Annotated in this window: 33 protein-coding genes, 2 tRNA genes and 2 pseudogenes; 17 read left to right on the forward strand and 20 right to left on the reverse strand. The window is 68.9% G+C overall.

The window, feature by feature from the left end; all coding sequences use genetic code 11:
* Positions 1–232: pseudogene (locus RJ05_RS18860) on the reverse strand (DUF6319 family protein); the annotation flags it as partial.
* A 288-nt stretch (positions 233–520) separates the two neighbouring features.
* Between RJ05_RS18860 and casG the strand changes: the two are divergent.
* Entirely contained in the window at positions 521–2,167 is a 1,647-nt protein-coding gene (casG, locus tag RJ05_RS18865; RefSeq protein ID WP_036539015.1) for a steroid-24-oyl-CoA synthetase, read from the forward strand.
* Between the two features lie 300 nt (positions 2,168–2,467).
* A complete protein-coding gene (locus RJ05_RS18870) occupies positions 2,468–3,289 on the forward strand; it encodes a nuclear transport factor 2 family protein (RefSeq protein ID WP_036539039.1) in 822 nt (273 codons plus the stop codon).
* Positions 3,290–3,365: 76 nt separating this feature from the next.
* On the opposite strand, the gene RJ05_RS18875 is transcribed toward RJ05_RS18870, so the two are convergent.
* The 4 genes from RJ05_RS18875 to aztB form a co-directional block, all read right to left on the reverse strand.
* Positions 3,366–4,178, reverse strand: coding sequence for a class I SAM-dependent methyltransferase (locus tag RJ05_RS18875; protein WP_036539040.1), 813 nt, complete (start codon positions 4,176–4,178; stop codon positions 3,366–3,368).
* 159 nt (positions 4,179–4,337) lie between these two features.
* Positions 4,338–5,492, reverse strand: coding sequence for a zinc metallochaperone AztD (gene aztD, locus RJ05_RS18880; RefSeq protein WP_036539016.1), 1,155 nt, complete (start codon positions 5,490–5,492; stop codon positions 4,338–4,340).
* 56 nt (positions 5,493–5,548) lie between these two features.
* On the reverse strand, positions 5,549–6,463 hold the full coding sequence (gene aztC, locus RJ05_RS18885; protein WP_036539017.1) for a zinc ABC transporter substrate-binding protein AztC: 915 nt from the start codon (positions 6,461–6,463) through the stop codon (positions 5,549–5,551).
* On the reverse strand, positions 6,460–8,454 hold the full coding sequence (aztB, locus tag RJ05_RS18890) for a zinc ABC transporter permease AztB (protein ID WP_036539018.1): 1,995 nt from the start codon (positions 8,452–8,454) through the stop codon (positions 6,460–6,462). Before aztB ends, aztC begins: the two co-directional genes overlap by 4 nt.
* 60 nt (positions 8,455–8,514) lie before the next feature.
* Between aztB and aztA the strand changes: the two genes are divergently transcribed.
* The gene (gene aztA / locus RJ05_RS18895) at positions 8,515–9,189 is read left to right on the forward strand and encodes a zinc ABC transporter ATP-binding protein AztA (RefSeq protein ID WP_036539019.1); all 675 of its coding nucleotides are present in this window, start codon (positions 8,515–8,517) and stop codon (positions 9,187–9,189) included.
* Between the two features lie 129 nt (positions 9,190–9,318).
* Positions 9,319–10,317: an AurF N-oxygenase family protein gene (locus RJ05_RS18900; RefSeq protein ID WP_036539020.1), complete on the forward strand. Its 999-nt coding sequence runs from the start codon at positions 9,319–9,321 to the stop codon at positions 10,315–10,317.
* Between the two features lie 48 nt (positions 10,318–10,365).
* On the opposite strand, the gene RJ05_RS18905 is transcribed toward RJ05_RS18900, so the two are convergent.
* The 4 genes from RJ05_RS18905 to RJ05_RS18920 all read right to left on the reverse strand — a co-directional run bounded on the left by RJ05_RS18905 (position 10,366) and on the right by RJ05_RS18920 (position 13,351).
* On the reverse strand, positions 10,366–11,106 hold the full coding sequence (locus RJ05_RS18905; RefSeq protein ID WP_228788608.1) for a TetR/AcrR family transcriptional regulator: 741 nt from the start codon (positions 11,104–11,106) through the stop codon (positions 10,366–10,368).
* Between the two features lie 95 nt (positions 11,107–11,201).
* On the reverse strand, positions 11,202–11,873 hold the full coding sequence (locus RJ05_RS18910) for a hypothetical protein (protein WP_234012087.1): 672 nt from the start codon (positions 11,871–11,873) through the stop codon (positions 11,202–11,204).
* A 747-nt stretch (positions 11,874–12,620) separates the two neighbouring features.
* Positions 12,621–12,694: transfer RNA gene (locus tag RJ05_RS18915), tRNA-Met, on the reverse strand.
* 583 nt (positions 12,695–13,277) lie between these two features.
* A tRNA-Met gene (locus tag RJ05_RS18920) sits at positions 13,278–13,351 on the reverse strand.
* A 603-nt stretch (positions 13,352–13,954) separates the two neighbouring features.
* Here RJ05_RS18920 and RJ05_RS18925 point away from each other — a divergent pair.
* Positions 13,955–14,287, forward strand: a pseudogene (locus tag RJ05_RS18925) (transglycosylase family protein); the annotation flags it as partial.
* Positions 14,288–14,391: 104 nt separating this feature from the next.
* Here RJ05_RS18925 and RJ05_RS18930 read toward each other — a convergent pair.
* Positions 14,392–17,394, reverse strand: a complete 3,003-nt coding sequence (locus RJ05_RS18930; protein WP_036539022.1) for a UPF0182 family protein — start codon at positions 17,392–17,394, stop codon at positions 14,392–14,394.
* 368 nt (positions 17,395–17,762) lie between these two features.
* Between RJ05_RS18930 and RJ05_RS18935 the strand changes: the two genes are divergently transcribed.
* Entirely contained in the window at positions 17,763–18,320 is a 558-nt protein-coding gene (locus RJ05_RS18935) for a PPA1309 family protein (protein WP_036539023.1), read from the forward strand.
* A gap of 37 nt (positions 18,321–18,357) precedes the next feature.
* Here RJ05_RS18935 and RJ05_RS18940 read toward each other — a convergent pair whose 3' ends face one another.
* Complete coding sequence (locus tag RJ05_RS18940) at positions 18,358–19,383, reverse strand: YlbL family protein (protein WP_174343950.1); 1,026 nt, start codon at positions 19,381–19,383, stop codon at positions 18,358–18,360.
* A 161-nt stretch (positions 19,384–19,544) separates the two neighbouring features.
* On the opposite strand from RJ05_RS18940, the gene RJ05_RS18945 reads away from it, so the two are divergent.
* The 3 genes from RJ05_RS18945 to RJ05_RS18955 all read left to right on the forward strand — a co-directional run bounded on the left by RJ05_RS18945 (position 19,545) and on the right by RJ05_RS18955 (position 23,378).
* Positions 19,545–20,966, forward strand: coding sequence for a zinc-dependent metalloprotease (locus RJ05_RS18945; protein ID WP_036539024.1), 1,422 nt, complete (start codon positions 19,545–19,547; stop codon positions 20,964–20,966).
* Positions 20,967–21,097: 131 nt separating this feature from the next.
* On the forward strand, positions 21,098–21,958 hold the full coding sequence (locus RJ05_RS18950) for a hypothetical protein (protein WP_036539025.1): 861 nt from the start codon (positions 21,098–21,100) through the stop codon (positions 21,956–21,958).
* Between the two features lie 76 nt (positions 21,959–22,034).
* Entirely contained in the window at positions 22,035–23,378 is a 1,344-nt protein-coding gene (locus tag RJ05_RS18955) for an ABC1 kinase family protein (protein WP_036539026.1), read from the forward strand.
* Positions 23,379–23,420: 42 nt separating this feature from the next.
* Here the strand turns inward: RJ05_RS18955 and RJ05_RS18960 are convergent, their stop codons facing one another.
* The 4 genes from RJ05_RS18960 to RJ05_RS18975 all read right to left on the reverse strand — a co-directional run bounded on the left by RJ05_RS18960 (position 23,421) and on the right by RJ05_RS18975 (position 27,231).
* Positions 23,421–23,978: a hypothetical protein gene (locus tag RJ05_RS18960; protein ID WP_036539027.1), complete on the reverse strand. Its 558-nt coding sequence runs from the start codon at positions 23,976–23,978 to the stop codon at positions 23,421–23,423.
* A 208-nt stretch (positions 23,979–24,186) separates the two neighbouring features.
* Entirely contained in the window at positions 24,187–24,510 is a 324-nt protein-coding gene (locus tag RJ05_RS18965) for a WhiB family transcriptional regulator (protein WP_014352469.1), read from the reverse strand.
* 137 nt (positions 24,511–24,647) lie between these two features.
* Positions 24,648–24,968: a hypothetical protein gene (locus RJ05_RS18970; RefSeq protein ID WP_138445661.1), complete on the reverse strand. Its 321-nt coding sequence runs from the start codon at positions 24,966–24,968 to the stop codon at positions 24,648–24,650.
* A gap of 106 nt (positions 24,969–25,074) precedes the next feature.
* Positions 25,075–27,231, reverse strand: coding sequence for an ATP-dependent DNA helicase UvrD2 (locus RJ05_RS18975; RefSeq protein WP_036539029.1), 2,157 nt, complete (start codon positions 27,229–27,231; stop codon positions 25,075–25,077).
* 154 nt (positions 27,232–27,385) lie between these two features.
* Between RJ05_RS18975 and RJ05_RS18980 the strand changes: the two genes are divergently transcribed.
* Positions 27,386–27,616: a mycoredoxin gene (locus RJ05_RS18980; protein WP_174343951.1), complete on the forward strand. Its 231-nt coding sequence runs from the start codon at positions 27,386–27,388 to the stop codon at positions 27,614–27,616.
* 29 nt (positions 27,617–27,645) lie between these two features.
* Here RJ05_RS18980 and nudC read toward each other — a convergent pair whose 3' ends face one another.
* Both nudC and RJ05_RS18990 read right to left on the reverse strand, forming a co-directional pair.
* Positions 27,646–28,545, reverse strand: coding sequence for an NAD(+) diphosphatase (gene nudC, locus RJ05_RS18985; protein WP_036539030.1), 900 nt, complete (start codon positions 28,543–28,545; stop codon positions 27,646–27,648).
* A 34-nt stretch (positions 28,546–28,579) separates the two neighbouring features.
* Positions 28,580–29,650, reverse strand: coding sequence for a potassium channel family protein (locus RJ05_RS18990; protein WP_174343952.1), 1,071 nt, complete (start codon positions 29,648–29,650; stop codon positions 28,580–28,582).
* 175 nt (positions 29,651–29,825) lie between these two features.
* On the opposite strand from RJ05_RS18990, the gene RJ05_RS18995 reads away from it, so the two are divergent.
* Entirely contained in the window at positions 29,826–30,236 is a 411-nt protein-coding gene (locus RJ05_RS18995) for a DoxX family protein (RefSeq protein ID WP_036539031.1), read from the forward strand.
* Here the strand turns inward: RJ05_RS18995 and RJ05_RS19000 are convergent.
* Both RJ05_RS19000 and RJ05_RS19005 read right to left on the reverse strand, forming a co-directional pair.
* Positions 30,211–33,570: an ATP-dependent helicase gene (locus RJ05_RS19000; protein ID WP_036539032.1), complete on the reverse strand. Its 3,360-nt coding sequence runs from the start codon at positions 33,568–33,570 to the stop codon at positions 30,211–30,213. The two genes, RJ05_RS18995 and RJ05_RS19000, sit on opposite strands and share 26 nt — an antisense overlap.
* Positions 33,567–38,012: a PD-(D/E)XK nuclease family protein gene (locus RJ05_RS19005; protein ID WP_234012086.1), complete on the reverse strand. Its 4,446-nt coding sequence runs from the start codon at positions 38,010–38,012 to the stop codon at positions 33,567–33,569. Before RJ05_RS19005 ends, RJ05_RS19000 begins: the two co-directional genes overlap by 4 nt.
* Positions 38,013–38,106: 94 nt before the next feature.
* Between RJ05_RS19005 and RJ05_RS19010 the strand changes: the two genes are divergently transcribed.
* The 4 genes from RJ05_RS19010 (at position 38,107) to RJ05_RS19025 (ending at position 41,881) form a co-directional block, all read left to right on the forward strand.
* Positions 38,107–38,883, forward strand: coding sequence for an alpha/beta fold hydrolase (locus RJ05_RS19010; protein ID WP_036539045.1), 777 nt, complete (start codon positions 38,107–38,109; stop codon positions 38,881–38,883).
* Positions 38,883–39,191, forward strand: a complete 309-nt coding sequence (locus RJ05_RS19015; RefSeq protein WP_036539034.1) for an MGMT family protein — start codon at positions 38,883–38,885, stop codon at positions 39,189–39,191. The genes RJ05_RS19010 and RJ05_RS19015 overlap by 1 nt, the downstream gene beginning before the upstream one ends.
* A gap of 80 nt (positions 39,192–39,271) precedes the next feature.
* Positions 39,272–40,015 carry a VOC family protein gene (locus RJ05_RS19020; protein ID WP_036539035.1) on the forward strand — a complete coding sequence of 248 codons (744 nt, stop codon included), beginning with the start codon at positions 39,272–39,274 and terminating at the stop codon, positions 40,013–40,015.
* Positions 40,016–40,120: 105 nt separating this feature from the next.
* Positions 40,121–41,881: an NTP transferase domain-containing protein gene (locus tag RJ05_RS19025; RefSeq protein ID WP_036539036.1), complete on the forward strand. Its 1,761-nt coding sequence runs from the start codon at positions 40,121–40,123 to the stop codon at positions 41,879–41,881.
* Between the two features lie 56 nt (positions 41,882–41,937).
* Here the strand turns inward: RJ05_RS19025 and RJ05_RS19030 are convergent, their stop codons facing one another.
* Positions 41,938–42,372: a YdeI/OmpD-associated family protein gene (locus tag RJ05_RS19030; protein WP_036539037.1), complete on the reverse strand. Its 435-nt coding sequence runs from the start codon at positions 42,370–42,372 to the stop codon at positions 41,938–41,940.
* A 361-nt stretch (positions 42,373–42,733) separates the two neighbouring features.
* On the opposite strand from RJ05_RS19030, the gene RJ05_RS19035 reads away from it, so the two are divergent.
* Both RJ05_RS19035 and RJ05_RS19040 read left to right on the forward strand, forming a co-directional pair.
* Positions 42,734–46,468, forward strand: coding sequence for a nitrate reductase subunit alpha (locus RJ05_RS19035; protein WP_036539038.1), 3,735 nt, complete (start codon positions 42,734–42,736; stop codon positions 46,466–46,468).
* Between the two features lie 11 nt (positions 46,469–46,479).
* The coding region (locus tag RJ05_RS19040) for a 4Fe-4S dicluster domain-containing protein (protein WP_036539046.1) at positions 46,480–47,206 on the forward strand (727 nt) is incomplete at its 3' end.

The raw sequence follows: 47,206 nt of genomic DNA on the forward strand, positions 1-47,206 counted from the left end.
AAAAGGACAGCACATCTTTGGAACCGGTGGGCCGGATCTGCAGGAAGTCGCCGTCGGACGGCTCACCGAGGGCGATGACCTTGCCCGAGCGCCCTTCCGGTATTCCCACAGCCGCGGCGGTGAACCACACCATGGGCGGGCGACCGGCAGCGATCTCGGTGGCGATCTGCGCAATCTCGGTGTCCGACAAGGGTTGCGGTGTGTTCTTGGACTTTGTTCGCGGCGACGACATGGGGCTCTCCGGGCAATTCTCGCGTTTCGTGAAGGGGCCTGCGTGCACAGATGATGCCGCACCCCACCGACAGGTTCTCCCCGAACCCGGCGAATCCACCCGCCGCGGGCACGCGAGGACAGGCTCGGCCGATCCGTATCGATCGCGCCGATCCCGCTTCCACGGCACGCCGGTTGCGATAAGAATAGAACACGTTCTAGGAATGGGTGCGCCGGTGTGCGGACTCGGAACAGGCAAGCCCGGACGCGTCGGCGAGGCGTCCGGGAGAAACGAACGGCAGGAACCGCGATGACCGAAACCGTCGATCAGCAGGCGCTCACCATGGCCGCCATCGGCAAGCTCACCGGCCCCGGTGGGCCGTTCGAGATGACGGTGCAGCAGGTGCTCGGCGCGCCGACACCGTTGCTCGTGCACCGCGAACGCAGCCTGGCCGACGTGCTCGCGGCGTCGACCCGCTGGGGCGATCGCGATTACCTGGTCACCGAGCAGACCCGACTGTCGTTCACCGAGCACGCGGCCGCCGCGGGCGCGCTGGCTCGAGCGCTGCGCGATCGCTACGGCGTCGGCAAGGGAGATCGGGTCGGCATCCTGGCCGCGAACACCCCGGAATGGGTGGTGGCGTTCTGGGCCGCGCAGTGCCTGGGCGCGATCGCGGTCGGGTACAACGCGTGGTGGGCGCCACCGGAGATCTCCTACGGTCTCGGCCACACCACGCCGTCGGTGCTGATCGCCGATGCCAAGCGCGCCGCCCGGGTCGCCGAACTGGGCATCGACGTCCCCGTCCTCACCATGGAAGACGACGTCGCGGCGTTGATCGCGGAGTTCGCCGGCGGCGAGCTGCCGAGAACAGCGGTGGCCGAGGACGATCCCGCCGTCATCCTGTACACCAGCGGCACCAGCGGCCGCCCCAAGGGGGTGACGCATTCGCACCGCAACCTCATCGCCGTCATCGGCTATCACCGGTTCAACGACGCGCTCGCGGCGGAACTGACCGGGACCCCCGACAACGGCGGCAGGCGGTTCCTGCTCACCTCACCGCTGTTCCATATCGCCAGCCTGCACAATCTGGTCGTCCCGCGCCTGGTCAGCGGGGATACGGCGGTCATCCATCAGGGCTCGTTCGACGCCGACCGGGTGCTGCGGCTGATCGAGCGCGAGCGGGTCAGCAATTGGGGCGCGATGCCGACCATGGCGACGCGGATGCTGGAATGCGATCTCGGTGCCTACGACCTGTCGTCGCTGCGCGCGTTCTCGCTGAACTCGGCGCCGTCATCGGCGGCATTGCAGCAGCGGCTGCGCGCGCAGCTGCCCGTGGCCCGCACCGCGCTGGTCACCAGTTATGGCCTCACCGAATGCAGTACGGCGGCAACCTTGGCCGCACCGGCCGAGCTCGCCGCGTTCCCGGACACCGTCGGGCGCCCGGTGCTCGGGGTCTCGGTGGAGATCCACGACGAGACCGGCGCTCAGCTGCCCGACGGCGAGGAGGGCGAGATCTGGGTGCACGGACCGTACGTGATGCTCGGGTACTGGAACGACCTCGCCGCGACGGCGGCCGCGATCACCCCCGATCGCAAGCTGCGCACCGGCGATATCGGCGTGCTAGAGGACGGCCGGTTGCGCCTGTCCGGTCGACGCTCGGATCTGATCCTGCGCGGCGGCGAGAACGTCTACCCCACCGAGATCGAGCAGTGCCTCGACGAGCATCCGGCGGTGGTGGAGAGCGCGGTACTCGGCGTGCCGGATCCGGATCTGGGGCAGGCGGTGGCCGCGGTGGTGGTCGTCGAGAACCTCACCGCCACCGATGAAGACGAGTTGCGCGCGTTCGCCGCCGAGCGTCTGGCCTATTACAAGGTCCCGGCCCGGTGGCGGCTCACCACCACCGCGCTCCCGCGCAATGCCACCGGGAAGGTCATCCGCGCGGGCCTCGAGCCGTAACCGCCCGGCTACAGCGAGACGATCAGCAGGAAGAGCGCTGCCTGGATGGTCTGGAAAAGACGGTTCAGGTTCTGCTGGATTTCGGCGCTGCCCATGCCCGGCCTCCATTCGTCCGGCCGACGCACTCCCGAACGGGAGCGGTTCGGTACTACTCCAGTGTGACAGAGCATGGCGGCGCGGAAAGCCCCTGTTCACCTGGGCACCGGCGCGGTGGAACGGGTCATCGACGCCATGAAATTAGAACTCGTTCTACCATGGGATGGGCCGCGTATCCGCGGCTCGTTCGACGAAGGAGTTGCCGTGCCCTTGGACGCATCCGGTGCGAGCCTGCTCGCCGCAGTACAGGCCTCCCCTCGCGCGGTCGCCGCCCATGACCGGCAGGCGTGGGTCGGCCTGTTCACCGCCGATGCGACAGTGCGCGACCCGGTCGGTGCCCGCCCGCATACCGGTCGTGCGGCCATCGAACGCTTCTACGACACCTTCATCGCACCCAATGCCATCGAGTTCCGGGTCGACCACGACTTCACCGGACCGGCCGTCGTGGTCCGCGATCTGAGCATCCTGACCACCATGTCCACCGGCGCGCAGGTGCTGGTGCCGATGCATCTGCGCTACGACCTGACCGAGATCGACGGCGAACTGCGGATCACCCACCTCGCCGCGCACTGGGAGCTGGCGGCGATGGTGGCGCAGCTACTACGCACCGGCGCACGGGGTTTCGGCGCCGGGATGAAGCTCGGCGCGGCGCTGGTACGCAATCAAGGCCTGGCCGGTGCGGCGGGGATGGCGCGCGGATTCACCGGCGTCGGCCGGGCGGGCAAGCGCGTGGCGACGGAGCTGTTCGACGCGGCGAACACAGGCGACACCGCGCACGTACGCAGACTGCTCGGCGCCGGCACGGTCATCGAATGTCCCGCGGGCACGGTCGTTTCCGCCGACGAGTTCACCGCATGGGCGGGTGCGGGCCTGCGGGCCGGCAAGATGATCGCGGCAGGGCGGTCGGTCACGACGAGCGTGGAGCTCGGCAGCGCGCGGGCTGTGGTCGCGCTGGAATTCGACTCGGACGCACCCCGGATCCATCAGGTCGTCGTGTTCAGCGAACGGGTTCCGCAACGGTCCTGAGAACCGCTTCGCGCGCACGCTCGCCCGGATATCGGCACGCGCTCCCTACCGGAATCCGCGCGCCGGCCGGCGCCGTCTACCCCTGCGCCCGCGCCCAGACGATGCTCGGCGGAATATCGCGCAGTACCGGCAGCCGGTCGAAGATCGGCGCGAGCACGGCGAGCACACCGTGGGACGGGCCGTAGGACGACACCCGGATGTCGGCGAACTTCGGACTCCACTGCCGCAGCAGACCTTCGATGCGGCTGCGCTCGACGCCCCAGGGCATGGGCGGGGCCGTATAGGCGGGTGTCCTGCGGTAGCCCTTCATGGTCTTGTCGGAGAACCAGGGCGGAATCGTGTCGAACATCAGCTCGACGCCGGGGAACCGATCGACGATCGCGACACAGAGCCGGCGCACGTCGTCGGGCTCGAAGTACATGAAAAGGCCCTGCGCCGAGACGAACACACCACGCCGCGGATCCTCGACGTGGTCGAGCCAGGACAGGTCCAGCGCGCTGACCGGCAGATGACGGCAGCGGTCGGTCGCGGGCAGGTAGCGCTCGCGGATCTCGATCGCCTCGGGCACGTCGACACACAGCCACCGCACCTTGCCGTCGTCGCAGCGCTGAAACTGGGTTTCCAGCCCGGCCGCCAGTTCCACCACGGAACCACCCGGATGGGCGGCGAGCCAGGGACGCAGTGCCTCGTCGAAGCGCAACGAGCGGACGGCGTGGGTGCCGTCGGGTGTGCCGAAGGCCGCCTCGTAGTCGAAGTCGATCGATTCGTAGATGCGCACGCACTCCGGGTCGCGCAGCACCGCGTCGGCGCGCAACGACTCACCGGCCCGGTTGTGCAGCGTCCACAGCATCGTCAGCGGGATACCGCTGAGCTCGACGTCACCGCTCATCAGATCCACCTCTTCCTGCCGCCGCGACGGCCGTAACCAGGAGGGATAGCTCGGTATGGGTAGCCTAACCACGAAACGGTCGCGGTGGGGTTCCTCGATATGCGGCCGGGCCGTCGGCGGTCGAAACCACCGACGGCCCGCGACCACGATGCGCGGGTGTCAGGAACGCACGCCGCTGAGCTCGTTCGGGGTCTCCGGCAGGCTTGCCGAGGCCGTCACCGTGCCGGTGGCCAGATCGACCCGGTGCACCGACTTCGTCGCCGTATCGGTGACGTAGGCGATGCCGTCGCGCACGAAGATCGCCGGCCGCGGCTGCTGCCATTCCAGCGGCTCCTGCCACGGGTCGAGCACCGGGATCGTCGTGGTGACCGTGCCCGCGACCGGGTCGATGACGTGGATCTTCCCGTCGGTGCCGAGCACGAGCGCTTCACCCCGCGGACCACGCGCCAGCGACCGGAAGGTGTAGCTGGTGCCGAGATCGACCAGCCGCAATGTGCCGGTGGCCGTGTCGATCAGGGAAATCTGCTGCGGGCGTACGAGTTCGGCGTCCTTGTCCTGCTTGTAGTCGCCGAGCACGATGGGCGAGACGTCACTGCCCGCCTGGTTACCGATGCGCCCGTACGGCGTCGGGCTGGTGACCTTGGTGATGGTGCCGCCGCGGTAGATCAGCGCGCCGGTCTGGCAGCCGACGACCACGGCCTCACCCTGTGCGGTCGCCTCACCGTGTACGCCGGGGCAGTCCTCGTTGCGGGCGATCTCCTTGCGGTCGGCGTCGAGCACCACGATTCCGGTGCGCGATTCCTCGGTACCGACCGTCAGCACCAGGTCACCGTTGGCCATTTCGACAGCGACACCGTGATGCGGTGCGGGCGCCTGAAACACCTCGGTCTCGGGCTTGTCCTCGCCGAGCTGATCGGGATCGAAGGAGGTCACCTCACCGCTACCGTCCGCGAACAGCACGGTCCGCCCGGCATGACCGACGACGTGTCCCGGCTTCGCGGCGGGGAAATCGACCCCGGTGAACCGGCCGTCGACGGCGTCGAGCACCCGGAAGGCGTCCGCGGTGGAGACCAGCATGTGCCGGTCGTCGCCGGCCGGGTTGAGCCGGTTGAAGCCCGCTAGCGCGATCTCACCGGTGGTCGCGAGGGTGTCCGGGTCGAGCAGGTAGATGCCGCCGTCGTAGGTGGCCGCGAGCGGGGCGGTGACGGGCGCTGCCGCCTGCTCTGCCTCGTCGCTGCCGCAGCCGCTGAGCGCGACCGTCGCGGTGAGCAGGGCCGAGAGCGCCACCGTTGTGGTGCGGGTCCGAGTACGCATGTTGCTCCGTTTCCGTTGTACTGCTGAAGTTCTCGGCGCGAGCGCACCGGCGGGGTTCACGGGGCCAGCCCGGCGACGATGGCGTCGGTATTGGCGCGCATCATCTCCAGGTAGCTGCCCGCGCCCTCGCCCGGCGGAGTCAGCGATTCCGAATGCAGCCCGACCACCCGGACCTGCACGCCGGCCTGCTCGGCGAGCACCCGCGCGAGCCGGTCCGGTTGCGCGGAGTCCGCGAAGACCGTCGGCACACCCGCCGCGCGGATGGTGGCGGCCAACTCCGCCAGATCCGAGGGGCTCGGGGAGGCGAGGGTGGTGCCACTCGGGATCACCGCACCCACCACCTGGAACCCGAAACGCTGTGCCAGATAGCCGAAGACGTGATGATTGGTGACGAGCTTGCGGCGCTCGGCCGGCACGCTCGCGAAGCGCTGGGTCATCCAGGCCGCGAGCCCGTCCAGCTCGGCCAGATAGCGGTCGGCGTTCGCGCGGACGACGTCGGCGTCGACTCCCGGCACCTGCTCGATGACCCGATCCCGGATGACCTCGACCGCACGCCGCACCCGCTGCGGATCGGTCCAGAAATGTGGATCGGGCTGCCCGGCCGTGGCTCCGGAATCGAAGGCGATCGGGTCGATCTCGGCCCCGACGTACACCGTGGCCACCCCGGCGTCAGCGGCCGCCTCGACATTGCGGAGCACGCCCTCTTCCAGTCCGAGGCCGTTGGCCACGATCAGCCCGGCCCGCTCCAGCCCGGCAGCCTGCTGCGCCGAAACGGCGAACGAATGCGGGTCGCCCGCACGCGGCATGAGCACCGACACCGGCGCGGCGTCACCGACGATCGCCTGGGTGATATCGCCGAGGATGTCGGTGGTCACCACGACGGCGCCGCGGTCCGGTTCGGAATCGGCACATCCGGTGAGAGCCATCATCGCGGCGAGCAACGCGACGATCATTCGGGCGAGCACGCTCATCGGCCGGTCTCCACCATCAGCTCCGGTGCGATATCGAGGGTGAAAGTCCGTGCGATCCGCAGGTTGTCGTTGTAATCGATCTCGTGCACGACCCGCGCCGCCGGATCGTTGACGTAGGCGCGGTTGGCATCGACCACGATCACCGGCGCCGCGGCACCGGGCGCGAGCGGCGCGGCGAGCACCTTCGTCTGCGCGGTCTCGGCGCCGCTGACCGGGTCGTATCCGCGCAGGATGCCGTCGGCGGTGAGCGCGATGATCGGCGTACCCGCGCCTGCGGTGTTGGTGGCGACCACCGGCCCTGTGGGAATGTGCGTCCATCGCCGGGCACTCACATCTAGTACTCCGACGCCGTCGGAGCCCGAGCGCGTCACCAGGGTGGTGCTCGAGGGGCGATGGAAGAAGGTATCCGCGGGCACGCTCATGCCGTCGGCGAACGGGATCCTGGTGGCGACGAAGCGCGCATCCTGCTCGGCCACCAAGACCGCCCCGTCGGCACATCCGATCACCACGCCGCGGCGGGTGACGGCCTGTCCATGTGGATCGGGGCACGTGGCGTCCACCGCGGTCACCTCGGCGCCGTCGCGGGAGCGCACCTCGACGCGGCCGGAACGCGACGCGACCACCAGCCTCCCCGCATACGGCACAACGGACGCGTTCGGGATGGCGCCCTGTTCCCGCACCGCTCCCTGGTCCAGGGCAGTGCGATCCAGCACGGTGGTCCCGGCTGCGTGGTTGACGGTCGCGACCGTCTTGTCGCTGTGGGCGGCCGTGACCGGAACGGCGTCGAATCGGCCGACCTCCCGCGCGGAAGCGCGGTAATAGTGCACGTGATCGCCGTGATCGACCATCCAGCTGCCGCTGTCGACCACATGTGTCGATGCCGGGGTCGACAGGTACCCGTAGCGACCGTCGCCCGCGATCGCGGTGACGCCGGGGACGGAACCGAGTTCGATCACCTCCTCGGTGATCAGATCGAGCACGCGCACCGCTCCGGTAGCACGTTCGGCGACAACGAGTCTCGGCTGCGCCTCGGCGGTCTCCTCCGCACCGGCGACATAACCGTGCGGCGTCGGCTCAGCAGCGGCGGGTTCGGTGTCGGCACCACACCCGATGAGAGGGAAGGCCAGCGTCAGCGCCGCGGCCACCGTCACCGGCGCGGTGGCCGCACGCAGGTTCAGACGTTCCCGCAGCCGGGAGACCAGCGCGGACAGGAAGAACAGCGTGACCGCGGTCCCGGCGATGGTCGCACCCGCGGCAGTCCCGGCATGCCAGGAGATGAGCAGCCCGACCACTGTCGCGACCGAACCGAACGCCGCCGCCAGCGCCATCACCATCGGGATCCGGTGGGCGAACAGCATCGCCGCGGCCGGCGGCGCGATGAGCAAGCCGAACACCAGCAGTGTCCCGACGATATGGAACGACGCCACGATGGCAAGGGTGAGCAACCCGACGAGCACGAACTGAGCGCGCCGCGGCGCCAAGCCGAGGGTCTGCGCGGTGCGCGGGTCGAAGGTGAGCGCGAGGAAGGCGCGATGCCCGAGCACGGCCACCACCAGTGCGATCAGCAAGGCGGCCAGCAGGAACAGCAGGTCGCGCTGCCGCGTCGCCAAGACGTCACCGAACAGGAATCCGGTGAGGTCCACCGCGAAAGACTGCGACCGCGACACGATGATCACGCCGATGGCCAGCATGCCGACGAACAGTAGACCGATGCCGGTGTCGGCCGATCTGCGCCGATCGCGGCTCAGCACAGTCACTCCCGCTGCCATCGCGGTCGCGCTGACCGCCGCACCCAGTAGCAGGTTCCCGCCGAGCAGCGAGGCGATCGCGATACCCGGCAGCATGCCGTGGGCCATCGCATCGCTGAGAAAGGCCATGCCGCGCACCACAACCCACGTGCCCGCGATCGCGCACAGGCAGGAGACCAGCAATCCGCCCCACACCGCCCGTTGCACGAAAGACACCTCGAACGGGGCGAATAGCCAATCCATGATGCGACACCCTAGAATGGAAACGATTTTCATTATAAGTTAAGTGACGGGAGTCGCATCGTGCAACCACCGGACATCCGGCTGGCAGGACTCAGCGCGGGCTACCAGGGCAACCGGGTACTGCACGAGGTCACCGCGACGCTCCCGAACGGCAAGGTCACCGCACTACTCGGCCCCAACGGGTCCGGCAAATCGACACTGCTGGCCGCACTCGCCGGCGTGGTGCCCCTGCTGGCCGGAACCATCACCGGACGCGACGGTCTGCGGCCCGCACTGGTCGTGCAGCAGAGCGCGGTGCCCGCGACCCTGCCGATCACCGTCCGGGAAACGGTGGCCATGGGACGATGGGCCCATCGCGGGCCATGGCGGCGGCTCACCGGCGCCGACCACGCGATCATCGACGAGTGCCTCGATCGCCTCGCCATCGCCGGCTTGGCCGACCGGCGCCTCGACACCCTCTCCGGCGGGCAACGCCAACGCGCACTGCTGGCCCAGGCCTTGGCCCAGCAATCTCGGCTGCTTCTGCTCGACGAGCCGACCACCGGACTCGACCTCGAGGCCCGCGAACAGATCACCCGCGCGATCGCCGAGGTCAGCGCAGCGGGCGTGACCGTGGTGCACGCGACCCATGACCTGGACGATGCCTTGCGCGCCGACCACTGCGTACACCTGCGCGGCGGCCGTGTCGTGAGCGAAGGCGAACCACGGACCGCACTGCTGGCACGTTCCTCCTGATCAGACGGCTTCCCATCACTGACCGCGGCATCAATTTCATACCGGCCTGTATGTGGGGTTTACTGGGACGCCAAGTCTCAGTAAATTGGTCTATAGCGAGACCCACACCACACGCACGAGGAGACTCCGATGACGTCGTCGACTGTGCCGCTCACCCAGGAAGTCGGTAAGGACTACCGGGATGCCCTGCAAACGCTGTCGGAGGGGTCGGTCAACCGGCGCTTCGACCCGTATCTGGACATCGACTGGGATTCGCCGGAACTGGCCCTGGACCCGAAAGACCCGCGCTGGGTTCTCTCGCCCGAGATCGATCCGCTCGGCGCCACCGCGTGGTATCGGAGCCAGCCGCTCGAACGGCAGATCGAGATCGGTCGCTGGCGCATCGCCAACTCCATCAAGGTCGGCGCCGCGTTCGAGACGATCCTGATTCGCGGAATGATGCAGTACATCATGAAGCTGCCCAACGGGTCGCCGGAGTTCCGCTACTGCCTGCACGAGATGACCGAAGAGTGCAACCACATCCAGATGTTCCAGGAGCTGGTCAACCGGATCGGCGTGGATGTGCCGGGCATGCGGCCGATCTTCCGGGCGCTGTCGCCGTTCATCGGCGTGGCCGGCGGGTACGCGCACGTCATCTTGTTCATCGGCATCCTCGGCGGCGAGGAACCGATCGACCACTTCCAGAAGGCGCTGATCCGCGATGGCGCGAATCTGCCGCCGATGGTGTTGCGCACCATGGAGATCCACATCGCCGAGGAAGCACGGCACATCTCGTTCGCCGGTGAGTTCCTCAAGGCGCACATCGCGAAGATGAACCCGGTGACCACCCAGGTCTGCGCGATCGCGTTCCCGCTGGCCATGCGCTGGCTCGCCGGTGAGATCATCGCGCCGCCGCGGTCGTTCGCGGAGAAGTTCGACATTCCCCGCGAGGTGATCAAGGAAGCGTTCTGGCGCAGCCCGCAATCACGCAAGATCCTGTCCGGCTATTTCGGCGATATGCGGGCACTGGCCGACGAGATCGGGCTGATGAACCCGGTCACGCGGCGGTTGTGGAAAGCGCTCGGCATCGACGGCGATTACGCGCGCTACCGCAGCGAGCCCGATCGCCGGCTCCGGCACGCGGCCTGAGCCGCGGTCGTGGCCCGCCGCCCGCGGGTCACGACCACCACGGCCGGGTCAGCCCGTGGTCGCGCCGGACTCGGTGAAATCGCGCAGAATCGAGGCCAGTTCGCGGTCCGGGTCGACCTGGATACCACTGGTCCTGGCCGCACCGTCGAGCACGAACCAAGTGATGGTGGCGAGTTCGTCGACGACCTGGGCTCTGGTGCGGTCCGGCGCCGGGTCGGCCACCCAGGCCGACAGCACCCCCTCGACCATCGTCACGACCGCGAACGGCACCGATTCGAAGGGGGCGGAGTCGGTGCCCATCAGCTGAGCGACCGTGGCGATCAGCTCGCTGCCGCGGGCCGCGATCCGCAGTTTCAGGCTGGCGACGGCGTCGACGGTGTCCTCGCCCCCGAAGGGCGGCCCGGTCCGCGCGAATTCGGTCAGCCGCGGATGGTCCGACATCCAGTCCGCGACCGCGCGGATGGTGCGGGTGAGGATCTCGCGTACCGAGCCGGTGGACATGTCGAGTTGTTCGTCGAGCTCGGCGGCGAAATCGTCGATCAGATAGGAACGGATGCGCCGGTCCAGTTCCTCTCGTCCGCTGAACTGCCGATACACGACCGATTTGGCCACACCGGCGCGTTTGGCGATGCGGTGCACCGCGATGTCCGCCCCGGGCGGACTCTCCTCGAGCAGTTCGACCGCGGCCCGCAGGATCGTCAGCTGGCGCTCGCTGTTGTGCCGCTCCCAGCGAGCCTCATAGCCACTGACGGCCTCCGGCATCTGCGGTTGTGGCGACACCACCGACATGCCAGGCAGTGTACCGAGTCGGGCACCGCCACCGTGGCCATGCGCCCGAGGCCCGGGCGGCCGCCGCGCAACGCCCGCCCGGACACCGGTGGGCGCTAGCTGCCGAGCATGTTGCGCAGCACCGCGCCGAGCATGTCGGCGATCGAGCCGGTGGAGCTCAGCTGGCCGTCGGAGGATCCGAGACCGTTGTCATCCATGCTGCCGAGCGCACCCTCGCCCAGATTCGGCTTACGAGCGGTGAAACAGGCGGTCAGGTTCGGGAATTCGGCACCGACCCCGACCGTGCCCGCGACTCCGACGCCACCGCTGGTGACCTGCTGCCCGGCCCGCAGGTCGCCGGGAACCGGATAGGTGATATTCAAGGTGACCGGGTTACCGGAGTTGACGAACCAGCCCGTGCTGGTGACCTTCCACCCACCGGCGTTCGGCTCGGGCGTCACCGCTTCGGTTCGCTGCCCGCCCACCGCGTGATAGGCGGTGATCGTCGCCTTGACCGGCGCTGCGAAGCCGGTCGGCGGGAAATCGGTGATGGTGTTGACGTAGGGGTTGCCGATACCGGTGGTGCCGACGATCACCGTGTAGGTCACGGTGGTGCCGATGCCGACCGACTCGCTGCTGGCGATCTTGTCATAGACGTGCGTCACGCCAACCGTGCTCGCGTCTCGCTTGGTAGCGTGGCTGCGCACCGAGCAGGTGTCGGCCGCCGCGGTTCCCGCGCCGGCCGCGACTCCGAATCCCGCGACGGCCAGCGTCGCGGTAGCGATCACGGCACCCGTCCGAATACCAGGGAGCATTGTTCCTCCAGAATTCCCGGAAGATCTCCGGGATTACACGATCCTCATCAGGCGAATGTGGTTCGCCCTCGGGCGGATATCCGCCTGGGAAACAGGGAAGCACGCGACTGGACCGTTGTCCAGGAGTTCTGGAAAATTCGTGTTTCACATCTGGAGGCGAGGGGACGGCGGCCGACCGACCGATCGTCACGATGCCGTAACGAACCCTTGCGTTCTCCTGAACCGCCCTGGTGACGCGGCTAGGAAGTACGGACCGGAGCGAACCGGCGGGCGTGGCCGCACCTCGCCCGAACTCCCCGAATACACGGAAGAGGTATGCGTTATCTGCTGAGAGAGCGGCTATTTCACACCCACCGCCGTATCCGGCTCAGCCGGTGTCCCACTCACCGGGATGGTGGTTCACAGCAGGCGATGTCCGCGAAGTCCAGGCGACGCTTTTCGTCTTACCGAATGAGGCGAATTCGAATCGCCGAATCCTTTTCGGGCACAGGTCTTCTGCCGACTGCGACAGATACTGAGATCGGGCACCGGCGCTGATCGGCGCTTTCGACCCGGCGTCGAATTCTTGCGTTGCAGAAGCGTCTTTACCGAATCGCGGGAAACGCTTCGCCCCAGGGATCGAGCACCCTTCGGCTCGAGGCCAGGCAGTCGCTCGCAGAACTCGGCCGGCTGGGGGCGAATAGGGGTGTGGCCCGGAACCTGGGTTCCGGGCCACTGTTGTAGCGGGGACAGGATTTGAACCTGCGACCTCTGGGTTATGAGCCCAGCGAGCTACCGAGCTGCTCCACCCCGCGTCGGTAAACACCAGCTTACACACCTGCGGCCCGAGAACGTAATCGACTGTGGCGCCGGGACATTTCAGGTGGTCAGCAGGGTGCGGCGGAGCCAGGCCGAGTGCCGCCTGGGCTCCGGTTCGCGCCGAGCTCGTCAGGCCGGGTGCCTCAACCGTGGTGTGCGGATACTGGGATCGCCTCGGGCGGTGATGAGTCGATGCGGCATGGTTGTGTATCGAGCGAACCGACTCGAGCCGTCACCTGCCGGCCGGCCGGAGAGCTGTCAGCGCGGCGCCGAGCTCGGTGCCGATGCCGGATCGCAACAGAAGCATGTCCGCATTGCGGAAGGCACGGTGGTGGTGCCTGGCGAGTGAGCGCAGCGACATTCGATTATGCGTGGGCGGTCGCGGCGAATAGCTCTGCATCAGCTCTCGGTGAGCGGCAATCGGTCATATGACCGAACTGCTGAAAGCTTGCCGGCCCCCGATCGGGGCCCCGCGCATCGGCGCACACCCGGACAGCAGCACGACACACGGCCGCTTCCTGGGCGGACATAGAAAAAAGGCCCGGCCCGGAGACTGATGTCTCCGGGCCGGGCCGATAGTAGCGGGGACAGGATTTGAACCTGCGACCTCTGGGTTATGAGCCCAGCGAGCTACCGAGCTGCTCCACCCCGCGTCGGTGAACACAACATTACACACGGGTTCCCGACGATCGCAAACTGGCAGGTCAAACACGGTTTCCGCGTCAACCGGGCCCTCATCTAGCCGCTGGCGGTGCCCGGACGGACGACGACCGGCGACCGCGAAGCGACATGGTCGACGCACTGGCCGACAGCCCGAGCCGACCGCCACCCCCGTCGGCCGGCCACCCCGGCCATGAACCCCTGGACGCGGTTGCCAGTCGATAGCGAGCCTCCGAAGCGGGCCGATCATGTGACCGGCGCAACGATTTCGGAGTGATCCCGAACACATAACGGTGTTATCACAATCGCCTTTGGGTACGGGCGAATCCGGTTTCTCACCAGCGAATACGTTCTAATGCTACCGATTCACGTGGATTCACCGGCAATAAATTGGAAGTTATCAAGACGTGATCGAACGAGATTTGTTCGTTACCGTCGTTGCCACGGCCCGGATCAAACCGAGATGGGCTCGAACCCGAACCGAAGAACACCGGAGACCCTGTCCCGCGGTTCGGAGTACCCCGACATCACACCTGGGGACAGGGGCCGACGGAGAGAACATCCGCCGCGCTGGTGGGCACAGGGAGGGAAACCACATGACTAAGAACCGGAAGTTCAGCACCCGCGCCCTCGGCCTGACCGCCATTGCTGGGGCTCTCGTTGCCGTCCCGTTCGGTCTTTCCACCGCCACCGCTTCGGCCTACTCGGGCAACTGGGACGCTGTCGCGGCCTGCGAGAGCGGCGGCGACTGGTCCATCAACACCGGTAACGGCTACTACGGCGGCCTGCAGTTCTCGCAGAGCACCTGGGAGGCCAACGGTGGCACCGGCTACGCGCACAACGCGAGCCGCGAAGAGCAGATCCGCGTGGCCGAGAACGTGCTGGCCACCCAGGGCCCCGGCGCCTGGCCGGTGTGCGGCGCCTACCTCTGAGTCTCCTCGGCGAGCGGCCCGTCCGCTGACCGCCGACTCAGCAGCGCAAACGAAACGGCGCTGTCATCCACTGGATGACAGCGCCGTTTCTGCGTTTCGGATCAGCGTCCCGCGTCCTGGTAGGCCTTGACCGCGGCTTCCAGTTCGTCGAGCGCCTTACCGAAGTCCGCGAAGTTGCCCGTCCGCATCGCGGTCCGCACGGCCTCGATCTTGCGGTCCAGCTCGGCGGCCGCGGCATCCTTGGCTCCCGAGGAACCGGCAGGCGGTGGCGGTGTCGAGCCCTCGGCCGGCGGCGGTGCGCCGTTCTCCGCCGGTGGCGGCGCCGACCCCTCGGCCGGCGGTGCCGTGCCCGGCTGCGGCCGGATCGCCGGATCACCGCCCGGCGGCGTGGCCAGCGCACCCGCACCGGGCAGCACCTGGTTCAGCGCCTCCGCCAGGGTCGAGGCGTAGCCGACCTTCACACTGCCCGCCTGATCGCGGTAGCTGACCAGCACCCGCAGCAGCTGCGGGAAGGTCGCGGTGTTGGGGCCGGTGTTGCGCTCGTTGTAGAACGGCTCGACATAGAGGATGCCGCCATCGGCGACCGGCAGGGTCAGCAGGTTGCCGTATCTGATCTTGTTCGAGTTCGACAGCAGCGTCTTCTCCTGGGAGACCTGCGGCGCCGTCGTCATCGTGTTCTGCGTCTGCTGCGGACCCTGGGTCTGGGTGTCGGTCGGCAATTGCAGGATGCGGAACTTGCCGTAACCGTCCGGGTCCGAGCGCACCGAGATGTAGGCCGACAGGAACTGCCGGTTGTAGCCGACCATCGCGCTGGTCAGGTTGAACACCGGCTTACCGGTCTCCGGGTCGCCGAGCAGCACATAGTACGGCGGCTGGCTGGCCGTCACGCCCTCGACGGTCGGGTCGGCGGGCACCGACCAGAACGCGTTGTTGGTGAAGAACTCGCGGGGATCGTCGACGTGGTACTTGGTCAGCATCTCGCGCTGCACCTTGAACAGATCCTCCGGGTAACGGAAGTGTTCGCGCAGCTCGGGGCTGATCTCGCTGGCCGGCTTCACCGCGTCCGGGAACACCCCACGCCAGGCCTTCAGCACCGGGTCGGAGGAGTCCACCTCGTACAGGGTCACCGTGCCGTCGTAGGCGTCGACGGTGGCCTTGACCGAGTTGCGGATGTAGCTGACCTCCTTGCGTGGCAGCAGGCGGCCGGTCTTGCGGTCGATGCTGTCCTCCACCGCGCCCTCCAGCGAGGAGATCTGCGCGTAGGGGTAGTTGTCCAGCGTGGTGTAGGCGTCCACGATCCAGACGATGCGGCCGTCGACGACCGAGGGGTAGGTGTTGCCGTCGGTGGTCAACCAGGGCGCGACCTTCTGCACTCGGTCGCGCGGATCGCGGTTGTAGAGAATCTTGGACTCGTCGCCGATGGCCGAGGAGAACAGGATGTTGCGCTCGGCGTACTTGGCGGCGAAGGCCAGCCGGTTGAACCAGTTGCCGATCGGCACGCCACCGGAACCGTCGTAGGTGAAGCGGGCGTTGTCGGTGTCGTATTCACGAGGGGTCTGGCCCTCGGTGGCGCCGACGATCGCGTAGTCCGGGTTCGACTGGGAGATCAGCTCGCCGTAGTAGATGCGCGGCTGATCGACCTTGATGCGCTGGTCCTCCTTCTTCGTGGACAGGTCGCTGACCATGAAGATCGGGTAGCCGGAATCGCTGCTGCCGCCGGCGGCGTTCGGATCGTCGGACTGCGGGCGGTTGACCCGGTTGGCGGGGGCGGCCACGAAACCGTTGCCGTGGGTGTAGACGGTGTGCTTGTTGATCCAGTCGGTCTGGTTGCCGGTCAGCGACGACGGCGACAGCTCACGAGCGCCGACGATGAAGTCCTGGACCTCGCCGTTGATCGTGTAGCGGTCGATATCGAGCGATTCGGGGAAGCCGTAGAAGTTCTTCAGCTGGCGCAGCTGGGTGAACGTCGGCGACAGGATGTTCGGATCGAGCAGCCGCGCGTTGGCGATGGTGGCGTGATCGACCGGGACGCTGGAGGGGTTCTTGCTGCTCTCGCCCGAGTAGGCGACGTAATCGATCTTGTCGTCGGTGATCCCGTAGGCCTTGCGGGTAGCGGCGATATTGCGCTCGATGTACTCGCTTTCCTTCTCCGCGGCGTTCGGGCGCACCGAGAACTGCTCGACCATCAGCGGCCAGACCGCGCCGACCAGCACCGAGGACAGCACCAGCAGCGCCGCCGCCATCGCGGGCACGCGCAGATCGCGCAGCACGATGCCGGCGAAGAAGGCGATGGCGCAGATGATCGCGATCGACATCAGGATCAGTTTGGCCGGCAGCACCGAGTTGATATCGGTGAACGAGGCGCCGTTGAAGGTGGGTTCCTTACGGCTGCTCATCAGCAGCTCGTACCGATCGAACCAGTAGGCGATGGCCTTGAGCAGCACGAAGGTACCGGCGATCACCGCGAGCTGGATCCGCGCGGCGTTGGTCAGGGTGCCTTCGCGGCCGGACAGACGCAGCCCGCCGAAGATGTAGTGGGTGACCAGATTCGCGAAGAACGCGATGACGATCGCGACGAACAGCCAGTTCAGGATCATCCGGTAGAACGGCAGATCGAAGGCGTAGAAGCCGACGTCGAGGTTGAACTCCGGATCGGTCTCGCCGAACGAGCCGCCGTGCAGGAACAGCTGCACGGTGACCCAATTCGATTGCGCCACCAGCCCCGACAGCACGCCGAGCAGCACCGGGATACCGATGCCGAACAGCCGCAGCCGGCTCATCACGGTGGTGCGGTAGCGCGCGATCGGGTCGTTGGGCCCGGCCGTCGGGACGAATACCGGCCGGGAGCGGTAGGCCAGCATCAGCGCCGCCCACACCACCAGCCCGACCAGCAGCCCCACCACGGCGAAGATCGCGATCCTGGTCCACAGCACCGTGACGTAGACGTCACGGAATCCGACCTCGCCGAACCACAACCAGTTCGTATAGGTGTCGACCAGGCGCGGTCCCACCAGCAGTAGCGCCGCCAGCACGACGGCCGCCACCAGCAGCACACGGCTGCGGCGGGACAACGAAGGTAAGCCCGAGGGGGGCCGCATGCCCACGATGCCACTCTCCAGGGTCCGGCGGCGCCAACGCCTGCACGCCGCAGTCCGATGTTCGATTGGTCCATTTCGGACCGTTGGCGCCCACTCTACGGAAATCGGACACCGGACCGTCGGCAGGGCGGAAACCGGACAACACGGAACCGAGCCCGAATGCTCGCAACCAGGCACCTCGGCCGGTCAGACCGCCGATTTCGAGCGAAGCGAGACCGAGCCCCAAAGTTCGCGGCCCGTCTCGCGTTTCCGCCGCCGCTGCGCACGCCGAAGGCAAGCAGCGGCGGCGGAAACGCGAGACACCCAGGGCCGCGAACCCGCGCTGCCGGAGGCAGCGCAAAATAAACACAGTGAGCGCTGATCTGCATGCTGAAATGGTCTTGGCCCGGTCGGTCCGTGAGGTGGCCGAGTTCGTCGATGCCGAGGGGTGGGGGCGTCCGCCGCAGATGTTCGCGCTGGTGCCGACGGCCGATCTGGTGGCGGCCGAGCCGGGTCTGGCCGATCAGGTCGACGCCGGTGACGAGTTGACTCCGATTGCGCAGGAGCCGTTTCCGGAAGATGTGACCGGCGGGTCGATCGCGTTGGAAGAGGTCCTTGCGACCACCAGCTGGCCGCCCGCGGTCGCGGGCTGTGTGCTGGTGCAGGAGATCGTGGTGTTGCCGCCGACGGCGGAGAGCACGCTCGACGATGCGTTGACGCCGTTGCTCGCCGATGACGACGCCGCCGATGCCGCGGGCCGGGCCGCCGCGCACGCGCATCCGGAGCGGCGTGAGGCGCGGCTGTTCGCGGCGGCGTTGCGCGAGGGCAGCACGCTGTGCCTGCTGCAGGTGCGCCCCGATGACGATGCCGACGAGTTCGCCGATCTCGAGCTGCGGACCTATCCGAATCTGGCGTCGAATGTGGTCGAGGCGTTGCAGCACACGCTGGACTGATCCGGCGCGGGTTCAGTGGCCTGACGGGATACGGTGACTACCCGCAGGTCACCGTCTCGCGACCGGCGCTGAGATCCTCCAGCGACTGCACCGCACCGGCGAGCGTTTCGACCTTGACCAGGCGCAGCCCGTCCGGCGTTCGCTGCCTGGCCTCATTGCAGTTGGCGGCGGGCACCAGGAAGGTTTCCGCGCCCGCCTCGCGCGCGGCCATCATCTTGTACTGGATGCCGCCGATCGGGCCGACCTTGCCGTCCTGGTCGATGGATCCGGTGCCCGCGACGAAGCTGCCGCCGTCGAGTTCGCCGGGAGTGAGCTTGTCGATCAGTGCCAGGCTGAACATCAGGCCCGCCGACGGTCCGCCGATGTCGGCGAGGTTGAAGGTGACCTCCATGGGCGGGCGGGCGCCTTCGCCCGGGGTGACGCCGAGGTAGCCCTTCTTCGGATCGTCCTCACGGGCGCCGAGGGTCACCTCGACGGTCCGCTCGACGTCGTCGCGGCGGATCACCATGGTGATCTTGTCGCCCGGCGGCAGCTTCCCGATCGCGTCGACGACGTCCTTCGGCTCGTTCATCGGCACGCCGTTGATGCTGACGATCTGGTCGCCTTCCTCCAGCACCGCCTTGGCCGGGCCGTTGTCGGCGACGGTGCGCGCGAGCACAACGGTCGGCAGGCCGAGGAAGTTCATCGCGGCGACTTCGGCGTTGCTCTCGGAGTCCTTGAAATCCTGCTGGTTGGACTTGTCGATCTCCTCACGTGACACCCCGGGCGGGTAGACCTCCGAGCGCGGCACCAGCCCGTGTTCGCCGCTGACCCAGAAGCCGATCGCCTCGAAGATGTTGAGGCCGTCGCGCACCGAGACGGTCGTCATGTTGAGGTTGCCGGTGGTCGGATCCACCTCGACACCGGTGACGTCGACGACCTGCTTGCCGTCCACCTCGCCGAGTGTGTTGAACGTGGGCCCAGGGCCGAGAGCGACGAAGGGCACGTTGAACCAGCTCCCCGCGACGCCCAGCACGAGCACCGGGATCAGCGCGACGAGCAGAGTGATGATCCGACGATTCACGCGGCCAACAGTAGCGAGCGCCGCCGTCGCGGGGCGGCACCGGCGGAGGTTTGGCGGTTCGCGGGGGCCGAGGCGAGCCGGCCGTGAGCGGGTTCACGGCCGGGTGCGATTTCGCGGCGCGCGAACATCGTCGCCGGTCCACGCCGCGTAACGTAATGGGTATGAGTGACCATCCGTTCGGATTCTCGAACCGCGACGACGACGATGACCGCAAACGAGGCGACGAGCCGAGCGGTTCCGGCGCGGGCGACCCGTTCGGCTTCGGCATGGCCGGTTCCGGGGCCGGCGGATTCGATCCCGCCCAGCTGGGGCAGATGCTGACCTCGCTGGGCCAGATGCTCAGCGGAATGGGACAGGGCATGGCCGCCCCGGGTGGGCAGAGCGGTCCGGTCAACTACGAAGTCGCCAAACGGCTGGCCCGCCAGCAGCTCGGCGCGAGCGTGGCCCCGGTGTCCGCGGGCACCGCCAGTGCCGTGGCCGACGCCGCGCACCTGGCCGAGGTGTGGCTCGACGGCGCGACGACGTTGCCCGCCGGCGCGTCGAAGACGGCCGCGTGGACGGCCAACGACTGGATCGAGCAGACCCTGCCCACCTGGCAGCGCTTGTGCGATCCGGTGGCCCAGCAGATCTCCGGCATGTGGACGGCGAACCTGCCCGAGGAGGCCAAGCAGTTCGCGGCCCCGATGATGGGCATGCTCGGTCAGATGGGCGGACTTGCGTTCGGTTCGCAGCTCGGCCAGGCGCTCGGCCAGCTGGCCAAGGAGGTGCTGACCTCCACCGATATCGGTCTGCCGCTGGGTCCCGCGGGCACCGCCGCGCTGCTGCCCGCCGCCATCTCCGAGTTCAGCGCCGGGCTGGAGCAGCCCGAAAGCGAGATCATGGTGTTCCTCGCCGCCCGTGAGGCCGCCCATCAGCGGCTGTTCGGCCATGTGCCGTGGCTGCGTCAGCAGGTGCTCGGCGCGGTCGAGGACTACGCGCGCGGCATCAAGATGGATTTCTCGGCGCTGGAGGAAGCGGCCCAGAACATCGACCCGACGTCGCTGACCGATCCGGGCAAGCTCGAGGAGATCCTGTCGCAGGGCACCTTCGAACCGCAGACCACGCCGGAACAGAAGCAAGCGCTGGAACGGCTGGAGACGCTGCTGGCCCTGATCGAGGGCTGGGTGCAGGTGGTGGTGGCCGAGGCGGTCGGTGAACGCCTGCCGGGTGCGGGCGCGCTGGCCGAGACGCTGCGCAGGCGCCGCGCCACCGGCGGTCCGGCCGAGCAGACCTTCGCCACGCTGGTCGGGCTGGAGCTGCGGCCGCGCAAGCTGCGTGAGGCGGCCGCACTGTGGCAGCGGCTGACCACCGACGCGGGCATGGAGGCGCGCGACGGTGTCTGGGCGCATCCGGATCTGCTGCCCGACGCCAGTGACCTCGACTCCCCCGCCGGTTTCATCGATGCGGTGATCGGCGGCGGCGCGAACGCCTTCGACGATCCGCTGGCCCAGCTGGCCGAGACCGAGGCCCGCGAGCGCGACGAGCGTAAGAAGTCGGGCGCGGCGGATGAGGAGTCCGGCGAGCAAGGCGAGGCTTCGTCCTGATCACGGTCGCAGGCAGGCGCGGCACCGCGTAGTCAACGGATCCGCAGGCGCATGTCGCAGCGGTGTGGGCCTGTGGATAACTCGCTGTTTCGCGCCGGTTCCGCGCCGGGCCGATCCGCATACTGCTCGCCATGACATCCCTGTGCCTGCGCGGGCCGATGCTGCACCCGCGCCTGCTGGTCCTGATTCGCCCGTCCGGTGTGCTCCAGCTCGGGTGGGACCCCGAGTCCGCGCGGCAGCTGGCGATTCCCGGCGTCGACAGCGATACCCTGCGGCGATTCCTGGATCTGCTGGACGGCCTGCGCACCCGCCCGCAGATCATCTGGCGAGCCACCGAACTCGGCCTCACCGCCCGGCGCGCGAGTGACCTGCTGGCCACCCTCGACGACGCCGGGCTGCTGGTCCATCCCGACACCCCGGCCGGGCAGGTGCGCCGGATCCGTGTGCACGGCCTCGGTCCGCTCTCCGACGCGCTCACCGCCGGTCTGCACCGCCTGGGGTTGCGGCCGCAGCGTTCGCGCGGCGCACGGCTCGATCTGCGGCCGCGGCCGGATCTGGTCCTGTTGACCGACACCCTGCAGCCGGACCCGCGGCTGACCGACCAGTTGCTGCGGGAGCGGATCCCGCACCTGCCGGTGCACATGCGTGACGGTGTCGGTGTAGTGGGCCCGCTGGTACTGCCCGGCGAGACCGGCTGTCTGCGGTGTGCCGATCTGCTGCGCGCCGACTACGACCCGGAATGGCCACGGGTGGCGGCACAACTGCTCGGCCGGGTCGGCCATGGTTCGCCGCCCGCGATCGAGGCCACCGCGGCGCTGGCACTGCGTGAGCTGGAGTCGATCATCGCCTGTTCGGTTCGCAGGCGCCCGGCCGTTCTGCATGCCCAGTTGGAGCTCGACCCGGGTTCCTACCGGCTGCGGATCCGGCACCGGACGCCGCACGAGCGCTGCCTGTGCCGCCGCATACACACCGATCAGGGCGCCCAGGTGTGACGGGTACCACTCCACAACGCCGATTCTCAGCGGATTTCGATGGCACAGCGACGGCCCGGTCCGCCATGATGGGTACGTGTCCGAGATCGTGCGCCGCAGCTCCTCCCGCAACGCGAAGTTAGCCAAGATTCCCCTCGGGATCGCCGGACGAGCCGCTGTCGGTTTCGGTAAGAAGCTGGCCGGGGGTGACAAGGGCGAGATCAACGCGCAGCTGAATCAGAAGGCCGCCGAGCAGCTGTTCACCGTCCTCGGTGAGCTCAAGGGCGGTGCGATGAAGTTCGGCCAGGCGCTCAGCGTCATGGAGGCCGCGGTTCCCGAGGAGTTCGGCGAGCACTACCGCGAGGCGCTGACCAAGCTGCAGGCCGCCGCCCCGCCGATGCCCATCGAGACCGTGCACCGGGTGCTCGATCAGCAGCTCGGCACCCAGTGGCGGACCAGGTTCCAATCCTTCGACGACGCCCCCGCCGCCTCGGCCAGCATCGGCCAGGTGCACCGCGCGGTGTGGTCGGACGGGCGCACGGTGGCGGTGAAGGTGCAGTACCCCGGCGCCGACGACGCCCTGCGCGCGGATCTGAAGACCCTGTCGCGGATGACCGGCCTGATCTCCTCGGTCATCCCAGGCGCCGACGTGAAGCCGATCCTCGCCGAGATCACCGAACGCACCGAGGAAGAACTCGACTACCGCAACGAGGCGAACAATCAGCGCACCTTCGCCAAGGCCTACGACGGGCATCCGGAGTTCGTCGTACCGAAGGTGGTGGCCAGTGCGCCGAAGGTGATCGTCACCGAATGGCTCGACGGCACACCGGTTTCCGCGATCATCGCCGCGGGCAACGCCGATCCCGAAGGCACCCGCGAACTGCGCAACCGGGTGGCGACCCTGATGGGCCGATTCCATTTCTCCGCACCGGAACTGGCGGGCCTGCTGCACGCCGACCCGCATCCGGGCAACTTCATGATGACCGCGGAAGGCAAGCTGGCCGTCATCGACTTCGGTGCCTGCGCACCGCTGCCCAATGGTTTCCCCGAGCTGCTCGGCCGGATCCTGGCGCTGGCGGTCGACGAAGAATTCGCCGAACTCACCGCGCTGCTGCACGAGAACGGCTGGGTGATTCCGGGGCGGGTGATCACCCACCAGGAGATCGCAGACTACCTGCGCCCCTTCACCGATCCGATCAAATCCGATTCGTTCCACTTCACCCGCAAGTGGATGCAGCGGGTGGCCGGGCGCGCCTCGGACTTCAACAGTCCGGAGATGAAGACCGCGCGCGCCCTGATGCTGCCCGCCGAACACGTCATGATCTTCCGGGTGCTGGCCGGCTCGATCGGTATCGCCGCTCAACTCGATGCGGAGGTGCCGTTCATGCAGCTGGCCGCGACCTGGATGCCCGGGTTCCGGGAGCAGCGCAACAGCGCGTAGCGCCCTGTCACCCTCCGGCGGCGCCCCCGGGTGTTGCCGGGGTCAGCCCGCAGGCGGCAGCTGGGGCGTCTCGTGGAGGTTCACCACGACGGCGGTGTCCCCGTACGGGGCAGAGCCCATGGTGATGCCGTGGTAGAGCCGAGCCAATCCCGCACGCACCCCGTACTTCGCACGTAGACCCGTGCAGATCTTGTCGAACAGCGGTCCCGCACCGACGAATTCGGCGACGCCCTGATGCTGGCGGGAGCCGACCGCGGCCCTGCCGCGCCAGTCACCCGCCTGCACGATGACGCGCCGATCACGGGCCAGATGCTGGGTCTCCAGCGAGTAGGACGAGGTCCGGAAGGCGAGCCTGCCGCGATCGATCGGCACCACCAGATGTGTAGTGGTGGTCCAGCGACCCGTCGGATCGGCCCGGGTCACCAGGACGGTGCGCGCATCCCACCACAGCATGCCTGGATGCCATTCGCTCGGCCATTCGGCCGGCACCGGCGGGTTCTGCGCGGCATATCGGTTCGCAGGCAGGTTTGGGTGGGCGGGTGCGGCGGCCCGACCGTTGGGGGCGATGGTGGCAACGGACTGGCCGAAAGAGTGATTCATGCGAAACCTCCGGGACACGGTTGCGGTTCTCCACCCCACACTGCGGAAAACCTGAAACTCAAGGCATAGATTTCATATAGCAAGGAACTGAGATATCCGCAAGGTGCGGTCGTACCGAGAGCACGAAATTCCTACTCCCCCAACATAAGACAACCGCCCAGCCGGATCGGCTGGGCGGTTGGTCGTTCGGCGGCCGTAGGCGCGGCCATCAGACGCATGTCGCGACCTTACGGGGACGGCCACGCGGCCGCTTGCGAGCGATCACGACACCCTGGTCGAAGATCTCCCCGCCCCACACGCCCCACGGCTCACGGCGATCGATGGCAGCGCTCAGGCAGCCCTTGCGGATGGGGCAGGACGCGCACAGCGCCTTGGCCTGCTCCAACTGGACCGGGCTCTCGGCGAACCACAGGTCCGGGTCCCCTGCCCGGCACGGCAGGGTGGTGGTGACCTCCTGGTCACGGGGAGCGGTTGCCACGGTTCGGCATGTCACGTCAGCAGTGGCCGTCGGCCAGCTCTCTGCGGTGAACACGTCGTTCTCCTTCAGCTCGTTTGCAGCGGTTCGGTGTCGTTCATTCCGCGAAACCGGAGCTGCCGGCTGAAGGGCCGGAGAAATCTGGCCACGGTTTCGCTTCTTGCGATCCGTGGCCAGGAGGCGGGGAGTGTTCCCTACCTAGGTCGACATCTGAGTCGAGTCCTGATCACGGACGCTGGGTGTGCGTTGCGGAGGCGTGCTGCCTGCACCGGGTCGTTACCGGCTTCGGCGGCAAAGGCGCCGGCGACTGCGAACGCAGCGGCCGGATGCCAGCCCGCGCGGGGCTTGTCCTGCGGATCGATGAGAATCGGAGTGGGCGCGTAGTCCAGGTGCGTGCCGAACCCACCGACGCCGGACAGACCGATCCCCTGCATGGCGAGGATCCCCCGGGAGGCAGAAACAGCCGACGTGGTCGCGTCGGTGCCCATCACATCGAAAGCGGTGATGCTGTTCATTTCGTCTGCCTCCCTCCTGTACTCGTAATCTGTCTGAACTGTGCGCGCCGGGATGGCCTCCCGTTGCGTGCTACCCACCGTATGCGATCTCGGAAGAACCGACAACCTATTTTCTACCTGCGGTTTTGTGATTCTTTCCGGTCCGCGAGCGCACGAGCGCGATGACGTCGGCGCCGTACTGTTCGATCTTGCGGGCACCGATTCCCGAAATCGCGGCCAGAGCAGCGTCATCGGTGGGCAGCTGTTCGGCGATGGCGGTGAGCGTGGTGTCGGTGAACACGCTGAACTCGCGCAGCCGCTGAGCCTGTGCCTTCTCGGCGCGCCATTCCTGCAGCGCGGCAAGCAGTTCGGCGTCGAGTTCGGCGGGGCATTTACGGCAGCGGCCCAGCATCGTCGAGTAGGTGCCGATCAGTGGTTTGGCGCAGATGCGGCACAGCGGGCGGGCGCCGTCGGCGGCGCGCTCGGTGGCCGGCGCGGCGATCCGCGAGGCCGGCGAATCGTCGGGGACCAGGCCGTTGAGGAAGCGGGAACGACGCCGGGTGCGACGGCCGCCCTCGTTGCGGGCCAGTGCCCACGACAGCCGCAGATGTTCGCGTGCCCTGGTGACGCCGACGTAGAGCAGGCGGCGTTCCTCCTCGAGCGCGGCCTGATCGGCGACCGAGCCGTCGTCGGCGAGCACGTGCGCGATCGGCAGGGTGCCGTCGGACAGGCCGACCAGGAAGGTGGCGTCCCATTCCAGGCCCTTGGCCGCGTGCAACGACGCCAGGGTGACGCCCTGGACCGTCGGTGGGTGCCTGGCCTCGGCGCGCGCGGCCAGCTCACGCAGCAGGCCGGGTAGGTCGAGCTGCTCGTCGTGGGTGGTGAGTTCCTCGGTCAGTTGCACCAGCGCCATCAGCGATGACCATTTCTCCCTGGCCTGCGCGCCCGCGGGTTCGATGGCGGTGAGCCCGAGCGGGGCCAGCACCGCGCGCACCAGAGTGACCAGCGCGGCGCCGGTGCGAGCCTGATCGGGCAGGTCGTCGCGGGCCGCGGCCTGACGCAGCGCCTGCACGGCCTGGCGGACCTCGGCGCGGTGGAAGAATCCTTCACCACCGCGCACCTGGTACGGGATGCCGCGCTCGGTGAGGGCCTGCTCATAGGTTTCCGATTGCGCGTTGATCCGGTAGAGCACCGCGATCTCCGAGGCCGGTGTGCCCGCGGCGATCAGCTCGGCGATATCCCGGGCGACGCCGGCCGCCTCGGCGGGCACGTCGTCGTATTCGGTGAACGTCGGCTCCGGCCCGTCGGGGCGCTGGCCGATCAGCTGCAACCGGGTGCCCGCGATGCGACCGCGCGCCATCCCGATGACCCGGTTGGCCAGCGACACCACCTGGGGTGTGGAGCGGTAGTCACGTTCGAGCCGGATGACGGTGGCGTCGGGGAAGCGCCGCGAGAAATCCAGCAGGTGGGCGGGGCTGGCGCCGGTGAAGGAGTAGATCGTCTGGTTGGCGTCGCCGACGACGGTCAGGTCGTCGCGATCGCCGAGCCAGGCGTCGAGCACTCGCTGCTGCAAGGGCGTGACGTCCTGGTATTCGTCGACGACGAAACAGCGGTAGCGGCCGCGGAATTCGTCGGCGACGGCCGGATAGTCCTCGAGCGCCGCGGCGGTGTGCAGCAGCAGATCGTCGAAGTCGAGCAGCAGACCGTCCGGTGAGGTCTTGAGCGCTTCGTAACCGGTGTAGACCTGCGCGATCCGCTGGGCGTCGAACGGGAGATCGCGGTGCCGGCGGGCGGCGGCGGCCGGGTAGTCCTCGGGTGCGATGAGCGAGGATTTGGCCCATTCGATCTCGCTGAGCAGATCGCGCACGCTCTCGGTGCCCGAGGGCAGACCCACCCGGTGCGCGGCCTGGGCCACCACCGGGAACTTGCTGTCGAGCAGCCGCCACGGCACATCGCCGACGACTTGCGGCCAGAAGTAACGCAGCTGACGCAGCGCCGCCGCGTGGAAGGTGCGCGCCTGCACCTGGTTCGCCTCACCGCCGAGGCCGAGCGCGCGTAACCGTCCGCGCAGCTCCCCCGCCGCGCGCGCGGTGAAGGTGACCGCGAGCACCTGGTCGGCCTTGACCTGCCCGGCCGCGACCAGATGCGCGATCCGGTAGGTGATGGTCCTGGTCTTGCCTGTTCCCGCACCCGCGAGCACGCACACCGGCCCGCGCGGCGCCCGCACGGCGGCGGCCTGCTCGGGGTCGAGGGCGGAGAGATCGAGTGCGGGCACGCGCTCCATCATGACAGCGCCCACCGACAACGGGGCGGCTGCCGGGCCATGCCGCGGCCGACGGACGCGAGCATCTGTGATGGGCGCGGCACCGGCGGTCAGGAACAGGAACGCGCCACCGGGCGTTGCATTGTCCGTGACCGAGCAGACTCCTGACCTGACGATGTACTCGACCACCTGGTGCGGCTACTGCCGCAGGCTCAAGAAGCAGCTGGACGAGGCGGGCATCAGCTATGTCGAGATCGACATCGAGCAGGACCCCGCATCCGCCGAGTTCGTCGGCAGCGTCAACGGCGGCAACCATGTGGTCCCGACGGTGAAGTACTCCGACGGCTCGACCGCGACCAACCCGTCGCTGGCCCAGGTCAAGCAGGCGCTGGCCGCCATCTCCTGACCACACGCACCACCTGACCCACCCCGCGCTCAGTCGAGCGCGGCCCAGGATTCCACGATGGTGCGGGCGATCGAGATCGAACCGGGCAACAGCAACCTGGCCTCGTCCGAGCGGTTCGACCAGTCGCCCGCCGCCAGCGCGTCGCGCACCTCGGCGCGGGTGAACCAGTGCGCGTCGGCGATCTCGCCATCGGAGAACACCAGTGGCTGCGCGGGATCGGCGACGGCGCTGAAACCCAGCATCAGCGAGCGCGGGAACGGCCACGGCTGACTGCCGAGATAGTGGATCTCGCTGACGTCGAGCCCGACCTCTTCGCGCATCTCACGCTCGACGCAGCGCTCGAGCGATTCGCCGGCCTCGACGAACCCGGCCAGCAGCGAGAACAGCGTCTCCGGCCAGCTGTGCTGGCGGGCCAACAGCACCCGGTCGCCGCCGTCGTGGATCAGGCAGATCACCGCCGGATCGATGCGCGGGAACTCTTCGAGCCCGGTCTCCGTGGTGCGTGACCAGCCGCCCTTGACCGCGATGGTCGCGGTGCCGTCGGCGGCATGGAAACCGGCCTTGTCGTGCCAGTTCAGCAGGGCGAGCGCGGTGGACAGCAGCCCGGCGGTGAAATCGTCGACGGTGGCGGCCATCGCGCGCAGATCCAGCAGCGAGCCGGTGAGTTCGTGGTCGCGGACCGCCCACAGGTGCACACCGTCGGCGACGCCGAGGAACACCGCGGCCGGATCCGGTTCGGCGGCCAGCTCGACCGCCAGATCGAAGACCAGGGCGCCGTCATCGAAACGCACCTGGCCACGTCGATTGATCCGCAGCAGCTTCGCGGTGGACCAGCCCTCCTTCAACGCCTGCGGGTCGGCGCGCACCTCCTCGGCGCGGTCGAGGGCGGAACGGGACAGCAGCGGAACGCTGTTGAGCTGGAATGCCACAACGCCGAGCTTAGTGGAGGCCGGATGAGGCCGATCAACGCCCGGCGCGGCGCAGATACAGCAGCTTGTCGCCGTGGTCGAGGGCGTCGACCTCCGGTTCGCCGACGCGGATCAGCTCGCCCGCGCGCACCACGCCGAGCACGATGTCGCTGAGGTGGCGCGGCGATCCGCCGACCTCACCGGGCTCGACCTCGCGTTCGGCGACCGCGAAGCCCTGCTCCGGGGTCAGCAGATCCTCGATCATCTCCACCACCGTCGGTTTGGTGGTCGCGATGCCGAGCAGCCTGCCCGCGGTCTCCGAGGACACCACCACCGAATCGGCGCCGGACTGGCGCAGCAGATGGGTGTTCTCGGCCTCGCGGATGGAGGCGACGATCTTGGCGCTCTTGGTGAGTTCGCGAGCGGTCAGCGTGACCAGCACCGCGGTGTCGTCGCGGTTGGTGGCGACCACGATCGATGAGGCGTTCTGCACACCGGCCAGCCGAAGCACATCCGACTGCGAGGCCGAACCGTGCACGGTGACCAGGCCGGCGTTGGCGGCGGCCTCCAATGCGACGGAGTCGGTGTCGACCACGACGATCTCACTCGGTGACGCGCCGTCGCCGAGCATGGCGTCGATCGCGGTGCGGCCCTTGGTGCCGTAGCCGATGACGACGGTGTGATTGCGCACGCTGTGCCTCCAACGCTGAATCTTGAATGCCTGGCGGGACCGTTCGGTCAGCACGCTGAGCGTGGTGCCGACGAGCACGATGAGGAACAGCACGCGCAGCGGGGTGATGACGATGATGTTGACCAGCCTGGCCAGCGGGGTGACCGGCGAGATGTCGCCGTATCCGGTGGTCGACAGCGACACCGTCGCGTAGTACAGCGCGTCCAGGAACGACAGCGGATTCTCGGAGGCGTCCCGGTAGCCGTCGCGGCCGACGTACACCACCAGCGCCGCGGTGAACAGCAACCCGATCGCGAACAGCACCCGGCGCGTCAGCGAGATCCACGGGCTGGTTTGGGCTTCGGGAATGCGCAGCACACCCACGAGAGCGAAGTCCGGCCGGTCGGTCAGCCGCCCCAATCCGCTGCGCGCGCGATCACCCAGATCATCGAGCAACGCACTCACCGGTCCCTGTTTCCCCGGCGCCGATCCCGGTCGATGTCACCGGTTCCGGCATTGTTTCTCCCTCCGGCACAGCACGGGAGCCTACCCCGTCACCGCGCCGGTCGAGCGCCTCGACGCGACGAGGCGAGGCTGCCGCGGCACCGGACACCCGCTTAGAGTGGGCGGCATGGCAGTTTCCGAGTCCACCGCACCCGATACCAGCCGCAAGCCGGCGCTGCTCATGGCAGCGGCGCTGTTCGGGATGGGTGTGCTGCATTTCGTGGTTCCCAAGCCGTTCGATTCGATCGTGCCGCCCAAGCTGCCGGGCCGTGCGCGCACCTACACCTATGCCTCCGGTGTGGCCGAGATCGGCGTGGCGAGCGCGCTCGCGGTGCCGCGCACCCGGCGCCTGGGCGGCCGGCTGGCCGCCGCGCTGTTCATCGCGGTCTTCCCGGCGAACATCCAGTTCGCGGTCGATTCGATGAGCAGTTCGAAGGCGGGGTGGCCGATCAAGCTGATTTCCGTGCTGCGGCTGCCGTTCCAGGTTCCGATGATCACCACGGCGTTGTCGATCAGCCGTCGGGCGCCGCGCGCCTGATCAGCCCGGTCAACTCGCTCGCGCCGGGCAGGTCGACCGGCGCGACGGTGCGGCCGCTGCGCACATAGTGGAACGCGGCGCCGATCCGGCCGAGCAGCTCGTCGGGGTCGGCGCCGGTGCGCGCTGCCGTCAACCGGGCCCAGGCCAGGCGATAGACGGCGAGCTGCACCGCGACCGCCGGTTCGTCGGCGGCGTTCGGCTCGGCGCCGGTCTTCCAGTCCACGACGGTCCAGCGGCCGTCCGGTTCGGCGAAGACCGCATCCATCCGGCCGCGGATGACGGTGCCCGCGATGGTGGTTTCGAACGGCACTTCCACCTCGATGGGGCTGCGGTGCGCCCAGCGCGAGGACAGGAACGCCTCCTGCATGCGCGCGAGTTCGGCGTCGGCGCTGTCGGCGGTGTCGGCGGCGCCGGGTAGTTCGTCCAGGCCGAGCAGCCGGCCGGCGGCGAACCAGCGTTGCACCCAGGCGTGGAAGGCGGTGCCGCGCCGGGCCAATGGGTTCGGCGGATACGGCAGCGGACGACGCAGCCGGGCCGCCAGCCGAGCCGGGTCCGCGCGCAGCTCCACCAGCGCCGTCGCCGGCAGGCTGCTGGGCAGCTCCACTTCTTCGACGACGCCGGTGGCGCTGCGATGTTCGGCCAGTAGGGCTTCCACGTCGGCGGCCCAGCCGTCGGGGTCGTCCTCGTCCTCGGATGGTGGCTGCGCCGGATCTGCCGACAGTTCCGTCATCGCGGCACGTACCAGCTGCGCGCCCTGTTCGATCGGCGCGCGGCGGCGGCCGAGCGGATCGCGGGGCCAGTGCGCGGTGGGCGGGTTGTCGGTGAACGGGTTGACGGCCTCGGGTTCCGGCGGATCGTCCCAGCGGGCCAGTTCGGCGGCACCATGGGCGGGACTGTCCGGGTCTTCGACGGCCTGCTTCAGTTCGAGCAGGAAGTCCGAGGGCCCCTTGACCGACGGACTCGAATCCGACCAGTAGTGGCCCGAAACCAGCAGCATCCGTTCGGTTCTGGTGAGCGCGACGTAGAACAGCCTGCGGTCCTCGTCGAGGCGGCGGCGGTCGAGCGCGGCCTTGTGCTCCTTGATGGCGCGGTCCAGATCGGCACGGTCGTAGAGTTCGCTCAGGTCGAGGACGGGCACACCGTCGGCGCCGTCGTCGTCGCGGGCGCGGTCGCCGCGCAGCGCGGTGGGCAGTTCGGCGAGGGCGCCGAGCCAGCTGCCGGAGGCCTTGCCGGAGGGGAACACATCGCGCACCACATGCGGTACCGCGACGATCTCCCACTCCAACCCCTTGGCCGCGTGCACCGTGAGCACCTGCACGCGGTCCTTGGCCACCTCCACCTCGCCCGGTTCCAGGCCGTTCTCCACCGATTCGGCGGCGGTGAGGAACGCGAGCAGGCCGCTCAGCGAGGCACCACTGTCCCCGGCGTAGCCCGCGACCACCTCGGCGAAGGCGTCCAGATGTTCGCGGCCCGCGCCCGCACCGGACATGGCGCGCCTGGCCTGGGTTTCGACGCCGACGCCGATGGTGCGTTCCACGTCGGCGACCAGCTCGGTCAATGGCTGCCCGCTGCGTTCGCGCAGGGCCGCGAGTTCACGACCCAGCGCGACGATGCGCCGGTATCCGTCGGGCGAATACTGTTCGGCGGGACCGGGATCGGCGATGGCGTCGGCGAGCCCGGCTTGTTCGGCCGGCTCCGGGGCGACCTCGCGCAGCGCGACGGCCAGGGCCGCGCCGTCGGTGATATCGCCGGTGGCGGCGCTGCCGCGTCCGATCGACAACTCCCTGGCCCGCTGGGCCAGTGCCGACAGATCAGCGACCCCGATGCGCCAGCGCGCCCCGGTCAGGATGCGCACGGCCGCGCTGCCCGCGCCGGGTTCGGCGATCAACCGCAGGGTGGCGACGACATCGGCCACCTCGGGGGTGGCCAGCAGGCCGCCGAGTCCGACGATCTCCACCGGCAATCCCTGTTCGCGCAGGGCTTCGGCGATCGGTGCGGCATCGGCGTTGCGGCGCACCAGCACCGCGGAGGTCGGCGGCTGCGCACCGGCGTCGTGGCGGGCCTGCCAATCGGCGGCGATCCTGCTGGCGAACCACTCGCGTTCGGCGGCCACGGTGTCGGTGAGGGCGAGCGCGACGGTGCCTGGTTCGGCGGCGGGTTTGGCGCGCAGCGCGTCGACGGTGACACCACCGCCCTCGATCGCCTTGCGGCGCAAGGGTTCTGCCACCAGATTGGCCAGTGCCAGCGCCTCGGGCGGGTTGCGCCAGCTGGTCAGCAACGACAGCGTCGGCGCCGGCACACCGGGTGCGGCCGGAAAGTCGGTGGCGAAACGCGGGAGGTTGGCCGCGGAGGCGCCGCGCCAACCGTAGATGGACTGCATGGGATCGCCCACCGCGGTCACCGCGGGGCGATCGCCGGTTCCGTCGCCGCCGAACAACGCCGCCAGCAGGATGCGCTGGGCGTGGCCGGTGTCCTGGTATTCGTCGAGCAGGACCAGCCGGAAACGCGCCCGTTCGGCGGCACCCACCTCCGCGTGCTCGGCCGACAGCCGCGCCGCCAGCGACATCTGCGCCCCGAAGTCCAAGGCGCCGCGCCGGCGCAACGCCTCACCCAATTGCCGCACCAGCGGCAGCAGCGCCACCCGCTCACGCTGCACCTTCAGGATCTTCAACAGTTCCTGACTCGGCCCGCCGCGCTGCCGCGGGCCGGCGGGCAGGGTGTGCACCAGTTTCTCGAGTTCGGTATGCGCCTCGGCCAGTTCCTCGGGCTCCACCAGATGTTCGGCCAGTTGCCCGGACAGCGCGAGTACCGCCTCGGTGACCGATACCGGCGTGCGTTCGGTGTCCAGATCGCCGTCCCAGCTGCGCACCACCTGATGGGCCAGCTGCCACAACTGGGTTTCGGTGAGCAGCGTCGCCGAGGGCTCGACCGGCAGCAGCAGGCCGTGTTCGGTCAGCAGTCTGCCCGCGTACGAGTGGTAGGTGCTGATCTCCGGTTCCGCGCCGGCCAGCGCGGCCCGCAAACCGCCGCTGGGATCGAGTTCGCGCAGCAGCGGTGCTCCGGCGAGCCGGGCCAGCCGGGTGCGGATGCGGGTGGTCAACTGCTGGGCCGCTTTCCGGGTGAAGGTCAGGCCGAGCACTTCATCGGGCAGCACCAGGCGATTGGCCACCATCCAGACCACGCGCGCGGCCATCGTCTCGGTCTTGCCGGCGCCCGCACCCGCCACGACCAGCGTCGGCCCGGGCGGGGCCGCGATCACCGCCGCCTGCTCGTCGGTGGGTGGCGGTAGGCCGAGAGCCTCGGCGAGCTGCCACGGCGTGACCCGCGCACTCATTCGTCGGTCACCTGGCGTCCGGTGTCCTGAACCGGGCAGCTACCCGCCACGGCGCAGTGCCGGCAGCCGTCATTGCGCATGGCGAGATAGCTCGGACCCTTGGTGGCGGCGGCCGCCTCGTGGATGGTGCCGCGCCAGGTGTGCAGGGACTCGGCGTCGAGGGGTTGCTGGGTGCGCTGGGTTGCGCCGTCGCGGGTGTGCGGTTTGGCGACGTAGACCAGGCGGGCGCCACCGGGTTCGCCGAGCTCGACGTGGGGAGCGCTCGGTGCGGTGGAATCGTGTGTCCCGACCTGCTCGTCGGCGGAACCGCGAGCAAGATCGCCGGGCTCGTCGGGATCACCGGAATCTTCGGTATCGCTACGCCCGTCGACGTCGCCGGGCTCGCCGCCATCGCGGCGCTCGTCGATAGCGCCGCGCCTGTCGGGATCCCCGGTCCCGTCCGGCTCCGTCGATGCCTGCCCGAGATCGCTTCGCGTACTCCCGGATTCGTCGTAGAGCGCATCCAGGGCGCCGAACGCGGCGGCGACCTGATAGGTGGCCAGCTGGGCGTGGTCCTCGGCGGCCTTGACGGAGACGGGGTTCTTGCCGGTCTTCACATCGACGATGACGAAGCGGCCCTGCGCGTCCCGTTCGAGGCGGTCCACCCGGCCGCGGATCCGCACCGGCGGCTCGTCCTCGGAGCGCGGCGGCAGCACACAGTCGACCGGCACCTCGATGCCGACCTGGGTGAGTTCGCCTCGGGTGTTGTCCACCCAGGCCAGGAAGGTTTCCAGCATGGCTTCGGTGCGGCGGCGCTCCTGCCGGGAATGCCAGCCCTGATCGGTCTCGACCGACTGCCAGACCGCCTGAAGCGCGGCCCGCACCTGGCTGGTCGGCACTTTCCCGGCCAGCGCCTGGACCAGCGTGTGCACCAAGTTGCCCTTGACCGCGTGCGGATTGTCGCCATCGGTGCCGCCGTGGCGTTCCAGCGCCCAGCGCAGCGGGCAGGTGCGCAGCAGTTCGACCGTCGACGGTGAGAGCGCGACCGCGGATTCGTCGTCCTCCCACAGCGGGCGTTCGGAACTGAGTTCGGCGGTGCCGTACCAATCGTCGGGGGCGGTGCCGCGCACACCCGCGTCCGCGAGCCGGGCGAGATGGCGTGCGGCCCGGCGTCGGCGCTGCGGATCGGCCTCGGGATCGCAGACCACGCCGCGCAATTCGGCGACCAGCGAACCCATCACCAACGCGCGACCGGGATCTTCGACCGGCAGCGCGCCCGGTTCGCCGTCATCGTCGTGGCCCAGCAGCTCGGCCAGGAACCGCGAAGGCACCAGATCACGGTCGCCCGTCACCGATTCCACCGCGGTGACCAGCAGCGATCGCCGCGCGCGGCTGCACGCGACCAGCAGCAGCCTGCGCTCCTCGGCCAGGATCGGGGCGGCCCGGCTCATCCGTTCGCCCTCGGTGAGCACGCCAGCGGCGACGTCGACCAGATCCTCGGTGTGCAGCAGGGTCCCGCGCGGACGCGGATCCGGCCAGATCCCTTCCTGCACGCCCGCGACCGCCACCACCTCCCATTCCCGGCCGGCGGCCGCGTGCGCGCTGAGCAGCTCGACCGCCTCGACGGGACTGGTTCGCACCGACGTATCGTGCGGAATCTCCTGATGCAGCAGGTATTCCACGAAGCCCTCGATGCCTGCGCGCGGCAGCCGGTCGACGTAGGCCGCGGCGGCGTCGAACAGCGCGACCGCCGCATCCAGATCGCGATCGGCCTGGGCGCCGGCGGCGCCGCCGCGCTCGGACTGGGCGACCCAGCGCCGCTCCAACCGCGACCCCGTCCACAACGCCCACAGCACATCCTCGAGGCCACCGCCACGCTGCCGCATCTTGCGCGCCCGGTCCAACGCGGTCAGCGCCCGCCGCAGCGGCGCGGATTCGACCTCGGTGAGGCCGGTGAGAATCCGCTGGTCGCCGACACCGAGCAGCAGATCGCGCAGGACCTCGGCGGAGGACTGCTCGGAGGGTGCGGAAGTGCGCCGGTCGCGCAGCAGCGGTTCGTCCGGAGAGCCGGCCGGTGTGCCGGATATCGGCTCGCGCGGATCGACAGTGCCGTCGGTATGGTCGAGCGCGATGCGCGCCGGGTCCTGCTCGGTGTTCGCCGGCGCGGCGTCGGCGCTGTCGTTGGCGGCAGGCTCGGCTGAAGCTTCGGCGTGGAGTCCTTCCGGAGTGAGGGTGAGTCCGTACCGATCCTCTTCGCGATCGAAAGGATCGAGGTCGATGCCGTACCAGTCGGTGTCGGCGGACAGGCGTGCGGCCTGCTCGATCGTCCACTCGGGGGTGATGTCGGCGTCGGCCGGGTCCGACGGCGGGAGAAGGTCGGGCGGTTCCGGCACGAGAGGGTCGGCCGGGATGTGGAGAGCGGCGTCGGCCGGGTCCGGCGGCGGGAGAAAATCGTCCAGCTCAGCGCCGGGATCGCCGGGGGCCGAGGGGGTTTCGATGTCGAACGGCGACAGCGTGTCGCTATGGCGAGCGGCGGCGCGTTCCAGGCCGAGTGCCGTGCGGCGGATGCCGCGGCGCAGGCGGCGCAGGGCGATCTGATCGGCGGCGCCGAGCGGGCCGGACAGCAGGTCGAGGGCGTCCTCGGGGGTGAACAGCGCTTCATGACGGTGCGGGGTCGCGGCCGCGTCGGCGCTCGTCGCGGCTTCGGAGGCGAGGATCGCGCGCAGTGAGGACAGCATCCAGGCCGCGCCGCGTCGCCGGGCCAACGGCGTGTCGAGGGCGGGCTGACGTACGGGGACACCCGCGGCCAACAGGGCGCGGCGCAATGGCGGCAACGACAGCGGGACCGACCGCACCACGACCGCCATCTGCGACCACGGCACCCCCTCGGTGAGGTGGGCGCGGCGCAGATGGTCGGCGATCAGCGCCGCCTCTTTGGCAGGCGTGGCGAGCACCCGGACGCGAACGTCGGCACCGGACTCGGACGCGGTATTCGCTCGCTCGCCCACCTTCGGGCGTTGCGGTGCGCTGCCGGGCAATCTGGCCGCGACCCTGGCCACCGCCAACCGCACCGCTGGCACCGAACGATGGTTCTCGCGCAGCACGATGCGCTGACGGTCGGGTACGTCGAGGTCGAGCAGGAAACGCGGATCCGCGCCGCGGAAGGCGAACACACCCTGATCGGGATCACCGGCGACCACGGTGACGGCCGCACCCGCGCTCAGCACCCGCACCAGCATCGCAGCCTGCGGGTCCAGATGCTGGGCGTCGTCGACCAGCAGATACCGCAACCGATCCCGTTCGGCGGCCAGCAGCTTCTCATCGGTGGCCAAGGCGTCCAGCGCCGCACCGACGAGTTCGGCCGCATTCAAGGCCGGCGCCGACGCCTCCGGCGCGGCCACGCCCACCGACCAGCGCAGCAGCATCGCCTGCTCGTAGCGCGCTGCGAACCGGCCCGCCGCCACCCATTCGGGCTTGTCCCGCTCACGACCCAGCCGGATCAGATCCTCGGGACCCAGACCTCGCTCGGTGGCCCGCAGCATCAGATCCCGCAGCTGATCGGCGAACCCGGCCAGTCCGAGCGCGGGATGCAGCCGCTGCGGCCACAGGTGGGTCGCGCCCTCGGCGATATCGATCAGGTCGCCACGCAACATCTCCCGCAGCACCGCATCCTGCTCGGATCCGGTCAACAACCTCGGCGGCGGATTGCCGTGCGTGACAGCATGTCGGCGCAGCACGGAGAAGGCATAGGAGTGGATCGTGCGCACCAGCGGTTCGCGCGTCGCACCGGGGACTCCGGCGAAGTGCGCCGCATCGGTCGCGGCATCGCGGGGCTCGGGAGCCGGCGCCGCATCGAGCGAATCGCCGGCTTCCTCGAACGGCGACGCAGCGTCCGCCGCCGGCCCCGCATCGACAGACTTCGCCCGCATGCTGGTCGATGCCCGCATCGCGCCGGTATTGGGCCGGGCCCCGGTTTCCGGACCGGTCGGGCTGTCTCGCCTCGACCCGTCGCCGCTGTCCAACACGGCGTCCAGCTCGTCGAGGGCAAAGAGTCCCGCCTCGTCCCACGGCGCTTCCGGGTCCGGCGGCGGTTCGAACAGGCTGTCGCCGGGTCCGGGATCATCCGGCGGCGAGGCTGGTGCCGGCCCGACCTCGACCGGCGCCGACAACCGCGCGGTGATCGCATCGCGCACCACGGCGGCCGCGTTCTTGGAGTGGGTGAGCAAGAGCACCGACTCCGGGTCGGCGCCCGCGGCGATGCGGTCGGCGGCGAGGTCGACCAGCAGCGCGGTCTTGCCGGTGCCCGGGCCGCCGAGGACTTGCCACACACCGGTGCCGGGGCGAAGCGATCCCGGGTCGGCGGCGGTGGCGAACAGCGCGCGGACCTCGGCGCTCCAGACCCTGGGTCCGGGCGCCGCCACTTTCCGGCGAACCAGCCGCACGGCGTTATCCGATCGCACCACGGGGGCTATTGCAACAGACGAGGCCGACACTCCCGTCGGCGGCGCCGCGCCGCCTGGTGCTGCGACGGATCTGGTCAACGGTCAAAATGTCATCGTGTCCCCACTCCACGTTCACCGTTTCGGACCACGCACCGGCCCGGTCGTGCTCGCCCTGCACGGGGTGACCGGCCACGGCAGGCGGTGGGCCGACCTGGCCGAACGGCTGCTGCCCGATGTCCGCATCGTCGCCCCCGACCTGCGCGGACACGGTCGTTCCACGTCGCTTCCGCCCTGGAATTTCGAGACGATCGTGCACGATCTGGTCGAGCTGCTGGCCGAGGAGACCGACGAACCCGTCGTACTGGTCGCGCATTCCTTCGGCGGCGCCTGTGCCCTGCATCTGGTGCACAACCATCCGCAACTGGCCCGCAACCTGGTGCTGCTCGATCCGGCCATCGCACTGGACCCGACGCGCCTGCACGAGATCGCCATGTCGACGCTGGCCTCCCAGGACTACGACGACGTCGAACAGGCCAGGATGGACAAACTGCACACCGGCTGGGGTGATGTCGCGCCGGAGCTGTTGCAGGCCGAGCTCGACGAACACCTGATGCCCACCGCGAACGGTCGGGTGGGCTGGCGGATGAGTCTGCCCGCGATCAACTCCTATTGGGGCCAGCTCGCCCGCCACTACGTGCTGCCACCGCAGCAGCTGCCGACGGTGCTGGTGCAGGCCATGAAGGTGGATCCGCCGTTCGTCACCCCGGAGTTCCGGGAGGCGCTCACCACGCATATGGGCCCGAACCTGACCGTGCACGAATGGGATTGCGACCACATGGTGGCCCAGGCCCTGCCCGAGCGGACCGCCGAACTCATCCGTTCCGTGCTCTGATGCCGACCAGCGACGCCGAGATCGAGCGGGTCCGCGAGCTGGTCGCCTCGATCCCGTGTGGGCGGGTGGCCACCTACGGCGATATCGCCGCGGCGGCGGGTCTGTCGACCCCACGCACCGTCGGCTGGATCATGCGCACCGATTCCGCCGATCTGCCCTGGCATCGGGTGCTCGGCGCCGCCGGCCGCCCCGCGGCGCACCTGGCCGACAAGCAGCTGCGGCTGCTCGCGGCCGAGGGTGTCCCGGTCCGTGACGGCCGGGTGGATCTGCGTGCCACTCGCTTCGTCTTTCCCGATGACCCCCGCTGACCGTCCTTGGACGGGCGAACAGCACGCCGGGTAACACGCAATCCACCCCTGTCGAGCGAATCTGCGGTTACCGTTGAGTCATGACCACCCGTCTGGCGTGTGTGGTATTCGATGCGGACCAGCCACGTATGGTGGCGGATTTCTGGGCGCGGTTGCTCGGCTGGACGGTGACGCTGGACCGTCCGGGTGAAGTCGACGTCGCGGGGCCGGACGCCGCGGGCTCCGATCTCGCGCTGACCTTCATTCCCGCATCCCGTGCCAAGACCGGCAAGAACCGGATCCATCTCGATGTGGCCAGCCGCTCCACCGACCATCAGCGCATGCAGGTCGATCGCGCGATGGCGCTCGGCGCACGCGCGGTCGATATCGGGCAGGGTGCCGTCCCGTGGACGGTGCTCGCCGACCCGGAGGGCAACGAATTCTGTGTGCTCGAGCCGCGCGAGGAATATGTGGATACCGGCGCGGTGGCGGCGATCGTGGTCGACACCTTCGATCCGCAGCGGCTCGCGCAGTTCTGGTCGGTCGCCTCCGGGTGGCCGATCTCGCGGGCCGGGTCGCCGGTGACCGGCCTGCGCTCACCGACCGGTCTGGGTAGCTGGCTGGAATTCGTCGAGACCTCCGAGGCGAAACAGGGCCGCAACCGGCTGCGCCTGGATGTCGCCGCATTTCCCGCCGACGACCCGACCGCCGAGGTCGCCCGGCTGAGGGCCGCGGGTGCGCGCACGATCGAACCGTCCGGCGCCGAACCGGGGCTGCCGCTGGCCGACCCCGAAACCAATGAGTTCTACCTGCTCGCACCCGACTACGACGGCTCGGCGCTCTGAAACCGTCCCACGGTGCGCGCGCAGTAGGCGGCGCGCGCCGCGCGGTCGCCGGAGGTCGCCGAACTAGCATGGACCCATGTCGAACCACAGCGAGGGCCGCGGCCGGTGACGGCCGCTGACGCGATCGTGCTCGCCGGAGGCCGGGCGAGCCGGATGGGTGGTGTCGACAAACCGGCGATCGTCATCGGCGGGCGGTCGATGCTGAATGTCGCGCTCGACGCGGTCGCGGCGTGCGGACAGACCGTCGTCGTCGGGCCCCGGAGGCCGGAACTGGATCCGGCCGTCCGCCAGGTGCGCGAGGTGCCGCCGGGCGCTGGACCGGTCGCCGCGATCGGCGCCGGGCTGCGCGCACTCGGCGCCGAGGCCGCACCGCGCATCGTCGTACTCGCCGCGGATCTGCCGTTCCTGACCGAGTGGGCGGTGGCCGATCTCCTGCGGCGCAGCGATCAATCCGGGGCCGACGCGGTGTTCGCGGCCGACGAGTCCGGCCGCCCGCAATACCTGATCGGCGTGTGGCGCCGCGACGCGCTGACCGCCCGGCTCAGCCGGCTGGACTCGCTGGTCAACCAACCGATGAAGGCCCTCGTCCCGGACGACACGGTGATGGTGCGGTTGAACGGCATCACCGACTGCGACACCGACGAGGAGGTGCGTGCGGCCCGAGCCGCCATCGACGCCGGTCATGACCCGCGACATCAGCCGCCGCCGTCGACGCTCGATGCGGCGCGACAAACGTTGCGCGACAACCTGTCCAGGCTGACGTCCTACCACACCGAACTGTTCGAGGTCACCGGCGCGACGCTGGCGGCGCCGATCCGGGCGGCCGGGCCGCTGCCGCGTTTCGACGTCTCGGCCATGGACGGTTACGCCGTCGCCGGTGACGGGCCGTGGCGTCTGCGCGCCGACATCGGTTTCGCGGGTGGGCAGCGCCCGGTCGGGCTGCTCCCCGGTGAGGCGGTGCGCGTGGCGACCGGCGCGCACGTCCCCGACGGCACCACGGCCGTGCTGCGCGACGAGTTCGCCGACGTCGGCGACGACCATCATCTGCGCAGGCTGCCCGACACCCCGATCCGCGGCGATATCCGACGCCGCGGCGAGGATCTGGAGCGCGGTGACCTCATCGCCGAGGAGGGCACGCCGGTCACGCCCGCGCTGATCTCCACCGCCGCCGCGGTGGAGATCCCGGAAGCCGCCGTGCGTGGGCCGGTGCGAGCCCGAATCATCATGACCGGCGACGAGATCCGCGCCTCCGGCCCGCTACATGGCGGGCAGACCCGCGATTCCATCGGACCGATCCTGCCGCATCTGCTGGCCCGGCACGGTATTCGCACCGTCGACCGGGTCCATCTGCGCGACACGCCGCACGGCTTCGACGAAGTGCTCACCGGCACCGACGGTTTCGATCTGCTGGTCGTGGTGGGGGCGACCGGCTCCGGCGCCGCCGATCAACTCCGGTCCGCCCTCAGCCGCGCCGACGCCCGCATCCTGGTCCATCGTTTGCGGCTGCGTCCGGGCGGCTCCACCGTCGTCGCGGAGCTGAACTCGGGTGCGACGGTCCTCGGCTTGCCGGGAAACCCGTTCGCCGCCGTCGCGGTGCTCACCGCCCTGGCCGGTGCGGTGGTCGAGGGTCGCACCGGCGCACATCCGGCGCGACCGATCCTCGGACCGCTGCACAACGCGAGCGAGATTGCAGGCCCGGTTCCGCGCATCGTCCCCGCGATGGCAGACCCGAGCGGCGGCTGGCGCGGCGAAGCCGCGGTCCGCACCGCCCACCTCGGTGGGCTACTCGGTCACGACGGCCTCGTCATCGTGGCTGCCGATGCCCGTGACGGCGCGCTGGTGGAGTTCATGCCGCTGCCGGGCTGATCAGCACCGGGCCGGTCCGAGCAACGGCCGTCCGTTCCATGGTGCGGCCATCGAGTTCAGCTCAGCTCACCCACGATGGCTTCGATGCGATTGATCCGGGTCTGCTCGCGTTTGGCCTCGGTGACCCGGCGGACGGCGTCGTGGCGTCTGGAATAGGGCAGCTCGTCGAATCGCGTGCGCAGGCCGGCGGTGTCCAGTGCGGCGGCCAGATCCTCGGGTACCTCGACCGTGCGTTCGGAGGTGTCGCGTTCGACGGTGACGGTGACGAGGTCGCCGGGCTCCTTACCGAGCTCGGCACGGATCGCTTTCAGCATGCCGAGGCATGGGCCGGCGCCCATCGAAACGATCGATCCGATGTAGTCGACGTCGTCGAAGCGGGCGCGCACGGGTATCCGGCCGCCCCCGCCGAGCTCGGCGATGATCTCCTCGGGCACGGCGACATACGCGCCGCCGCCGACCGCGGATTGGATTCGTGCCCGGAACTCGGCCATGGCCGCAGAATATCGCGACCGCGCTCGATATCCGGCAATTAATGCGTGAATAGGAGTGGTGCCCGCCACTTCCGCTGTGTTAACAAATGTAAAGCGACCGAGAAGCCGCGGTTTCCAAAGCTTCACCGACGGGCCGGAAACCGGCCGTCGCACTGCCGCCCACCGGCGCTCGATGACCTGTTTTCCCAGGTCGAGCCCGCTAACGAGGTACCGAACCTACCCGGCGGAATGACAACCGGGTTGCGCTCACCTCACAGCTCACCTGAACGCATTGAGCGCTGTGAGAGATTCGTTTGGACGCCGGTCGCCGCCTCCTTACAGTCGGGGCATCAGCCCGATTTCACCGCTCGAAGGGGGCGTCGTGGTTAATTCACGCACTCAGGGTTCCGCGCCCTCCGATCCGGCTCACCGGCCCGACGCCGGCGACGCTCTCCTGCGGCTGGGCAAATACTTCCATCGCGGCGAAATCTCGGCCGACCACCGCACCGTGCACAAGACCGGCGGCCGTAGCGCCGACGAGTTCTACCGCGATCGCTGGTCCCACGACAAGGTGGTGCGCTCCACTCACGGCGTCAACTGCACCGGCTCGTGTTCCTGGAAGATCTACGTCAAGGACGGCGTGATCACCTGGGAGTCGCAGCAGACCGACTACCCCTCGGTCGGATCCGATAAGCCCGAATACGAGCCGCGCGGCTGCCCGCGTGGCGCATCGTTCTCCTGGTACACCTACTCCCCCGCCCGGGTGCGCTACCCGTATGTGCGCGGCACCTTGCTCGAGCTGTACCGCGAGGCCAAGGCCCGGCTCAAGGACCCGGTGCTGGCGTGGGGCGAGATCGTCGAAGACCCCGAGAAAGCCAAGGCGTACAAGGCGGCTCGCGGTAAGGGCGGCTTCGTCCGCGCGGAATGGTGGGAGGCCGCCGAGATCGCGGCCGCCGCGCATGTCTACACGATCAAGCAGTACGGGCCCGACCGGGTGGCGGGGTTCTCGCCGATTCCGGCCATGTCGATGGTCAGCCATGCGGTGGGCGCGCGATTCATCTCGCTGCTCGGCGGCTCCATGCTGTCGTTCTACGACTGGTACGCCGACCTGCCGGTGGCCTCACCGCAGGTGTTCGGCGACCAGACCGACGTGCCGGAATCGGCCGACTGGTTCGACGCCGGCTACCTCATCATGTGGGGCTCCAACGTCCCGGTGACCCGAACCCCGGACGCGCACTACATGACCGAGGCCCGCTACCGCGGCCAGAAGGTCGTCGTGGTCTCCCCCGACTACGCCGACAACACCAAGTTCGCCGACGAATGGGTGCCCGCCCGCCCCGGCACCGATGCCGCGCTGGCCATGGCCATGGGTCACGTGGTGTTGAAGGAGTTCTTCGTCGAGAAGTCCACCCCGCGCTTCCTCGACTACATCAAGCGCTTCACCGATCTGCCGTACCTGATCACCCTCGACGAACGCGACGGCGTCTTCGTCCCCGGCAAGTTCCTCACCTCCGCAGACCTCGGCAGCGACGCCGAGGCCGCGGAGTTCCGCACCGTGCTGCTGGATGCCGACGGAAATCCGGTGGTACCCAACGGATCTCTGGGCGACCGTTTCGGCGAGGACGGCACCGGACGCTGGAATCTGGATCTCGGGGACGTCGATCCCCTGCTGACCCTGCACGGCCGCACCGACGACGCTGCGGCCGTGCAGTTCCCTCGCTTCGACACCGACACCCCGGATGTGCTGACCCGCGGCGTGCCGACGATGTTCCTCGCGGGCAAGCGCGTTACCACCGTTTTCGATCTGCTGCTGGCGCAGTACGGTGTGGCCCGCAGCGGTCTGCCGGGCAGCTGGCCCACCGGTTTCGACGATGCCTCCGAGCCGTACACCCCGGCTTGGCAGGAGTCGATCACCGGCGTGCCCGCCAAGCAGGCCGCCCGCATCTCCCGCGAATTCGCCGATAACGCCGACCGTTCCGGCGGCCGTTCGATGATCCTGATGGGCGCGGGCACCAACCACTGGTTCCACTCCGATCAGATCTACCGCGCGTTCTTCACCCTGACGCTGCTGACCGGCTGCCAGGGTGTCAACGGCGGCGGCTGGGCCCATTACGTCGGCCAGGAGAAGTGCCGTCCGGTGACCGGCTGGTCCACCCTGGCCTTCGCCACCGACTGGCAGCGTCCGCCGCGCCAGATGCAGGGCACCGTGTTCTGGTACCTGACCAACGATCAGTGGCGCTACGACCCGTTCACCTCCGACACCTTCGCCTCCCCGCTGGGCGAGGGCCGGTTCGCCGGACGGACGGCCGCCGACAATATCGCCCTCGCCAGCCGTCTCGGCTGGATGCCGACCTATCCGACCTTCGACCGCAACCCGCTCGACCTGGCCGACGAGGCCGAGCAGGCGGGCAAAACGCCGGCCGAGCACGTGGTCGACGGCCTGAAATCCGGCGACCTGAATTTCGCCTGCGAGGACCCGGACGCACCGGAGAATTTCCCTCGCGTCCTCACCGTGTGGCGGGCCAACCTGCTCGGCTCCTCCGGTAAGGGCAACGAGTATTTCCAGAAGCATCTACTGGGCTGCGGCTCCAACCTACAGACCACCGACGCCACCGGCGTGCGGCCGCAGGAGCTGAACTGGCGCGAGGATGCGCCCACCGGCAAGCTGGATCTGCTGCTGTCGCTGGACTTCCGGATGACCAGCACCACACTGTTCTCCGATATCGTGCTGCCCGCCGCCACCTGGTACGAGAAGCACGATCTGTCCTCCACCGACATGCACCCGTTCGTGCACGCCTTCTCCCCCGCCATCTCCCCGCCGTGGGAGGCCAAGACCGATTTCGACGCCTTCCACCGGATCGCGCGCGGCTTCTCCTGGATGGCGGAAAAGCATCTCGGTGTGCGCAAGGACATCGTCGCGGTGCCGTTGCAGCACGATTCGCCCGACGCGATGGCGCAGGCGGGCGGGCGCGTGCTGGACTGGAAAGCCGTTGAATGCGAACCGATTCCGGGTAAGACCATGCCGAAACTGGTGGTGGTCGAACGCGACTACGGCAAGATCGCGGAGAAGATGGCCGCGCTCGGGCCGCTGGTGGAGACGCTCGGCCTGACCACCAAGGGCGTCACCACACTGCCCGATCAGGAAGTCGAATACCTGGCGGGCATGAACGGCACGGTGGTGTCGGGCGTCGCGCAGGGACGGCCGTCGCTGGCCAAGGACACCCACGCCGCCGAGGCCATCCTCGCGCTGTCGGGCACCACCAACGGCCGCCTCGCCGTCGAAGGTTTCGAGGCGCTGGAACGGCGCACCGGCACCGAAATGGCCGATCTGGCCGCCGAACACGAGGGCAAGCGGATCACCTTCGCCGACACCCAGGCCCGCCCCGTGCCGGTCATCACCTCCCCGGAATGGTCCGGCAGTGAGACCGGCGGCCGCCGCTACTCCCCGTTCACCATCAACAAAGAACGGCTCAAGCCCTGGCACACCCTCACCGGGCGCCAGCACTTCTACCTCGACCACGACTGGATGATCGAACTCGGCGAACAGCTGCCGATCTTCCGGCCCCCGCTGGACATGACGGCGCTGTTCCGCGAACCGAACGTCGGCGAGGTCGGCGAACGCGGCGTGACGGTGCGCTACCTGACCCCGCATTCGAAGTGGTCGATCCACTCCGCCTACCAGGACAACCTGCACATGCTCACGCTCTCGCGCGGCGGCCAGACGATCTGGATGTCGGAGAAGGACGCCGCGAAAATCGGTGTGGCCGACAATGATTGGATCGAGGCGATCAACCGCAACGGTGTGGTCGTGGCCCGCGCCATCGTCAGCCACCGGATGCCCGAGGGCACCGTGTTCATGTACCACGCCCAGGACCGGGCGGTGGACGTGCCGCGGATCGAGGGCCCCGACGACAGCGCGGCCTCCGGAAAGCCCTTCAACGGCAAGGGCAAGCGCGGCGGTATCCACAATGCGCTTACCCGGATCATGATCAAGCCCTCCCACCTCATCGGCGGCTACGCCCAGCAGTCGTTCGCCCTGAACTACCACGGGCCGACCGGAAACCAGCGCGACGAAGTCACCACCATTCGTCGGCGCAGCCAGGAAGTGGAGTACTAACTATGCGCGTCATGGCACAGCTGGCGATGGTCATGAACCTCGACAAATGCATCGGCTGCCACACCTGTTCGGTCACCTGCAAGCAGGCCTGGACCAACCGCGGCGGCACCGAGTACGTCTGGTTCAACAATGTGGAGACCCGGCCCGGTCAGGGCTACCCGCGCCAATATCAGGACCAGGAGAAGTGGAAGGGCGGCTGGGCGCTGAACAAGCGCGGCAAGCTGACCCTGAAGTCCGGTTCGCGAATGAAGCGGCTGCTCAACATCTTCGCCAACCCGGACCTGCCGACGGTCGAGGACTACTACGAACCGTGGAGCTATGACTACGACAACCTGCTGTCCTCACCGCCCACCGACACCACCCCGGTGGCCCGGCCGAAATCGCTGATCACCGGCGAGGACACCAAGGTCACCTGGGGCGCCAACTGGGACGACGACCTGGGCAGTGGGCCCGCGCAGGTCGGTAAGGACCCGCTGCTCGGCAAGCTCGAAGACAAGGTGAAACTGGAGTTCGAAGAGACCTTCATGTTCTACCTGCCGCGCATCTGCGAGCATTGCCTCAACCCTTCGTGTGCCGCGTCGTGCCCGTCGGGTGCGATCTACAAGCGCGCCGAGGACGGCATCGTGCTCGTCGACCAGGATAAGTGCCGCGGTTGGCGCCAGTGCATCACCGGCTGCCCGTACAAGAAGATCTACTTCAACCACAAGACCGGCAAAGCCGAGAAATGCACGTTCTGCT

It is taken from the genome of Nocardia cyriacigeorgica NBRC 100375 (genome assembly GCF_000308555.1).
Taxonomy (GTDB): Bacteria; Actinomycetota; Actinomycetes; order Mycobacteriales; family Mycobacteriaceae; genus Nocardia; species Nocardia cyriacigeorgica.

What these genes read in the sequence shown, in the direction of transcription:
- casG (WP_036539015.1), top strand. Translation starts at nt 521, where the DNA reads ATGACCGAAACCGTCGATCAGCAGGCGCTCACCATGGCCGCCATCGGC.
- RJ05_RS18875 (WP_036539040.1), bottom strand. Translation starts at nt 4,178, where the DNA reads ATGAGCGGTGACGTCGAGCTCAGCGGTATCCCGCTGACGATGCTGTGG.
- aztD (WP_036539016.1), bottom strand. Translation starts at nt 5,492, where the DNA reads ATGCGTACTCGGACCCGCACCACAACGGTGGCGCTCTCGGCCCTGCTC.
- aztC (WP_036539017.1), bottom strand. Translation starts at nt 6,463, where the DNA reads ATGAGCGTGCTCGCCCGAATGATCGTCGCGTTGCTCGCCGCGATGATG.
- aztB (WP_036539018.1), bottom strand. Translation starts at nt 8,454, where the DNA reads ATGGATTGGCTATTCGCCCCGTTCGAGGTGTCTTTCGTGCAACGGGCG.
- RJ05_RS18900 (WP_036539020.1), top strand. Translation starts at nt 9,319, where the DNA reads ATGACGTCGTCGACTGTGCCGCTCACCCAGGAAGTCGGTAAGGACTAC.
- RJ05_RS18905 (WP_228788608.1), bottom strand. Translation starts at nt 11,106, where the DNA reads ATGTCGGTGGTGTCGCCACAACCGCAGATGCCGGAGGCCGTCAGTGGC.
- RJ05_RS18935 (WP_036539023.1), top strand. Translation starts at nt 17,763, where the DNA reads ATGGTCTTGGCCCGGTCGGTCCGTGAGGTGGCCGAGTTCGTCGATGCC.
- RJ05_RS18945 (WP_036539024.1), top strand. Translation starts at nt 19,545, where the DNA reads ATGAGTGACCATCCGTTCGGATTCTCGAACCGCGACGACGACGATGAC.
- RJ05_RS18950 (WP_036539025.1), top strand. Translation starts at nt 21,098, where the DNA reads ATGACATCCCTGTGCCTGCGCGGGCCGATGCTGCACCCGCGCCTGCTG.
- RJ05_RS18960 (WP_036539027.1), bottom strand. Translation starts at nt 23,978, where the DNA reads ATGAATCACTCTTTCGGCCAGTCCGTTGCCACCATCGCCCCCAACGGT.
- RJ05_RS18970 (WP_138445661.1), bottom strand. Translation starts at nt 24,968, where the DNA reads ATGAACAGCATCACCGCTTTCGATGTGATGGGCACCGACGCGACCACG.
- RJ05_RS18975 (WP_036539029.1), bottom strand. Translation starts at nt 27,231, where the DNA reads ATGGAGCGCGTGCCCGCACTCGATCTCTCCGCCCTCGACCCCGAGCAG.
- RJ05_RS18980 (WP_174343951.1), top strand. Translation starts at nt 27,386, where the DNA reads ATGTACTCGACCACCTGGTGCGGCTACTGCCGCAGGCTCAAGAAGCAG.
- RJ05_RS18995 (WP_036539031.1), top strand. Translation starts at nt 29,826, where the DNA reads ATGGCAGTTTCCGAGTCCACCGCACCCGATACCAGCCGCAAGCCGGCG.
- RJ05_RS19000 (WP_036539032.1), bottom strand. Translation starts at nt 33,570, where the DNA reads ATGAGTGCGCGGGTCACGCCGTGGCAGCTCGCCGAGGCTCTCGGCCTA.
- RJ05_RS19015 (WP_036539034.1), top strand. Translation starts at nt 38,883, where the DNA reads ATGCCGACCAGCGACGCCGAGATCGAGCGGGTCCGCGAGCTGGTCGCC.
- RJ05_RS19020 (WP_036539035.1), top strand. Translation starts at nt 39,272, where the DNA reads ATGACCACCCGTCTGGCGTGTGTGGTATTCGATGCGGACCAGCCACGT.
- RJ05_RS19030 (WP_036539037.1), bottom strand. Translation starts at nt 42,372, where the DNA reads ATGGCCGAGTTCCGGGCACGAATCCAATCCGCGGTCGGCGGCGGCGCG.